Annotated in this window: 56 protein-coding genes (1 of these 56 running past the window's edge); 18 read left to right on the top strand and 38 right to left on the bottom strand. The window is 33.9% G+C overall.

All coding sequences use genetic code 11. The features are described from left to right. The 12 genes from MKD52_RS05140 to MKD52_RS05195 form a co-directional block, all read right to left on the bottom strand. Positions 1-1,656, bottom strand: a 1,656-nt coding sequence (locus tag MKD52_RS05140; RefSeq protein ID WP_242099494.1) for a hypothetical protein, incomplete at its 3' end; no start/stop codon positions are given. A gap of 64 nt (positions 1,657-1,720) precedes the next feature. Further along, positions 1,721-1,990 (bottom strand): hypothetical protein, encoded by a 270-nt coding sequence (locus MKD52_RS05145; RefSeq protein ID WP_242099495.1) that lies wholly within the window; start codon positions 1,988-1,990, stop codon positions 1,721-1,723. Continuing rightward, positions 1,987-2,298, bottom strand: a complete 312-nt coding sequence (locus MKD52_RS05150) for a hypothetical protein (protein ID WP_242099496.1) — start codon at positions 2,296-2,298, stop codon at positions 1,987-1,989. Before MKD52_RS05150 ends, MKD52_RS05145 begins: the two co-directional genes overlap by 4 nt. 20 nt (positions 2,299-2,318) lie before the next feature. After that, positions 2,319-2,735 (bottom strand): hypothetical protein, encoded by a 417-nt coding sequence (locus tag MKD52_RS05155; RefSeq protein ID WP_242099497.1) that lies wholly within the window; start codon positions 2,733-2,735, stop codon positions 2,319-2,321. An 11-nt stretch (positions 2,736-2,746) separates the two neighbouring features. After that, positions 2,747-3,157: a hypothetical protein gene (locus MKD52_RS05160; protein WP_242099498.1), complete on the bottom strand. Its 411-nt coding sequence runs from the start codon at positions 3,155-3,157 to the stop codon at positions 2,747-2,749. Between the two features lie 33 nt (positions 3,158-3,190). Then, the gene (locus MKD52_RS05165) at positions 3,191-3,580 is read right to left on the bottom strand and encodes a D-Ala-D-Ala carboxypeptidase family metallohydrolase (protein ID WP_242099499.1); all 390 of its coding nucleotides are present in this window, start codon (positions 3,578-3,580) and stop codon (positions 3,191-3,193) included. 9 nt (positions 3,581-3,589) lie between these two features. Further along, positions 3,590-4,018, bottom strand: coding sequence for a DUF1353 domain-containing protein (locus MKD52_RS05170; RefSeq protein WP_242099500.1), 429 nt, complete (start codon positions 4,016-4,018; stop codon positions 3,590-3,592). Continuing rightward, entirely contained in the window at positions 4,002-4,232 is a 231-nt protein-coding gene (locus MKD52_RS05175) for a hypothetical protein (protein ID WP_242099501.1), read from the bottom strand. The genes MKD52_RS05170 and MKD52_RS05175 overlap by 17 nt, the downstream gene beginning before the upstream one ends. After that, positions 4,229-4,522 (bottom strand): phage holin family protein, encoded by a 294-nt coding sequence (locus tag MKD52_RS05180; protein ID WP_242099502.1) that lies wholly within the window; start codon positions 4,520-4,522, stop codon positions 4,229-4,231. The genes MKD52_RS05175 and MKD52_RS05180 overlap by 4 nt, the downstream gene beginning before the upstream one ends. A 340-nt stretch (positions 4,523-4,862) precedes the next feature. After that, positions 4,863-5,585 carry a DUF4376 domain-containing protein gene (locus MKD52_RS05185; protein WP_242099503.1) on the bottom strand — a complete coding sequence of 241 codons (723 nt, stop codon included), beginning with the start codon at positions 5,583-5,585 and terminating at the stop codon, positions 4,863-4,865. Between the two features lies 1 nt (position 5,586). Continuing rightward, positions 5,587-7,047 carry a hypothetical protein gene (locus tag MKD52_RS05190; RefSeq protein WP_242099504.1) on the bottom strand — a complete coding sequence of 487 codons (1,461 nt, stop codon included), beginning with the start codon at positions 7,045-7,047 and terminating at the stop codon, positions 5,587-5,589. 55 nt (positions 7,048-7,102) lie between these two features. Next, the gene (locus MKD52_RS05195) at positions 7,103-7,279 is read right to left on the bottom strand and encodes a hypothetical protein (RefSeq protein ID WP_242099505.1); all 177 of its coding nucleotides are present in this window, start codon (positions 7,277-7,279) and stop codon (positions 7,103-7,105) included. A gap of 113 nt (positions 7,280-7,392) precedes the next feature. Between MKD52_RS05195 and typA the strand changes: the two genes are divergently transcribed. The 3 genes from typA to MKD52_RS05210 are packed head-to-tail and all read left to right on the top strand — an operon-like array spanning position 7,393 to position 12,968. After that, the gene (typA, locus tag MKD52_RS05200; RefSeq protein ID WP_112056681.1) at positions 7,393-9,192 is read left to right on the top strand and encodes a translational GTPase TypA; all 1,800 of its coding nucleotides are present in this window, start codon (positions 7,393-7,395) and stop codon (positions 9,190-9,192) included. A gap of 11 nt (positions 9,193-9,203) precedes the next feature. Then, positions 9,204-11,576: a ribonucleoside-diphosphate reductase subunit alpha gene (locus MKD52_RS05205; protein ID WP_242099506.1), complete on the top strand. Its 2,373-nt coding sequence runs from the start codon at positions 9,204-9,206 to the stop codon at positions 11,574-11,576. Continuing rightward, positions 11,577-12,968, top strand: coding sequence for a PhoH family protein (locus MKD52_RS05210; RefSeq protein ID WP_242099507.1), 1,392 nt, complete (start codon positions 11,577-11,579; stop codon positions 12,966-12,968). On the opposite strand, the gene xseA is transcribed toward MKD52_RS05210, so the two are convergent. The 10 genes from xseA to MKD52_RS05260 all read right to left on the bottom strand — a co-directional run bounded on the left by xseA (position 12,961) and on the right by MKD52_RS05260 (position 24,889). After that, positions 12,961-14,211, bottom strand: a complete 1,251-nt coding sequence (gene xseA / locus MKD52_RS05215; RefSeq protein ID WP_242099508.1) for an exodeoxyribonuclease VII large subunit — start codon at positions 14,209-14,211, stop codon at positions 12,961-12,963. The genes MKD52_RS05210 and xseA overlap by 8 nt on opposite strands. Continuing rightward, a complete protein-coding gene (gene oadA, locus MKD52_RS05220; RefSeq protein WP_112056677.1) occupies positions 14,211-16,001 on the bottom strand; it encodes a sodium-extruding oxaloacetate decarboxylase subunit alpha in 1,791 nt (596 codons plus the stop codon). The genes xseA and oadA overlap by 1 nt, the downstream gene beginning before the upstream one ends. 155 nt (positions 16,002-16,156) lie before the next feature. Further along, positions 16,157-16,834, bottom strand: a complete 678-nt coding sequence (locus MKD52_RS05225; RefSeq protein ID WP_242099509.1) for a putative metalloprotease CJM1_0395 family protein — start codon at positions 16,832-16,834, stop codon at positions 16,157-16,159. A gap of 18 nt (positions 16,835-16,852) precedes the next feature. Further along, a complete protein-coding gene (gene alaS, locus MKD52_RS05230; protein WP_242099510.1) occupies positions 16,853-19,414 on the bottom strand; it encodes an alanine--tRNA ligase in 2,562 nt (853 codons plus the stop codon). Positions 19,415-19,636: 222 nt separating this feature from the next. Further along, a complete protein-coding gene (gene dapE / locus MKD52_RS05235; protein WP_242099511.1) occupies positions 19,637-20,755 on the bottom strand; it encodes a succinyl-diaminopimelate desuccinylase in 1,119 nt (372 codons plus the stop codon). A 40-nt stretch (positions 20,756-20,795) separates the two neighbouring features. After that, positions 20,796-21,500 carry a carboxy-S-adenosyl-L-methionine synthase CmoA gene (cmoA, locus tag MKD52_RS05240; protein ID WP_242099512.1) on the bottom strand — a complete coding sequence of 235 codons (705 nt, stop codon included), beginning with the start codon at positions 21,498-21,500 and terminating at the stop codon, positions 20,796-20,798. Then, the gene (locus MKD52_RS05245) at positions 21,501-22,376 is read right to left on the bottom strand and encodes a bifunctional riboflavin kinase/FAD synthetase (protein ID WP_242099513.1); all 876 of its coding nucleotides are present in this window, start codon (positions 22,374-22,376) and stop codon (positions 21,501-21,503) included. It abuts the gene before it with no gap. Beyond that, positions 22,336-23,064 carry a TlyA family RNA methyltransferase gene (locus MKD52_RS05250; protein WP_242099514.1) on the bottom strand — a complete coding sequence of 243 codons (729 nt, stop codon included), beginning with the start codon at positions 23,062-23,064 and terminating at the stop codon, positions 22,336-22,338. The genes MKD52_RS05245 and MKD52_RS05250 overlap by 41 nt, the downstream gene beginning before the upstream one ends. Positions 23,065-23,066: 2 nt before the next feature. Further along, positions 23,067-23,564: a hypothetical protein gene (locus MKD52_RS05255; protein ID WP_112056670.1), complete on the bottom strand. Its 498-nt coding sequence runs from the start codon at positions 23,562-23,564 to the stop codon at positions 23,067-23,069. Then, the gene (locus tag MKD52_RS05260) at positions 23,558-24,889 is read right to left on the bottom strand and encodes a UDP-glucose/GDP-mannose dehydrogenase family protein (protein WP_242099515.1); all 1,332 of its coding nucleotides are present in this window, start codon (positions 24,887-24,889) and stop codon (positions 23,558-23,560) included. The genes MKD52_RS05255 and MKD52_RS05260 overlap by 7 nt, the downstream gene beginning before the upstream one ends. A 152-nt stretch (positions 24,890-25,041) precedes the next feature. On the opposite strand from MKD52_RS05260, the gene MKD52_RS05265 reads away from it, so the two are divergent. The 4 genes from MKD52_RS05265 (at position 25,042) to murI (ending at position 28,867) form a co-directional block, all read left to right on the top strand. After that, on the top strand, positions 25,042-25,953 hold the full coding sequence (locus MKD52_RS05265; RefSeq protein ID WP_242099516.1) for an aspartate carbamoyltransferase catalytic subunit: 912 nt from the start codon (positions 25,042-25,044) through the stop codon (positions 25,951-25,953). 16 nt (positions 25,954-25,969) lie between these two features. Then, positions 25,970-26,572, top strand: coding sequence for a LysE family translocator (locus tag MKD52_RS05270; protein ID WP_242099517.1), 603 nt, complete (start codon positions 25,970-25,972; stop codon positions 26,570-26,572). Positions 26,573-26,768: 196 nt separating this feature from the next. Continuing rightward, a complete protein-coding gene (gene rho, locus MKD52_RS05275; protein WP_112056666.1) occupies positions 26,769-28,085 on the top strand; it encodes a transcription termination factor Rho in 1,317 nt (438 codons plus the stop codon). Positions 28,086-28,087: 2 nt separating this feature from the next. Then, positions 28,088-28,867: a glutamate racemase gene (gene murI / locus MKD52_RS05280; protein WP_242099518.1), complete on the top strand. Its 780-nt coding sequence runs from the start codon at positions 28,088-28,090 to the stop codon at positions 28,865-28,867. Between the two features lie 17 nt (positions 28,868-28,884). Here the strand turns inward: murI and MKD52_RS05285 are convergent, their stop codons facing one another. The 8 genes from MKD52_RS05285 to hemE form a co-directional block, all read right to left on the bottom strand. Then, positions 28,885-29,622 (bottom strand): hypothetical protein, encoded by a 738-nt coding sequence (locus MKD52_RS05285; protein WP_242099519.1) that lies wholly within the window; start codon positions 29,620-29,622, stop codon positions 28,885-28,887. Between the two features lie 26 nt (positions 29,623-29,648). After that, entirely contained in the window at positions 29,649-30,950 is a 1,302-nt protein-coding gene (locus MKD52_RS05290) for a HAMP domain-containing sensor histidine kinase (RefSeq protein WP_112056663.1), read from the bottom strand. Beyond that, positions 30,929-31,600, bottom strand: coding sequence for a homeostatic response regulator transcription factor HsrA (hsrA, locus tag MKD52_RS05295; RefSeq protein WP_112056662.1), 672 nt, complete (start codon positions 31,598-31,600; stop codon positions 30,929-30,931). Before hsrA ends, MKD52_RS05290 begins: the two co-directional genes overlap by 22 nt. Before the next feature lie 233 nt (positions 31,601-31,833). Beyond that, the gene (locus MKD52_RS05300; RefSeq protein WP_242099520.1) at positions 31,834-33,186 is read right to left on the bottom strand and encodes a 3-deoxy-7-phosphoheptulonate synthase class II; all 1,353 of its coding nucleotides are present in this window, start codon (positions 33,184-33,186) and stop codon (positions 31,834-31,836) included. Between the two features lie 81 nt (positions 33,187-33,267). Next, positions 33,268-34,551 (bottom strand): citrate synthase, encoded by a 1,284-nt coding sequence (locus MKD52_RS05305; RefSeq protein ID WP_112056660.1) that lies wholly within the window; start codon positions 34,549-34,551, stop codon positions 33,268-33,270. 130 nt (positions 34,552-34,681) lie between these two features. Continuing rightward, positions 34,682-35,203: a LolA-like outer membrane lipoprotein chaperone gene (gene lolA / locus MKD52_RS05310; protein ID WP_242099521.1), complete on the bottom strand. Its 522-nt coding sequence runs from the start codon at positions 35,201-35,203 to the stop codon at positions 34,682-34,684. Between the two features lies 1 nt (position 35,204). After that, positions 35,205-35,720, bottom strand: coding sequence for a YqhA family protein (locus tag MKD52_RS05315; protein ID WP_242099522.1), 516 nt, complete (start codon positions 35,718-35,720; stop codon positions 35,205-35,207). A gap of 79 nt (positions 35,721-35,799) precedes the next feature. Beyond that, positions 35,800-36,819 carry a uroporphyrinogen decarboxylase gene (gene hemE, locus MKD52_RS05320; protein WP_242099523.1) on the bottom strand — a complete coding sequence of 340 codons (1,020 nt, stop codon included), beginning with the start codon at positions 36,817-36,819 and terminating at the stop codon, positions 35,800-35,802. A gap of 126 nt (positions 36,820-36,945) precedes the next feature. Here hemE and secA point away from each other — a divergent pair, with 126 nt between their 5' ends. The 3 genes from secA (at position 36,946) to MKD52_RS05335 (ending at position 41,590) form a co-directional block, all read left to right on the top strand. Then, complete coding sequence (secA, locus tag MKD52_RS05325) at positions 36,946-39,504, top strand: preprotein translocase subunit SecA (RefSeq protein WP_242099524.1); 2,559 nt, start codon at positions 36,946-36,948, stop codon at positions 39,502-39,504. Then, entirely contained in the window at positions 39,501-40,721 is a 1,221-nt protein-coding gene (locus tag MKD52_RS05330; protein ID WP_242099525.1) for an ABC transporter permease, read from the top strand. The genes secA and MKD52_RS05330 overlap by 4 nt, the downstream gene beginning before the upstream one ends. 89 nt (positions 40,722-40,810) lie before the next feature. Beyond that, positions 40,811-41,590: an SPASM domain-containing protein gene (locus tag MKD52_RS05335; RefSeq protein WP_242099526.1), complete on the top strand. Its 780-nt coding sequence runs from the start codon at positions 40,811-40,813 to the stop codon at positions 41,588-41,590. Here the strand turns inward: MKD52_RS05335 and purH are convergent. The 7 genes from purH to ppsA all read right to left on the bottom strand — a co-directional run bounded on the left by purH (position 41,571) and on the right by ppsA (position 49,650). Further along, positions 41,571-43,103, bottom strand: coding sequence for a bifunctional phosphoribosylaminoimidazolecarboxamide formyltransferase/IMP cyclohydrolase (purH, locus tag MKD52_RS05340; RefSeq protein ID WP_242099527.1), 1,533 nt, complete (start codon positions 43,101-43,103; stop codon positions 41,571-41,573). The genes MKD52_RS05335 and purH overlap by 20 nt on opposite strands. A 16-nt stretch (positions 43,104-43,119) precedes the next feature. Then, positions 43,120-44,187 carry an LptF/LptG family permease gene (locus MKD52_RS05345; protein WP_242099528.1) on the bottom strand — a complete coding sequence of 356 codons (1,068 nt, stop codon included), beginning with the start codon at positions 44,185-44,187 and terminating at the stop codon, positions 43,120-43,122. Continuing rightward, positions 44,188-44,760, bottom strand: a complete 573-nt coding sequence (gene pth / locus MKD52_RS05350) for an aminoacyl-tRNA hydrolase (protein ID WP_112056652.1) — start codon at positions 44,758-44,760, stop codon at positions 44,188-44,190. A 3-nt stretch (positions 44,761-44,763) separates the two neighbouring features. Next, positions 44,764-45,300, bottom strand: a complete 537-nt coding sequence (locus MKD52_RS05355) for a 50S ribosomal protein L25/general stress protein Ctc (RefSeq protein WP_112056651.1) — start codon at positions 45,298-45,300, stop codon at positions 44,764-44,766. A 66-nt stretch (positions 45,301-45,366) separates the two neighbouring features. Beyond that, positions 45,367-46,371 carry a transaldolase gene (locus MKD52_RS05360; protein WP_242099529.1) on the bottom strand — a complete coding sequence of 335 codons (1,005 nt, stop codon included), beginning with the start codon at positions 46,369-46,371 and terminating at the stop codon, positions 45,367-45,369. Between the two features lie 9 nt (positions 46,372-46,380). Then, positions 46,381-47,001 (bottom strand): phosphoserine phosphatase SerB, encoded by a 621-nt coding sequence (gene serB / locus MKD52_RS05365; protein WP_112056649.1) that lies wholly within the window; start codon positions 46,999-47,001, stop codon positions 46,381-46,383. Positions 47,002-47,226: 225 nt separating this feature from the next. Beyond that, positions 47,227-49,650: a pyruvate, water dikinase gene (ppsA, locus tag MKD52_RS05370; RefSeq protein WP_112056648.1), complete on the bottom strand. Its 2,424-nt coding sequence runs from the start codon at positions 49,648-49,650 to the stop codon at positions 47,227-47,229. Positions 49,651-49,830: 180 nt separating this feature from the next. Here ppsA and purL point away from each other — a divergent pair, with 180 nt between their 5' ends. Both purL and MKD52_RS05380 read left to right on the top strand, forming a co-directional pair. Next, complete coding sequence (gene purL, locus MKD52_RS05375; protein ID WP_242099530.1) at positions 49,831-52,041, top strand: phosphoribosylformylglycinamidine synthase subunit PurL; 2,211 nt, start codon at positions 49,831-49,833, stop codon at positions 52,039-52,041. A 13-nt stretch (positions 52,042-52,054) separates the two neighbouring features. Continuing rightward, positions 52,055-52,438 carry a hypothetical protein gene (locus MKD52_RS05380; protein WP_242099531.1) on the top strand — a complete coding sequence of 128 codons (384 nt, stop codon included), beginning with the start codon at positions 52,055-52,057 and terminating at the stop codon, positions 52,436-52,438. Between the two features lie 5 nt (positions 52,439-52,443). Here the strand turns inward: MKD52_RS05380 and MKD52_RS05385 are convergent, their stop codons facing one another. Next, a complete protein-coding gene (locus tag MKD52_RS05385) occupies positions 52,444-53,661 on the bottom strand; it encodes a glycosyltransferase (RefSeq protein WP_242099532.1) in 1,218 nt (405 codons plus the stop codon). 132 nt (positions 53,662-53,793) lie between these two features. Between MKD52_RS05385 and MKD52_RS05390 the strand changes: the two genes are divergently transcribed. The 6 genes in view from MKD52_RS05390 to MKD52_RS05415 are tightly spaced (each overlapping or abutting the next) and all read left to right on the top strand, a layout consistent with a single transcriptional unit that may run on beyond the window. Beyond that, on the top strand, positions 53,794-54,480 hold the full coding sequence (locus MKD52_RS05390; protein ID WP_112056645.1) for an AzlC family ABC transporter permease: 687 nt from the start codon (positions 53,794-53,796) through the stop codon (positions 54,478-54,480). Beyond that, positions 54,470-54,799 carry an AzlD domain-containing protein gene (locus MKD52_RS05395; RefSeq protein WP_112056644.1) on the top strand — a complete coding sequence of 110 codons (330 nt, stop codon included), beginning with the start codon at positions 54,470-54,472 and terminating at the stop codon, positions 54,797-54,799. The genes MKD52_RS05390 and MKD52_RS05395 overlap by 11 nt, the downstream gene beginning before the upstream one ends. Further along, positions 54,799-55,140: a Spx/MgsR family RNA polymerase-binding regulatory protein gene (locus tag MKD52_RS05400; RefSeq protein ID WP_242099533.1), complete on the top strand. Its 342-nt coding sequence runs from the start codon at positions 54,799-54,801 to the stop codon at positions 55,138-55,140. Before MKD52_RS05395 ends, MKD52_RS05400 begins: the two co-directional genes overlap by 1 nt. Next, positions 55,134-56,465, top strand: coding sequence for an SH3 domain-containing C40 family peptidase (locus tag MKD52_RS05405; protein WP_242099534.1), 1,332 nt, complete (start codon positions 55,134-55,136; stop codon positions 56,463-56,465). The genes MKD52_RS05400 and MKD52_RS05405 overlap by 7 nt, the downstream gene beginning before the upstream one ends. Next, positions 56,455-57,207: a metal ABC transporter ATP-binding protein gene (locus MKD52_RS05410; RefSeq protein WP_242099535.1), complete on the top strand. Its 753-nt coding sequence runs from the start codon at positions 56,455-56,457 to the stop codon at positions 57,205-57,207. Before MKD52_RS05405 ends, MKD52_RS05410 begins: the two co-directional genes overlap by 11 nt. After that, positions 57,204-57,671, top strand: partial view of an FAD-dependent oxidoreductase gene (locus MKD52_RS05415; RefSeq protein WP_242099536.1) — the 5' end (the start) only. The gene runs 888 nt beyond the window's last position; only the first 468 of its 1,356 coding nucleotides appear in the window; it begins with the start codon at positions 57,204-57,206; the stop codon falls past the right edge of the window. The genes MKD52_RS05410 and MKD52_RS05415 overlap by 4 nt, the downstream gene beginning before the upstream one ends.

A 57,671-nucleotide genomic window follows, 5' to 3' on the forward strand; every position in this document is an offset into this window, starting at 1 on the left:
GGCATTAAGTATATCTCCAAGTGCTTTAGAGGCTTTAGGAGAGGTGTTTGCCACTTCAATTAAAAAGGCTAAAGAGCTTCCACTCTCATCAGCACGGATTAATTCAATGAGTTCTAACTGCCTTTGTCTAAGTGTGGGCTTGTTGATTGCATTAAGCACTTTTAAAGCACTTGGTTTTAAAGGCAAATTACTCTTTTGCAAAGCATCAATAAGTTTTTGAGTGTTACTATTCTCTCCACTCTTCAGACTTCCTCCAAACTCTTCTCCAAAGGCAAATAAAGCCTCTTTTTCTTCAGGTGTATAAGAGTTATCAAGTATTTTTTGCGCCGCCCTTAAATTTTGAGTGGGTAAATTTCTTACAAAACCCACTGCAATCAAATTATCAGCTGCCTTAGAGATGATCTCTTTAGTCTTTTTTAAAAGAGGCTTTCCTCCTTTTGCTAATCCTAATGCAAGAGCATCTCCTGCTAAACTCAAACTCCCTGCTTCTAGGGCGTGAGCGATGATTTCTTTTGTATTGTTTTCTCTATCTAGCTTGGCATTATTAGATAGCACATCCAAAATCGCACCACCTGCTGCCCCTATTGCTCCTCCTGCTATCGCTCCTGCTACCCCTCCAAGCCTACCAATACTCGCTCCACTCCTAGCTCCTGCCATAGCACCACCTAAGCCTAGTGCCATTTCGCTTTTTATTGAATCAAGTGTGGTGGGGAGATTTTTAAAAAACTCTTCATTGACTTTATAGGCTTCTTCATCTTTGATTAAATACAACTCACCATCTTCTTTGAATTGCGCACTATCAAATCCCACTTTATTTGCGATTGTATTCACATCTTTTAAATATTGTTCTTTTACTTTTGGGTCTTTTCCAAAAAAGGTATTATATACGCTTGTGTTTTGATGATAAGTATTTAGGCGGTTAATGTCATCAATGGCACTTTGATAATCCGCAATAAGATTCTCCGCCCTTTTGGTTTCTTTCCAATTTTCAAACTGCTCAACATCTTCACCAAAAAAATAATCCCAAGCCCTTGCAGGAGCATTTAAATCACCTTTAAAAGCTTGTTTTTCTTGTGGGCTTAGCTCATCAAAATCCTTAGTTAAAGCACTCCGCTTTAGCCTTTCTTCTTCTAAAAGGGCATTTGCTTTTTTTGTGTTATTTAGCCTAAATGTATCAAAATATCCGCCTTTTTCTTCGGCAATTTCATAATTAGTCTTAGGTGAGAGATCTTTAGCATCTATCCCAGTTGCCACTGCGGCTTTGTAGATTTCATTGGTAATTTTTTGATTTTGCGTAGTCGCAGGAGATTGGTAGCTTGGAGTAAGCCCAAAGGTTACATTAGAAACTGCACCGCTTAAGGCTTCTAAACCGCTTTGCCAAAGGCTTGGATTTTGGTATTGCTTCTCTTTTTCTTTGATTAAAGCTAGTGTGTCTTCTTTTTTACTTGGAGCAGAATTAAAGTTGAAATTCCCATTTTGGAGATAATCAAAAACAAAGGCATTTTCATTTAAATTCGCATTATTCTTTTTGGCTTGTGCTTTTAGTTCATCGATTTCTTGCCAATTAATATCACTTTTTGCCTCTTTTCGCAAAAAATCTACAATCTCGCCTTTTTCAAAACCACTTTTTAGCGCACCTTCAAAATCAAAAATCACTTTTTTACTCCCTTTTTTTTCTTGCTATTTTTTCAAAAATAGACTTTGAAATAAAGGGTTAAAGTTACTCCCCAATACAAGCTTTAAGCCTACTTTCCACTTCCAAAAAATAAATACCCAAAGCCTTGTGGCTTTCAAAGCTTCCGTTTTCTTTTGGTTTTTTTGGCATTTGTAAATTGCATTTTACAGGGATAAAAACTTCTTTTGTTTGCACTTGCACACTTGAAGCACAGGCACTAAAAATCAAACTTAAGGTAAGGAGTGAAATAAAGTGAGCTTTTTGCAGAATCTTTTTTAAGAGGTTTTTACTCCACATCACAAATCCATTTTTCATTTTCCAAGCTCCCTAAAAAGCCTCTTATATCCCTCTAACATCGATTGGCAACTCTCATCTTTTAGCTCAATTTCTTTGATGATTTCAATCTCTTTTGGCGGTTTGTTTGCTTTGATTTCTAGGGCTTTGATAGCTTGGTTTTGTTTTTCAACTGCTTCTTTTAGATTTTCCACATTTGACCTACTTAATTGCAAATCTTTTTTTAACTCTGCAATTTCCTCTTTTGCTCCCACATAAAGCCAAAAGATAAATCCCAAAGAAACAACCAAAACCAAACACACTCCACCCAAAATGCTTTTAATATCCATTGTTTGCCCCTTATCCAAATTTACCAAAAAATTTCCACACTAGCACTAAAGGTTTTTCTCCCTTTATTCCACCCGTGTGTTGTTGTTCCAGCAGATTGTGTTTTGTATAAAGCATAATAAAGCTCTTTATTATTCACAATCGCAAAAAAGCTTTTTTCTCTAATATCTCCCTTATTAAATACTTTTGATAATCCAAATAATGCAGTTTCTGTAATAGCTCCCTTTAAATAGTCGCTTTCTTGACTTGTTACATTATTTAAAGAAGTATTTGCTATAGAATTTGTTTTAAAAAAGCAATTCCTCCCCACCAATTCATCAGGCAACATATAAGGAGTATCTGAGTAACCAGCAAATTGAATTATTAATTTGTTAGCATATTCTCTAATGCCCCCCCCCCCTACATCTACGATATATCCATTACCACATAACATAAACATCTTTTACCTCCTTAAACAATTCTATAAATATCTGCCTCCACATACCAACCACCTGTTTTCCTATCAACACCATAAAGACTATTTGCAGTTATGCTTATATCGCTACCTAAAGTATCTATAAAAAACTTCTCGTGTTCTGTCCCAGTTGGACTCCAATACCCATATTTATTAATAGGATAAAATCCTTTCTCGCCTATGGTTAATCCAGCCCTTGCTATTCCTCCATCAGTAACCCAATTCCATTTAAAAGTGCTTTTAACCCTAAGTAACACTTTAGCATTCTTATAACTATCAGGCAATTTTGAAGTATAATCTGTAACTCTTTTAGGCAATTTAAAAACCTCTAAAGCTTCCAAATATTCTCCATTGTTTAAATCAGGTGGTATTTTTACAGGTATTGTTTGATTCCCAAGCATTAGCATTTCACACTCCTAGTTTTATAAATATTTATCATTTCATTTATACTCCCACCTTGCTTTTTTACCCCTTGTGTCCAAATGCACAAATCCTGCATACTCATTATTAGGATTGTTTTTAATCGCTATTCCTAAAGGCAAATCGCCATATTTCTTTAATATATGATGATAGACTACTTTTGTAGGGACTTTATCGACTACAAAATCAGCAGCACTCCCTATTGTGTGTTGTGATCTTAAAGAACCGCCCACTTTAGCATTGTGCTCTTTGCAACGATAACCGCTATTAATGTGAATAGGATTACCAAAAAATTCTCTAATCTCACAAAGCAAATCTACTAACTCATCACTAGGAACGCCTTTTGGTAATTTGCATTTACCACATTTGCATTTAAATTCATCTTCTTTGAAATATTTGTTAGGCTTCATTTTTACTCCTTATTTTTTAATCCACTCTTTTAAAATGCTATAAGCTCTCACGCACAAATACATAAAATTCCTCCTTAGTATTCCTACACCCTCATTCTTCAAAGCCACCTTAAATGCTTTATCACAAATTACCCTCTTGCTAATTTCTCCCACCTCATAGCAATATAGCAGATAATCGTGTAAAACATAGGCTTGTGTCGGACCTCCAATAGGACTTATCAAACTTTGAAAAACTTGTGGTATGCTTCCAAAGTCTGTGTAAAATCCACTTGGTATCGACACATAATGCCCCTCTTTACAATCTTTCACGATCCCATTTGCAATAAGTTCCTTTGGAATCTCTTGCTCGTTTTTAAAAAGATAATTAAAAGTCGCGATGAGCAAAAAATTCTTCCTGCTTACAAATCGCACATTTAAAGTGTTATTTACCAAACCCATTTTTTAGCTCCTTTTCAATGGTATTATTGATATAACGCTCAATTGTCTCGCTTTTAACCAGTTCTTTGAAACCATCTTGTTTGTTGATACATCTAGCTAAAAGAGTATTGCTTTCTTTGAGCTTTTTAGCAAGGGATATATTGTGCGCCAAGCTTAGCACCAAAACAAATATAATCCCCACAATTTGAAAGTGCATAAATTTCTTAAAATTCATTTATCACCTCGCTTAAAACTCAAAATCTCTTTTGCATAAGCAATTGCCCTCTCTATCCCTAAAAATCCAATACAGGCACTAATGCCTACTCTTGCCAAATAGGGCAAATCAGTAGCACTCAAAATTGAATAAGCCACCACACATAAAAAACTAGAGAGAATTATTCTTTTAATGGCAATTTTAAAGCACTTTTTAATATCCTCACTATTATCTAATGCACTCATAAAACCAGCTAATAACCCAACTAACATAATAGGCAATAAATCTAAATATTGATTAAGAGATTCCAAATAACACCTCAATAAAACTAGCAGAGGTTAGCGCAACACTTAAAATTATAAAAAACCACAAAGTTTTATGGATGCTCCAATAATAAGGCTTTAAGTGTTTTGGCACATTGCAGTGATACTTGCCAATCAAAAACCACTTAAAAAGAAAAAAATAATATCGCAACTTCGCCTTTAACATCTCCACCCTCCTAACATTAATAAATATTGCATTACTCTCTCCTTTTTAAGATTCTCCACCTACTGCAATAGGTGTGGTTTCTTGTGTTTCTTGTGTTTCTTGTGTTTCTTGTGTTTCTTGTGTTTCTTGTGTTTCTTGTGTTTCTTGTGTTTCTTGTGTTTCTTATGTTTCTTGTGTTTCTTGTGTTTCTTGTGTTTCTTGTGTTTCTTGTGTTTCTTGTGTTTCTTGTGTTTCTTGTGTTTCTTGTGTTGTTTCTTCCCACACCACTGCTTCCACTTCTTCTTTATTTTGTGCCATTGAAATCTTATCTTTAAGTGTTCTAGCTCTAAAGGTGGTTTGCTCGATAAATCCTGCTAATGCCGTGGCAAAAGCAATAAAATCTTGAGCGCTAAAAGTCGTGATTGTATTGTCTTTAGCAATCCAATTAATGTTCTCATTTGGTTTTAAAGTTGCCTGTGTTACTTTCCCTAAAATCAAAGTTTGATCATAAGTCTGACATTGATAAACCTTATCTTGATAGCTAAAACCCTGTGCAATAATCTCTTGCTTTTTCTCATCAATTTCTACTCGTTTAGCCTCTTTAATGCTTTTTAGCGGTTTCTCTACAATCTTATAGCTTATTTTATAGATATTTTCAGCCTCTTTGTATTCTCTTACTTCCATAGCTTCTTGCATAAAAGAGATTCCATTAGGCATTTGCATTCTCTCTACTTTAGCAATTCCAAGTTCTTTTAACTCTTCATTGCTTAACCTCTCCAAAAATAGAGTGTCCTCACCCTCGAATTCCACCATCTCACCTTTTTCATTAGGTGCTGTGAAAGTTGTTTCTTTTTTTAAAATATTGTCATAAAAAATTTCATTCTTTGCAATATTATAAAACTCCATTTTAACTCCTAACAATTCTAATCAAATTACTTGCATAACAAAAATAACTAAACACTTCTGTCCCACTGAAACCGCTTTGTGCAATTCTAAAATTAAATGGGGCTTTAAAACCTGTTATCCTGTTTGCATTCAATATGGTGATAGTCCCACTTTTCCCAGCTACACCTCCCCAATTTGATACGCTAATTTGGGCATTAGCCGACAAATTAACCATAAAATGATTTCCATTTCTAAAATCAATAGCAGCTCCAGAACTAACCACTCCACCTAGATTATCCACATACCCTTTGTTTGCTAATTGATTAACATTAGTTGGTTTTATGCTACACACAGGTAAAAGACTAAAGGTTTTCACTCCTCCTATGGTTTGATTCTTCTTATTATCTATATAATTTTGTTCCAAATAATGCTTAGTGATTAAATCACTAGGGTTTCTTGGAGGATTTGCTTCTAACTCTTCCTTTTCTTTTTCTAATGCTTCCTCTTGTTTTTGAGTTATTTCCTCTTGTTTTTCAGTTATTTCTTGCTCTTTTTGTGTGAGTTCTTGCTCTTTTTGAGAGATGAGTGTTTCTTTTTGATTGATTTGCTCTCTCAAACTCTCTATTTCTGATTGAAGTTGAGCTTTTTGAGCTTCTAGCTCTTGTGTTGGCAGTCCGCTTTGATCTGCTTGAGCTATAATCTCTTCTAATTCTGCTAAAGTAGATTCTTTTTGTGTTAGTTGTGTTTTCAAATCTTGTAAAAGGGTTTTTTCTTGTTGTATTTCTGCTTTTATCGTTGTTGTAGAATCTCGCAAGTCTTCTATCTCTTTTTCTAAAACCCCAATGCTATCTTTGATGCCCTCTGCCTCCCCTTTAGAGTTAGGGATTTTTTCTTTCAACTCTTCAAACTCATCGCGACTTATAAAATTCTCCACTTGCAATTCTTTTTTGGCTTCTTCTTTGCTTTGTAAAATCTCATTAATCGCTTCTTGTTTTAATTGTGGAATTTGAGAAGAAAGCTCTCTAATCATCTCAATAGTCTGTTCATAAGCTCCAAGTTGCACTAAAAGATAGCTAATCTCATTTTTAAATGCCAAAACTTTATTGGCTGCTTCTTGGATTTGACTATTAAGCTCCGTGTTGGTTTCTGTTAAATTTTGTAGTTCTAAAAGCCGCTTTTCTACTTCTGTTTCAACACTCTCTAGCAGAGTTTGACTCTCTCTTAAGGCTTCTTGCATTTGTTCTTTTTCCCTAGAAAACTCCGCAAACAATGCCTTAGACTCTTCTAAATTTGCTTTTGAAGATTCTAGCGTGGTTTGCGTTTCTTCTATGGCTACTTCATATTTTCCCAAAAGTAGTTTAAATCCATTATAGATTTCTTGCGTGATAAGCAAAGTCTGTGCAACTTGTGCGATAAAATGATCATTTTCTTTCAAAAAATCCAATATTTCTTCACTTGTATCAATTCTTAAAGGATTTTCCATTCTCTCCCCTTATTTTTGCCATAATTTTAAGCTTTTAAAAAAAGACAAAAAAGGGTTAAAAATAAAGCTCTGCGGAAGTGAATTCAAAATGACTTGGTTGTGTTGTAACCCAATTTGTTTTTAAAGCCAACAATTTAAGACTGCTTCCACTTAAGTATCCCTGCCAATCAAAAACTTGCCCTACACTCCCACTATTAGAAGCCCAAATGGTTGAAAAATGTTTGTTATCCACAAAAATACCAGCTCCTTGTGTTGCTCCTGCGTAATTAAAATTTAATATTTTTTATTAAGAATTTTTAAATTAGAATTCCAAAACTTTTTAGAATCAATTGTTTAAGGAAATGTATGCAGGAAATAAGAAATATCGCAGTTATCGCGCATGTTGATCACGGAAAGACCACTTTAGTTGATGGATTGCTTAGACAATCAGGGACTTTTGCGAGTCACGAACAAATCGATGAGCGCGTAATGGATAGCAATGATATAGAAAAAGAAAGAGGAATCACCATTCTCTCTAAAAATACCGCTATTAGATATAAAGATACCAAGATTAATATTATAGACACTCCCGGACACGCCGATTTTGGGGGAGAGGTTGAGCGTGTTTTAAAAATGGTTGATGGTGTTTTGTTGCTAGTAGATGCGCAAGAAGGGGTAATGCCACAAACTAAGTTTGTTGTCAAAAAAGCACTTGCATTAGGAATTTGCCCTATTGTAGTTGTAAATAAAATTGACAAACCAGCAGCGCAACCAGATAGAGTGATTGATGAAGTTTTTGACTTATTTGCCGCTATGGGAGCTAATGAAAAGCAGCTAGATTTTCCGGTAGTTTATGCTGCTGCAAGAGATGGTTATGCAATCAAAAACTTAGAAGATGAAAAAAAAGACTTAGGACCACTTTTTGATGCAATTTTAGAGCATGTGCCACTTCCTAGTGGAAACAAAGAAAATCCTTTGCAAATTCAAATTTTTACTTTAGATTATGATAATTATGTAGGTAAGATTGGGATTGCTAGAATCTTTAATGGTAAAGTTAAAAAAGGCGAAAATGTAATGCTTGCAAAAAGCAATGGAGAGAAAATCACTGGAAAAATTACCAAACTTATTGGTTTTTATGGTTTAGCAAGAACCGAAATTGATGAAGCGCAAGCAGGTGATATTGTGGCTTTAGCAGGTTTTCATTCTATTAATGTGGGTGATTCTATTGTTGATCCTAATAACCCTATTCCACTTGATCCTATGCATTTAGAAGAACCAACAATGAGTGTTAATTTTGCGGTTAATGATTCGCCTTTTGCAGGATTAGAGGGTAAGCATGTTACAGCTAATAAACTCAAAGAGCGGCTAGAAAAAGAAATGCAAACAAATATCGCTATGAAAGTTGAAGAGCTTGGTGAAGGGAAGTTTAAGGTAAGCGGTAGAGGTGAGCTACAAATCACAATTCTAGCAGAGAATCTAAGACGCGAGGATTATGAGTTTAGTATTTCACGCCCTGAAGTTATTGTTAAAGAAATTGATGGACAAAAATGTGAGCCTTTTGAATCTTTAGTGATTGATACACCTCAAGATTATTCTGGAAGTGTGATTGAAAAATTAGGGCGCAGAAAAGCCGAGCTTAAAGCAATGAATCCAATGGGGGAAGGCTATACAAGGTTAGAATTTGAAATTCCTGCAAGAGGATTAATAGGTTATAGAAGTGAGTTTTTAACAGACACGAAAGGGGAAGGCGTGATGAATAATAGTTTCTTAGAATTCCGCCCATTTAGTGGCAATGTTGAAACGCGCAATAATGGTGCTTTAATCTCTATGGAAAATGGAGAAGCCACTCCATTTTCTCTAGGAAATATTCAAGAGAGAGGAATCTTATTCATACCACCACAAACTAAAGTATATGTGGGAATGATTATTGGAGAGCATTCAAGGGAAAATGATTTAGATGTTAATCCTGTTAAAGCTAAGCATTTAACTAATATGCGTGCGAGCGGAAGTGATGATGCTATTAAGCTTACTCCACCAAGGGATTTGAATTTAGAGAGAGCTTTGGAATGGATTGAAGAAGATGAGATTTTGGAAGTTACTCCTAAAAACATCCGAATCCGAAAAAAAGTGCTTGATCCAACACAAAGAAAAAGAAAAAATAAATAGGGGAAGGAGGTATGCTAACAGTTATTAAAAGAGATGGGAGAATCGAACCACTAGATGTCACCAAAATCCAAAAATATACGCGCGATTCTGTGGTGGGATTAGAGGGGGTTTCTCAAAGTGAATTGGAAGTTGATGCTAAATTACATTTTCGCGATAGAATCACCACAGAAGAGATTCAACAAACGCTTATTAAGACAGCCGTAGATAAAATTGATATTGATTGTCCTAATTGGACTTTTGTTGCGGCTAGATTGTTTTTATACGATCTTTATCATAGAGTAAATGGATTTAATGGTTATAAAAGCCTTAAAGAATATCTAGAGATTGGTGAAAAAGAAAATCGAATCATCAAGGGAATGAAAGAAAAATTTAATCTTGAGAAGCTTGATTTAAAAATTGATCCTCAAAGAGATTTGCAATTTACCTATCTTGGCATCAAAACACTTTATGATAGATATTTGCTCAAAGATAAAAAAGGACAGCCTATTGAATTGCCACAACATATGTTTATGGCAATTGCAATGTTTCTAGCACAAAACGAAAAAGATCCAACTTATTGGGCAGAGCAATTTTATGACTTACTTTCAAAATTTGAAGTGATGGCAGCCACCCCTACCCTATCTAATGCACGAACACCGCGCCACCAATTAAGCTCTTGCTATATTGGAAGCACGCCTGATAATATCGAGGGAATTTTTGATTCTTATAAAGAAATGGCGCTTTTAAGTAAATATGGCGGTGGAATTGGTTGGGATTTCTCTAAGATTCGTGGTTTGGGAAGCTTTATTGATGGACACAAAAACGCCGCAGGTGGTGTTATACCTTTTTTGAAAATCACTAATGATATTGCTATTGCAGTGGATCAGCTAGGCACTAGAAAAGGTGCTATTGCAGTCTATTTAGAGCCTTGGCATAGTGATATTTTTGATTTTGTAGATATTAAGAAAAATAGCGGAGAAGAGCGGCGCAGAACTCACGATTTATTCCCTGCTTTATGGATTCCAGATTTGTTTATGAAGCGTGTTGCAGAAGATGGTTTGTGGAATCTTTTTGATGCTTTGACTTGTGCGGATTTAACCAATCTTTATGGTGAAGCATTTGAAAAGCGCTATATAGAATATGAAAATAATCCGAATATTCCCAAAGAAACTATCAAAGCAAAAGATTTGTGGAAAAGAATCTTAACTAATTATTTTGAAGTGGGATCTCCGTTTTTGTGTTTTAAAGACAATGCTAATAGGGCAAACCCTAACTCGCACACTGGAATTATTAGAAGCTCTAACCTTTGCACAGAGATTTTTCAAAATACTGAACCTAATAAATGTTTTATTCGTGTTGAATTTGAAGATGGCACGATTGAAGATTATGAAGAGAATCAAGAAGTTAGAACAGATTGTGGTATTGTTAAGCTATCTAATAAAATCACTTCTACAGATAGCATCAATGGCAAAAAGGTATTCATCGCACAAAGAGAATCTGTAGATGGCAAAACTGCTGTATGTAACCTTGCTTCTATTAATCTTTCTAAAATCAATACTAAAGAAGATATTGAACGCATTGTCCCTGTGGCTATTAGAATGCTTGATAATGTAATTGACTTAAATTTCTATCCTAATCGCAAGGTTAAAGTAACTAACCTTGATACTCGCGCCATTGGACTTGGAGTAATGGGTGAAGCGCAAATGCTTGCTGAAAGTAAAATCCAATGGGGTAGTCAAAAGCACCTAGAAAAAATTGATGAGATTATGGAGATGATTAGCTATAATGCAATTAATGCAAGTTGCAAACTTGCACAAGAAAAAGGTGTTTATAATGATTTTGCAAATTCTTCATGGTCAAAAGGAATTTTCCCTATTGATAAAGCTAATTCTGAAGCAAAAGCACTGGTAGATAGAGGCGGTCTTTTTGGCTTTGTTTATGATTGGGATCACTTAAGAGAGGAAGTTAAAACTAAAGGAATTCGTAATGGCTATCTTATGGCAATCGCACCTACAAGCTCTATTTCTATTTTAGTTGGAACAACTCAAACTATTGAACCTATTTACAAGCGCAAATGGTTTGAAGAAAATTTAAGTGGATTAATTCCTGTGGTGGCACCAAATCTTAGTTTGGAAAATTGGAATTATTATACTTCTGCTTATGAAGTTGATCAAACCCTTATTGTTAAGGCTGCAGCAATTCGTCAAAAATGGATTGATCAGGGGCAAAGTATGAATATCTTTATTTCTTTAGATAAAGCAAGTGGTCGCTATCTTAATGAAATTTATAGCTTAGCTTGGAGATTGGGACTAAAATCAACTTATTATCTAAGATCCCAAAGCGTTGAGGCAGAAACTAGCACTGGAGCAATTGATAGAAGCATTGAATGTGAGGGTTGTCAATAAGTGAATAAAACTTACCTTATTGATACTTCTATCATTTTAGATGATATAGAAAATCTCTATTTTCTCTATCAAAATGGCGAGAATCATATCGCTATTTGCGATGTTACCCTAAGTGAATTAGACAAAAAGAAAGATTTAAATAATCAAAGTGGTTTTTTTGCAAGAGAGTTTTTTAGGAATGTTTTAAGTGATGAATCAAAAGATTCTGAACTTTTAGCTACTAATCAAGACAAGATTCATTGCATTTCTTTCTTATCTAACAATATTAAAATTCCCCTACATATCATTCATCGTCCAAAATACAAAACTTACGCCCTAGATTATGGACTTAATGATGCTAGGATTCTAGAAATCGCTAAAGATTATAATTTAATTTTATTGACTAATGACATTTCCCTTAAAGTTTATGCAATTTCCAATAATCTTATTTCTCAATCTCTTATGCGCGATAGAATCGACAATCCACAAGATATTAACTTTCTATATTCCTTTAAAGCACACAAAAATTCCATTAAAGATTCTTTGGAGAGAGATTCTAAATTTTTAATGCTTAAAAATTGGAGTTTATTTGAAATCACTGAAGAAGATAATACCGATAACTCTCTTTATGAAACTGGCAAGAGACACTATGGAGTGAAGCTAAATAATGAATTTGTGGAATTAAATTTTGATAAAATTCTAGAAGATAAGCTTTATATTAATCCCATCAATTTAGAGCAAAAATTTCTCTATTCTCTTTTAACTCACCCTAAAAACAAAGTAACTATTTGCAGTGGTGCTACAGGGAGCGGGAAAACACTCATTGCACTTCAAGCAGGATTGCATTTGCTAAAAAAGGGGGAAATTAATGGGATTGTTTATATGCGAAATACTATTACTGCTAATGACAAAGAAGCGGAACTTGGATTTCGCAAAGGCGATGAAGGACAAAAATTAAATTATTTTATGTATCCTCTCTTTAGCGCTATTAATTTTATGATTACCAAAATGCAAAAAGAATCTTTGGCTAAAAGAATTGAATACAAAGGTAACGCCAATAGCATATTAAACAAGGAAGCAACAGAATATTTTATTCAAAAACATAATATTGAAGTTATGGATATTGCGCATTTGCGTGGAACAAGTATTGCTAAAAAATTTGTAATTTTTGATGAAACACAAAACGCTTCTAATGCAACTATTAAGCTTGTTGGGACAAGAATGGGAGAAGATTCTAGAATTGTTTTTTTAGGTGATCCTGCACAAATTGATCACCCCTATTTAAGCAAATATCGTAATGGTTTGGTAACTTTGCTAAATAAGGCTAAAAATTCTGATTTTCTAGCTGGAATCACGCTTAAGCAAACTATACGAAGTGAAATTGCTGCTTGGTTTGAAGATAATTTTAAGTAATAAGCTTTTTATTTAAAACTTGAACTTCCACACTTGCACTCAAATCTTCTAGGGTTAATAGACAATTTGGCTTGATTTTGCTAAGTTTCAAAATAGGTTTGCCCTGAAAACTCGCATAAACATATCCCTTTTTTTGATTATTTTGTGGATTTTTAGATTCTAGTTTTGTTTTTAAAAGTGTAATTTGATTAATCTTATTTGTTAGAATTTTGGTTATTTTTTGATCCAAAATTAAAGGGGTTGATTCTAGAGCATAGCGATGCGGAATTATTTTTGATTCAATGGCTTGTGTAAGAAATTTTTGCAAAGTTAAAAGTTGCTGTTTGTGATTTTTAATTTTTTCAAAAAAAGAGTTTTTTTGCAATAAAACTCTCAAATACTCTAGTTTTTTATTTTTTTTCTCCAAAAAACCTTTAATTTTATCTTCCATAATTTTTTGCATAGAATCAAGCCGCATAAGCCATTCTATTTTATCGGGCAATAATATTTCCATAGCAGCACTAGGCGTTGGTGCGCGCAAATCAGCAACAAAATCACTCAAAACTACATCTGGCTCATGCCCAATGGCAGAGATAATAGGGGTTTTTGCTAAAAAAATCGCTTCATTCACCAAAGGCTCATTAAAAGCCCATAAATCCTCCAAACTCCCACCACCCCTAGCTAAGATAAGGCAATCAAGATTTAAAGAATCGGCTATTTGAATATTTTTGACAATATTTTCTTTAGCACCCTCCCCTTGCACCAAAGTATCAAATAAAATAAACTCCACTAGATTCCATCGCTTGTTTGCAACCCTTAGCATATCGTGCAAAACCGCACCACTTTTAGAAGTGATTAGCCCTACTTTTTTGGGGAATTTTGGAAGAGGTTTTTTGTTTAAAAAATAACCTTTTTTCTCATATTCTTTTTTGAGTTGTTCATAAGCTAGTGTAAGCTCGCCTACTCCGCTTGGAGTTGCGCTAAAACAATTGAGCTGATATTCTCCACGCGGAATAAAAAGAGTAATACCCCCATTTAAAGTCAAATCCATACCATCTTCAATTTTGAATTTTAAATAACGCGCATTTCCCCTAAACATCACACATTTGAGTATGGAATCTTTGTCTTTAATTGAAAAATAAATGTGTCCGCTAGAATGATAAGTGCAATTACTCACTTCTCCACACACGCTCACTTGCAAAAAGGTCGCTTCTAGCAAACCTTTAATCTGTGAGTTTAATTCACTAACACTTAGCGTTTGCATTATTCCACAAGCATAATGGCTAAATTGGCATCGATTTGTTGCCCTTCTTTAGCATAGATTTCTTTGATTTCCCCACCTTTTGTGGCAAGAACTTGATTTTCCATTTTCATTGCTTCTACAATGGCTACCACATCACCCTCTTTAATAATATCCCCCACTTTTACCCTTAATTTTGTGAGATTCCCAGGCATTGGAGAGATGATATGTCCAGGCAAACTTGCTTGTGGCAAAGAATCGCCATTTTTATTAATTCTTTTTTCTGTACTAATTTCATTAGAAGTTATAAATACCTCTCGTAAATCCCCATTAACGCGAACAAAGAAAGGTCTCACTTCTTCATCTTTAGAACCACTTCCTTCAACTTTTATATGATAACTCTCTCCATGCAAGTTAATCATAAAGTCTTTTGGCATAGGATTATTCTCATCTTCAAAAGTGCTTAAGGCTTCTGGTAATAAACTTCCTTGGTTTCTTTCTTCTAAAAAGGTTTTTGCAATTCCTCCAAAAATCGCATAAGAAATAATATCAGTTGGACTTTTTGCAAATCCTTTGGATTCTTCTATGGCTTTTGGCATTTCTGGGAGTAGCTTATCTGCTGGGCGTTGCGTAATAATCTCTCCACCTTCGGCTTTAATTTTTTGAATTAATTCTTGAGAAATTGGTGCAGGAGTTTTACCATAATAGCCTTTGATGATATTTTTTGATTCTGTGGTAAGCGTCTTGTAGCGCGTTTGAGTAAGGACATTTAAGACAGCTTGAGTTCCTACAATTTGACTTGATGGTGTAACAAGTGGTGGATAACCAAAATCTTTTCTCACATTTGGAATCTCTAATAAAACTTCATCCATTTTATCCAAAGCATTTTGCTCTTTTAATTGATTGGCCATATTAGAAATCATACCACCAGGGATTTGATTAACAAGCACACGCGTATCAATCTGATTATAAGGTGATTCAAATTTTTTGTATTTTTTGCGGTTTTTCTTTAGGATTTCAGCTGCCTTTTCCATTAAAGACAAATCTAATTTGCTATCCCATTGAGTGTCTTTGAGTGTGGCAACCATTGATTGTGTGCAAGGATGGCTTGTGCCCTCAGCAAGTGCTGAATTGGACAAATCTACAATATCAATTCCTGCTTCTATTGCTTTAAGATGAGATCCAAATGCAAAACCAGCTGTAGAATGAGTGTGAAGCGCTAAAGGCAATCCCACTTCTTCTTTTAAGGATTTGGTAAGCTCATAAGCCATATTTGGAGTAAGCAATCCTGCCATATCTTTAATAGCTAAAGAATCGCATCCCATTTTTGCAAGTTCTTTGCCAAATTCTACAAAATTTGGAATGGTATGCACAGGAGAAGTAGTATAGCAAATTGCACCTTGTGCGTGTTTGCCTTGCTTTTTAACTTCTTCTATGGAAGTTTTAAGATTCCTTATATCATTAAGTGCATCAAAGATTCTAAAAATATCTACTCCATTTTGCGCACTAAGCCTAATAAACTCACAAACAACATCATCAGCATAATGGCGATAACCAATAAGATTCTGCCCCCTTAAAAGCATTTGAATGGGAGTGGTTTTGAAAATTTCTTTAAAAGTAGCAAGTCTCTCAAAAGGATCTTCTTTAAGGTAGCGCAAACAAGTATCATAAGTCGCACCTCCCCATACTTCTACGCTATAAAAACCTATTTGCTCAAAAATCTTAGCAGCTTCTATCATATCTTCTGTTCGCATTCTTGTTGCAAGCAAAGATTGGTGCCCATCTCTTAGACTATTTTCGGTAATTTTTATCATCTCACTATCCCCAAAATTTAAAATTTCCTAGATTATATATATTCTTTCTTTGTATTTAGCTTAGCGCAAAATATACTTAAAAAACACTTCAAAAAAAAGGCTAAAATGTAACTTTTATTAAAACAATGGATTAAAAGCTAAAAAGTATATTATATTTATCCTGCAATTTCAACTCTAGGTTGATAGGCGCTTTGGTTTTGTGTGTAAATCTGCAGAGCGTATTCTCTTTTTTTATCATTAAAAAATGTTTTTTTATCCTCTTGCTGTTTTTGTTCTTCTTGTTTTTTAAGAAGCTCCTCATTTTCTTTTGCTCGTTCTTGAGCTTGTTCTGTTCGAGCTTGGCTTTCCATCTGCATAGCACTAGCTGCGACTTTATAGTCTTGCGGACTTGGATCGGCAGGTGCCATAGCGGCTGCTACAATCTGTCTTGCATTTTGAATAGTTTCCTCAGGAGTGCTACCCTTTTTTATTGAGATAGGCACCTCTCCAGAAGTAGCATACATTTTGCCATCAGGTCCTCTTGTGTATCCATAGCTTGCTCCACCACTAACTACACCTGCTCCTGCTGCAATATGCGCTGCTTCATGGGCTTTAACATTTCTATCAATACTTTCTAGTTCGCGCACATACTGCACTTCATCAGCTTCAAGCTCTTTGCCATTGATATTTTGCGTATTTTTATTTTTATTTTTTTCTTTGTCTTCATTTGTATTTTGAATACTAGAATCTTTATTAAATTTTGAACTAGTTTCTAAATTTTGAGAAATATTTGTTTTTTCTTTCCAAACATCAAGATTGTTTTGTGAATAAAATCCAAAATTCCCTATTTGCATTTTTTTCCTTAGAAAACTTTATGATAGGTATTGTAGCACAAATTCTTTTGCTTTTTTTAGTGCTTCTTCTATCTTATCTAGCGCCTTACCACCGGCTGTGGCAAAATCATCTCTACCGCCACCATTACCATCCATTACCTTAGCGACTTCTTTAACCCAATTTCCTGCTTTAATAGGAGCATTTTTAACCCCAGCAGCGATTTTACCAGCATCATCAATAAGCAAAATAATCACTTTTTCATATTTATTTTTAATTTCATCAATGATTTCCTTAATATTACCACCACTAAAGCTTTGAATCACCATAGAAATTCCATTAATCTCTTGGATTTTTAGATTATTAATTTCACTTTTGGCATTACTGCCTTGAGATTTTAAGTGTTTAATTTGTTCTTTTTGCTTTTTGATACCCTCTAACAAATTTTGCGTCTTTAGTGCCTCTTTTGCGGCGGCTATTTCACTCAAAGCTTCTTTTCCATAGTAGTATGCTGCTTTACCACACACCGCTTCGATTCTTCTAACTCCACTACTTACACCACTTTCTTTGATAATATAAAAACTTCCAATATTAGCCGTATTTTCCACATGGATACCGCCGCATAACTCAATTGAATCACCAAAACTAATAACCCTTACATTTTCTCCATATTTTTCTCCAAAAAGTGCCATAGCCCCCTTGGATTTGGCAGCTTCAATACCCATAACTTCGCAAATTTGTGGATTAGCTTCAAGGATTTTTTCATTTACTAATGATTCAATTTTATTTAACTCTTCAAAACTTAGTGCTTTGGGGTGAGAAAAATCAAAGCGCAAACGATTAGATTCAACCAAACTTCCTGCTTGTGTGATATGTTCTCCCAAGACTTCCCTTAAGGCTTTGTGTAATAAATGAGTTGCACTATGGTGTTTGGCAATCTCTAATCTGTCTTTGCTTACTTCTATCCAAACTTCTTGCCCTACTTCTAGAGGCTTTAGAGTTTCTAGCATAGAAATATTTAATCCAAAGTATTTTTTGGTATCTGTAATGGTTGCTACAATTTCATTTTGCTGTAAGATTCTTCCTTTATCACCAATAGGACCTCCAGATTGCGGATATAGCGGTGTTTTATCAAACATCACATAGCCCTTACCTTGCAAGGTTCTAACTTCCTTAAAACTCTCATCAAGCAAAGCTAAAATTTTGGATTTAGATTCTGCACATTCATAACCAATAAAAACATTTTCTCCAAGTTTTGAAAGCAATGCTTTAAAATCACCCTCTTGAATACTATCTCCACTTCCTTTCCAATTTGCTTTGGCTTGTTCTTTTTGCTTTTGCATACACACTTCAAAGCTATCAATATCCACACCAAAGCCATTTTCTCTTAGCATATCTTGTGTTAAGTCAAGCGGAAAACCATAAGTATCATAGAGTTTAAAGGCAATTTCTCCACTAAAGAGAGCCTTTGATTTTTCTTTTTTGAGCGCTTCAAGCTCTTTGCCAAAAAGATTCATACCATTTTCCAAAGTCTCAAAGAACCGCTCTTCTTCAGCTTTACATTGTGTTTTTATGATTTCTTTTTTTTCTTTTAAATAGTGATAGTGACTACCCATATTCTCGCACACGCTTTCTAAAACTTCATAGACAAATGGTTTTCTCATTCCCAATAAATACCCATGTCTAACAGCACGACGCAAGATTCTTCTTAGCACATAGCCCCTGCCCTCTTTATCAAAATTTACACCTTGTGCAAGTAAAAATGCAACCGCTCTAGCGTGATCGGCTATAACGCGAAAACTCGCGCCACTTTCATAAAAATACTTTTGTCCAACAATTTCTTCAACTCTCGCAATCAAAGGCATAAAAATAGAAGAATCAAAATTGCTACTCTTGCCCTCTAATAATGCCATAACGCGCTCTAATCCCATTCCTGTGTCAATACTTGGCTTTGGAAGAGGCTTTAAATTCCCTTCAACATCTCTTTCATATTGCATAAAAACAAGATTCCAAATCTCCAAAAATCGATCACCATCACCCCCAAAATAATCTTCTGGACCATTGAATTTTTCTGCACCTTGATCTACAAAAATTTCACTACAAGGACCACAAGGTCCTGTATCACCCATTTGCCAAAAATTATCTTTATCGCCCATTCTTTTAATGCGACTAGAATCAATATGTTCTTTCCATAATTCAAACGCTTCATCATCGCTTTCATGAATCGTAACATAAAGCACTTCTTTGCTAAAACCTAAAACTTCCGTTACAAATTCCCACGCATACGCAATAGCTTCTTTTTTAAAATAAGCACCAAAACTAAAATTTCCTAGCATTTCAAAGAGCGTGTGATGCCTTGAAGTGTAGCCGACATTTTCTAAATCATTATGTTTTCCACCCGCACGAATACAAAGCTGAGCACTTGTAGCAATATTTGGGATTGGAGTAGGCACTTTTCCGGTAAAAACATCTTTAAATTGCACCATTCCTGCATTGGTAAAAAGCAAAGTGGGATCATCAGGCACCAAAGGCATTGATTCATAAACCTTATGCCCTTTGCTTTGAAAGAACTCCAAGAATAAAGCACGAACATCTTTTTTCATAAGAAACCTTTAACAAATATATAAAGAAATATTTTCACAATTCTACTTTTTTTGTATTAAAATCTTTCTTTAATTTTTTAGTTTTTTACTTCCTTAACACAAGAATCAAGTAAGTAAATAATGTGTTGTTAAATCCTTTTTGCATCAACAATTAAACCAATAGCGAAATAAAATATTTTATTTCCCTTTGCAACTTCTAAAGATACTTTAAAATTGTTCATTTTATTCCCCATTAAACCTTTGTAGCAATTCAACAAAAACCGATTTTAGCTCCTCTACTTCGCTTATTTTAACTCTTTCATTAACCGAATGAATCGTATCATTACAAACTCCACATTCCACGACTTTTACACCATATTCTGCAAAATATCTTGCATCACTTGTTCCCCCACTTGTGCTTAGAGTGGGTGTTATTTTTAATGTATTTTGCAGCGATTCTAAAAGTTTTTTTACAATAAAGTTACTTGAATTTGTTAAAAAAGGCTTTGAACTTTGTTTTAATTCTAAATGATGCGGTATGTCTCCTAAAATATTCTTTAGATAAGTTTCTACATCTTGTAAGTTTGTTTGGGGAGAATTTCTAATATTAAACATTATTTTTAAATCATTGGGAGTTACATTAACCACTTCCATTCCCCCTCGTATATCAGTAATAACTATTTTACTTGGCTCAAATTCCTCACTCCCACTATCCATATTAAAACCTGCTATTTTAGATAAGATAGGCGCAATAAGCTCCACTGGATTAATGCATTTGCTAGGATAAGCTACATGACCTTGTTTTCCATAAATCGTGAGTTTTCCATTAATGGATCCACGCCGACCAATTTTAATCATATCCCCAAATCTATTAACACTAGTTGGTTCTGCAACAACTGCATATTTAGGAAGTAAATCAAGTTTTTGTAATTCTTCTAAAACATATTTTGTTCCAAAAATCGCATCCCCCTCTTCATCGCTTGTTAGCAAGACAGATAAAATTCCATTAAAGTAGCCTTTTTTATCTACAAATTCCCTTATTGCACACAAAAAAGCAGCCACCCCACCTTTCATATCTTGCACTCCACGACCAAAAAGATACTCACCCTTTTGCATAGGAATAAATGGATCACTCTCCCAACCCTCTCCTGCTGGGACCACATCAATATGCCCCCCAAAACACAAATGTGTTTTGCATTCTCCAAATTCCTTGTATAAAAATAAACTTTTTACCCCCTCCTTTTCAAATTCCAAAACCTTAAAATCAGAGAGAAAATCTTTAATGTATTTATAAATTCCACATTCCTTTGGAGTAATAGTAGGATAACTCACAAGCTTTTTTAACATTTCAATACTCTGCATTTAAAATCCTTTAAAATTTAGATTATAGCTTATTTAATTTTTATTTCATTGCAATTAAACTTGCAAAATTCACCCATTTAAAAAAGGTTTCAACATATTTAAAACCACAATTTTGCAACATTTTTTTATTTTCATTTTCACTATAAGGAATCAATACATTCTCCAAAGCCTCTCGCTTTTTTGCGATTTCAAACTCACTATAACCTTGCTTTTTTTTAGCCTTAAGATAATAATCAATCATCTCATAATCAAGCCGCTTATTCTCACAAATCACTTTTTCAGACAAAATAAAAACACCCTCATCATTAAGCGAATCAAAGATTTTTTGGACTAATTTTTCTCGTTGCAATGGACGAATAAATTGCAAAGTGTAATTAGCAATAATACAATCGCATTTAGGAAAAGTTTCCTCTAAAATATCACCACAAATAAGCTCTGCTTGCATTCCATAAGCTTCTAATTTATTTCTAGCGTGTTTTAACATAAAGCTAGAATTATCAATCCCAAAAAGATTGACTTTAAAATCCGCCTTGGAGGCAATTTCTATTAGCATCGCACCTGTGGAAGTCCCTAAGTCTAAAAGGTTTGAATCTTCTTTAACAAACTTTAAAGCAAAATCCGCACTTAGAGATAAAACTTCCTTATAATGCGGGATAGAGCGACTTAGCATATCATCAAAAACTCCTGCAACTTTCTCATCAAATTCAAATTGTTTTTGTGGTGATTCTGTAAAAATCTTATCCATTTAAATTTCCTTTGGCTTGATTTTTAAGAGCTTATAGGCTTGGCTAATGTCCTGTTTGATTTGTTCTTTTAATGCTTCCAAAGTATCAAAATATTCATTTTCTCGAATCTTTCTATAAAAATAAAAACCGGCTTCTGCTTCTTGGACTTCTAATTCAATGCCTAGCAAATGCCCTTCAATTGCAAAGCTCTTATCAGTGCTAATACGATTTCCAACAAAAATAACTGCAGGATACTTAGGAGCTATATGACTTTGTTTGCCTAGCTGAATAAACCCTGCATATACACCTTCTTGAGGAAGCAAAAAACTATCATTTTCTAAATTAATCGTGGCATAAAGCTGCTTTTTTCCTATGCCCTGTCCGCTGATAATCTTTCCTCTTATTTCAAATTCACGCCCCAAAAGCTTATTGGCTAATTTTAAATTACCATTAATCAATAATTCTTTAATTAATCCACTATGCACAGAGAGTTTTTTATAAAACACTTCACCAATTACAATCACTTCACCTTTAAAATGTTTTTTTAAATCAAAAGTATAATAATTTCTATTTTTCCCAAAACGAAAATCATATCCCACCACTATTTGTTTGAGATTAGGCAGAATCTCCATAAGAAACTCCACAAACTCAACATCATTTTTTTCTTTGACAATATCCAAAGCAAGGTGGTAAATAGGAAAATGTGTATAAAAATCCCTATAAGGCTTAGGAAGCAATTCACCCCTATTTGATTCAATACACAAAATCATTCCTTGATAATCTAAAGCCTTAAAGATTACTTGATGAGCGATGTGCATACCATCAAACTTCCCTAAAGCAACGCTTGTGAAATGCTTAGCTTTTTCTTTTTCTTTGACAAGTGATAAAAAATTCAATATTTCCTTCTTTTCCCCTAACTGAAGATTCTTCATATTTAATAACCTTTAATTCCTGTTTTTCCAAAAAAATAATAGTTTGCCAAAGGGCTTCTTGTATCTTTTTTTCATCAAGCACCACTCCTTTTTTGTTGCGCCTAGCTTCTTTTCCCACTTCAAATTGTGGCTTAAAAAGCAAAATTAGCCAATTTCCAATCAAATCTTTAAGAGAGTGAAAGATTTTTTGAATGGGAATAAAAGAGACATCGCACACAATAATATCAAAAATCTTGTTCTTTTCTTTAGGGGTGAATTTTCTAATATCCGTTTCTTCAAAAAGATAAATCCTAGAATCCCCTCTTAAGTCTTTATGAAGTTGATTCTTGCCAACATCAACACAATAAACTTCCTTTGCACCTTTTTGCAACATTACTTGCGTAAATCCACCCGTGCTAGAACCAATATCTAGCACAATACTATTTGCAATTTCTATGGGATTATTTTCTAAAAAATTCCAAAGCTTTTCACCTGCCCTGCTAACAAAGTATTTTTCTTGTTTCAACTCAACTTTGGTATTTTCCAAAACTTCAAAAGAACTTTTTAGAACTGCACGATTATCAACCCAAATAGCACCTTTTTGAATCGCTTCTTGCGCTTTATTTCTAGAGTAAAACCAACCCTGTTGAACACAAAATAAGTCTAAACGCATGTTTAAGGTCTTGTGATTTTTTTAAAACCAAATCTTAATGTATTTTCTCCAAAATCTTTGTGAGATAAGATAAGCATTAATCTATCTTGTGTGCGTTTATCTTGCTTTGGAAACTCTATACGATAATATTCCCCCCATTGCGTTGCATTTTGCAATATTAATCCCTCTAAGTCCTTTTTTTTTAATTGAATAATTTTTGTAGGTTTCACGCCATTATTTAATGTTAATTCATAACCATTTTTTAAAATATTTCTTTTACCATTGGCTTCATAAATATCCAAAAAGAAAACTTCTCCCTCATCTCTTGAATATTTTTGAGAATCATATTCATTTAAATGTGTTGCGATAACCACCACTTGAGTGTTTCCCTTGGCGATTAACTCTGTTTTTCTTGTGGCTTGTATATAAGATTCTTCTAATTTTTCGGGTATCAAACCGCTCTTTTTGGCTTCACACCCAAAAAATAACAAAACCACAAAAAACAGCATTCCCTTTAACATTGTTTCACTCCAATCTCATAATAAATAAATCCCAACTCTTTAAGCCTTTTAGCATTATATTGATTTCTGCCATCAAAGATAATTGCTTCTTTTAATCGCTGCTTAATTTCCAGAAAATCAGGACTTCTAAATTCTTTCCACTCTGTAACTAACACCAAAGCATCACAAGAGTCTAAAGCATCGTATTTGTTTTTAGCATATAAAAGATTAGGTGTATCTTTGAAATAAAAATTCTTTGCTTCTTCCATTGCTTTTGGATCATATACTTTAACAATCGCTCCACGCGCAATTAACTCATTAATCAATACAAGCGAAGTAGCTTCTCTCATATCGTCAGTTTCAGGCTTAAAGCTAAGCCCCCAGATTCCAAAACTTTTATCACTTAAATCCTCGCCAAAATGCTTAATAATTTTATCACCCAATATCTTTTTTTGCTTTAAATTAACCTGCTCTACTGCATTGATAATTCTAGGATTTATTCCTGCATCATAAGCAATCTTGCTTAAAGCTTTTACATCTTTAGGAAAACAACTTCCGCCATAACCACAACCAGGGTAAATAAAGCTATATCCAATGCGCTTGTCACTGCCAATCCCCACTCGCACTTCATTGACATTAGCACCCACTGCTTCGCAAATATTAGCAATTTCATTCATAAAGCTAATTTTAGTAGCTAACATTGCATTAGCAGCGTATTTTGTCATTTCAGCACTCCTAATATCCATAATAATCAATCGATCATGATTTCTACTAAAAGGTGCATAAAGCTCTTTTAATATCTCTTTACTCCAAGAATCTTCTACTCCAATAATCACTCTATCAGGCTTTAAAAAATCATTAATAGCATCACCTTCTTTAAGAAATTCAGGATTGCTTGCCACGCTGAAGTTTATTTCCAAATTTCGCTCTTGGAGTGCTTCTGTAATAATACTTTTAATTTTTTGTGCCGTTCCTACAGGTGCAGTTGATTTATTAACCACAATCAATGGCTTTTGCATAGTTTGCCCAATTTGTTTTGCCACTTCCATTACAAAGTGTAAATCCGCGCTACCATCTTCACCCATAGGTGTCCCAACAGCAATAAAGACAATTTCAGCACTTTTTAGAGCTTCACACACAGAAGTGGTAAAATGCAAATTTTCACTTTGATAATTTTTTATCACAAGTTCTTCTAATCCAGGTTCATAAATGGGAATCTTGCCTTGTTTCAAGCCTTTAATTTTTGATTCTATAGCATCAACACAATACACTTTATTTCCCATTTCAGCAAAACAAGTCCCACTTACAAGCCCAACATAACCTGTCCCAATTACTGCAATATTCATACAAATAAACCCTAAAGTCAAATATTTTGAGCGGATTCTATCATAAAACAGCCCACAAAACAAAGGAAGTTTAAAGGAAATTAAAGTTAAAATCTAGCCTATATTTTTAAGTTTAAAAGCTACAATCCAATTCTTTTTTCAAGGATGTAAGAATGCCACGACATTTGATTGAAACTACTGATTTTAGCAAACAAGAAATACAAAAAATTTTGGATTTAGCCGAACAATTTTTAGATGGTAAAATAAGAAATACTCTAAAAGATCATATTATTATCACAATTTTTTTTGAAAACTCCACCCGCACACTTTCTAGCTTTGAAGTTGCTACCAAAAGACTTGGTGGTAGCGTTGTTAGACTTGATGTCTCAAGAAGCTCCACTTCAAAGGGCGAGACACTTTTTGATACCGCTGCCAATCTTAATGCAATGAGTCCTAGTGCTATTGTTGTGCGACATAAAAGCTCAGGAGTTCCAAATATTCTTTCACGCTATGTTTCTTGCAGTATTGTTAATGGAGGTGATGGCGCACACGCTCATCCCACTCAAGCTCTTTTGGATCTATTAACACTCAAAAAACATTTGGGCAATTTAGAGGGAAAAAAAATCGCGATTGTAGGAGACATTAAAAGTTCGCGCGTTGCTAATAGCAACATCGAGCTTTTAAGTCGTTTTGGCATGGAAGTAATTCTAATAGGACCACCCCATTTTATCCCTAAAAATCAGTTAAGGCACCATCTTTATTTAAAAGAGGTTATTGATGAGGTTGATGCGGTTATGAGCCTAAGGACACAAACAGAACGACACAATCTGCCCGTTTATTCTAGTTTAAAAGACTACGCTAATGATTATTGTATCACCAGAGAAATGTTAGGTGAGCGAGATATTATTTTGCTTCATCCAGGACCAGTTCATCGTAATATTGATATTAGTGATGAAATGCTAAAAGATCCGCGTTGCAAAGTCTTAGAACAAGTTACTCATGGAGTGGCAATAAGAATGGCTGTCTTAGAAACACTTATCACTCAAAGCAACACACCAAAAGTCCAAAATTTTCCCTATTTTTAAAATATTTGAAGATTTTATGGAATTAGCTCTGCTTTTTGTCCTTGGTTTTACAGCTGCATTAATCCCAGGACCCGACATTTTATATGTTTTACGAAACACCCTTGCCTTGGGTTTTAAGCAAGGAGTGATTAGTTTATTAGGAATCTTTAGCGGTTGGTTGATTTTTTTAGGTTTAATTTATTTGGGATTTACAAGCTATTTTAATAGCCCATTTATTCAAGTTACACTCAGCAGTATTGGCGGAATCTATCTCATCTATCTTGCTTATCTTTTATTTAAAAAGGGCAAAAATCACATTAATTTTTCCCAAAGCCAACAAAAAAGTTTTTCACTTTATTTAAAGGGCTTATTGATTAATCTTTCTAACCCTAAAGCCATTTTATTTTTTGCCACTATCATCTCACCCTTTATTCAAAATAATTTAGAGGTTAGCTTTATTGTTCTTTTATCTGCACTTTCCTTGACTTTTTTTAGCGTGATTCTTGTGGGGACATTTTTTAGGCGCTTTATTACCAATACCCTTTTTGATAAAATTGATAAAATTTGTAGTATTATTTTTCTATGCTTTGGAATTTGGTTGCTTTATTCTAGCTTTCAAACCATATTGCCACTTTTATAAATCAAATCTAGCATTAAAAGATAAGATTCTATCTTGACAACTCTTAGCTTTTAGAATAAAATTCCCTATCTAAATTTCATTTCTGCAAAACTTTGAAAACTACATTTTAAGGGAAACCCAAGAATTACTTTAATCCCCACTTTATCTTTAAAATTGCTGAAATTTGCAAAGTTTTTGCGTTTAATAAAGGTTTTAAATGTCTCAAAACAAAAAAGATCAAAAAATGAGAACTCACACTCCCGTTGAAGGCTATACCATTGAAGATTTAAGGGCTAAGCCTATCAATAAACTCGCAGAAATTGCAAAATCACTTGGAATTGAAAATCCCCAAGAATTTTTGCGACAGGACTTAATTTTTGAGATTCTAAAAACCCAAGTTAGTCAAGGTGGTTTTATTCTCTTTACTGGGATTTTAGAGATCACAGGCGAAGGTTATGGATTTTTACGCGCCATTGATGAAAACTTCTCAGGATCTCAAAATGATGCTTATGTGAGTAGCACGCAGATTCGGCGCTTTGCACTAAGAAATGGAGATATTGTAACAGGGCAAGTGCGCTCCCCAAAAGATCAAGAAAGGTATTATGCGCTTTTAAAAGTAGAAGCCATTAATTATCAATCTCCTGAAGAGATGAAGAATCGTCCTTTGTTCGACAATCTCACCCCACTTTTCCCTACAGAACAAATCAGACTTGAATACAATAGCTTTAAAATCACAGGAAGAATGCTGGATCTCTTTGCACCTATTGGAAAAGGGCAACGCGCTTTGATTGTTGCACCTCCAAGAACTGGTAAAACAGAGCTAATGAAAGAACTCGCTTATGGAATTACAAAAAATCATCCCGAAATAGAACTCATTGTCTTGCTTGTTGATGAAAGACCTGAAGAGGTTACTGATATGGAAAGAAGTGTAAAGGGTGAAGTGTATAGCTCTACTTTTGATATGCCTGCTAACAATCACACTCGCGTGGCTGAACTAGTCGTCGAAAAAGCCAAGAGAATGGTAGAAATGGGCAAAGATGTCGTGATTTTACTTGATTCAATTACGCGCCTTGCAAGAGCTTATAATACTGCAACTCCAAGTAGCGGAAAGGTGCTAAGTGGTGGAGTAGATGCCAACGCATTACACAAACCAAAGCGCTTCTTTGGTGCTGCAAGAAATATCGAACAAGGTGGATCTCTTACTATTATTGCAACTGCATTGATTGAGACAGGTTCAAGAATGGATGAAGTAATTTTTGAGGAATTTAAGGGAACAGGCAATAGTGAGATTGTTCTTGCTAGACATATTGCAGAGCGCAGAATCTATCCAGCTATGGATATTTTAAAAAGCGGAACAAGAAAAGAGGAATTGTTATTAGGACACGACAAACTTCAAAAAGTATGGGTTTTGCGCAATGCCATTCATCAAATGAATAATGAAATTGATGCCTTAACTTTCCTTTACTCACAAATGCAAAAGTCCAAAGATAATGAAGAATTTTTAAATATGATGAATGATAGCGCTAAGGATTAAAAATGATTCCAAAGAGAATTGGAGTTTTTGATAGCGGAGTGGGTGGCATTAGCGTTCTTGGAAATCTCATTGATTCCAAAGCTTTTGATGAAATTATCTACTATGGCGACACTGCTAGAGTGCCTTATGGGACAAGAAGTAAAGAAACTATCATACAATACTCCCTAGAAGCTCTAGATTTTTTCAAACAATTTAAATTGGATTTGCTTGTTGTAGCTTGTAATACCATTAGCGCTCATGGTTTAGGGGCGATGCAAAAAGCCACAGATTATCCAATTATTGGTGTTATTGAACCGGGAGTTTTAGCATTAACTAATAATCTACAAAATAAAAATGCCAAGATTCTTGTGCTTGGCACAAAAGCCACAATTCAAAGCCAACTTTATCAAACACTACTCAAAGATCAAGGTTATTCTTGTATAAATGAACTTGCAACAAGTCTTTTTGTTCCACTTGTAGAAGAAGGGATTTTTGATGGGAAAATTTTAGAATCAGTTATGGAGTATTATTTTAAAGACTACATAGAAAAGCCCGATGCAATCATTCTTGGTTGCACACATTTTCCATTAATTTCTAAAGCAATTGCCAATTATTTTCAAAATCAATTCCCCAAGCTTGAAAAATCAATTTTAATTCATTCAGGGATTGCGATTATGGAATATCTTAAAACAAAATACACGCTACAAACTTCTAAAACCCATTCAAAAGTTACATTTTATGCGAGCGATAATTTAGAAAAGCTCAAGAAAACAGCAGACTTATGGCTTCAGACAATCAAATAAATATAACCGACATATTCTTAATAGCTCTCCATTAACTCAAAATCTTGAATAATAGTTTTTTTCTGCTTTAGAGGACTTGCAAATTCATTGTCTCTTTGATAAATGGGTAAAAGCATAAAATCACTTTCTTTTGAGGCATTGGCATAATATTCACCTATTTTTTCACTTTTACTAGGGCGTTCTAAATTACTTTTTTGAGTAGTGACAGCCTCATAGACAAAATCAAAATGAAAATATTTTTGGAGTTGTTTTACTTTAGCTGTAATATTTTGATAATATTTTTCTGCTTGGAAATTAGCGTGTTGATTTTTTTGCCAGCTATAGCCTTTATTATAAGATTTAATAATGTTACGCCAATTTCCTTTGTGTTGTTTCTCCCAGAATTTTAATTCTGAAATGGCAATTTGCGTGGCAAATTCATCATCTTCAACCAACATTGCACCAACCATATTTTGCGTGAAACCATTTTGTTTTAATTTAGGATAGCGATTAATAACACCAGGAATATAGGCATGAAATATCCCTGCGCTTGGATCTTGAAAATTCATTTTATATTCTCCAGCACAAGATTCTTGCCACGCAATTGCTGCAAGCGTATAGCCAAACCCATCATTTTTACCCGCCAAATAAGCGCGGAATAATATTTCTTTTTGAGCATTGGAAAATTGAGAGAGAGGGACACAAGAATTTTTAAATTCAACCTTTGGTGCCCCAAAAGCTAAGGTAATAAAAAAACATAAAATAATCCATCGCATAAACACTCCTTGTTTTCACAAGATATTTAGCAATTTCTGTTCCAAGATTTACTTATTCTTAATTCAAAAGTGGCAATACTACCCTGTCTATCTAAACGATTCTGTAACGAAATACTTCCACCTAGCGTATTGGCTGCATTTTTAGCCAAAAACAATCCAAGTCCAGCACCACTTTTATTACCCGCTCTCCTAAATGGTGCATAAATATCATCTAATTCTGAATCAATCCCACAACCCTCATCAATCACAATAATTTTTAAAACTTCATTATCAAAACTACTTTTTAACAACACACTTTTGCCTTGGGGCGTGAATTTAAAAGCATTTTGCAAAAAATTCTGCACAATTTGTGTTAAAAGCGTTGGTTTTAAAGTAATCATTATTTCTTCTTGTGGAATCTCCACCAAAAATTTTTTACCCTCTTTTTTGCTTAAAATTTGAAAATTATTGGCAATATTTTTTAGTATTTTATTGACATCTACTAGGCTTGATTTTTCAAACTGGGCACTCTCTTGTCTTCCTAAATCCAAAAGCGTTTTAATAATTGCATTGGCTTCATTAATACTATGAATATTCTCTTTTAAAGCTTCAATATAGGCGCTTTTTTCTCTTTCTTTAATCAAAGTAACTTCGCATTTAGTTTTCATAACCGCTAATGGAGTTTTTAACTCATGAGCAATACCGATAAAAAGCTGTTTTTGGCTGCCGAGGTAATTTTTGATTCGCTCCAAAAGATTATTCACAGAGAGAACTAAAGGATGAAATTCTAAAGGAAGCTCTTTGCTATCAAGCAATTCAAGGTCATTTTCTTTAATTCTTTGCAAGGTAAATGAAAGCTTTTGAATAGGCTTATAAAGGATACTAGAAAACGCTAAAGCAAAAAGCAAAATCAAGATTAAAGCAAAAAAACTCAAAAGAACTATCGCATTAAATAAATAATCTAGGAAATTCTTTTCTTTAGTGATATTTTTTGTGATTTTAATGGCTTTATTATTTTTGTAAGGACTTAAAATAGAATAATAGACTTGCTTTGATTCTTCTTCTTCTATATACTGCATATTAGTGATTTTCTGTGGAATAATTGATAATTGTAGCGTAGAAGATTCTAAAATATTTGTGCTTTGAATGTAAAAAGTTTGTTTTGTTGAATAATTAATATTATTTGCTAAAATATGTTGCACTTTAGCTTGTAATTCATTTTTAATGTTATCATAAACCTTAAAGTAGAGATAATTATAAAGCGCAGATGAAAAGGCAATTAAAAGTACGACAAAGGAAATAGTAATTTGTCGCGTATAATCACCTCTTACGCTCCTTTGGGATAGCAAAATCTATAACCTCTTCGTCTAACCGTTTCAATTGTAGCAATATCTAGAGGCTTATCCATTTTTTGTCGAATCTGATTAATTGCTACTTCAATGACATTTGGCGTAACTAATTCTGGCTCTTCCCAAATTGCATCTAACAACTGCTCTTTAGAGACAATTTGATCTCTATGCCTTGCAAGGTGCGTTAAAACTTCAAATGGCTTCCCTTTTAGTTCAATTTCTTGCCCTTTGTAAGTAATTTTTTCTTCATCAGGATTGATAATCAAATCTTCAATTTCAATTAAGTTTGTGCCACCAAATCTCAATCTAGCTTCAATTCTAGCTACTAAAACATTAAAATCAAAAGGTTTTGCCAAAAAGTCATCAGCACCTGCTCTTAACGCTTCAACTTCACTTTCAGCATCATCTCTAGCAGAAATAATCACAACAGCAGTGCGTGGAGACTTACTTTTGACTTGATTGATAATTTCTAAACCACTACCATCAGGTAGCATCCAATCTGCCAAAACCAAATCATAATTTCTAATGCTAATGAAGTATTCTCCATCCTTTAGATTCTCTGCCACATCTGTTTGGTAATTAAACTCATTTAATCCCTCTGTCATCGTTTTATTAAGACTGATTTCATCCTCAATAATCAAGATTCGCATTTAATATCCTTATCTCTCAATAGATTTTTAAAATTTGCCAAAATTATAACATAATATTTAGCTATTTTTAAAAAAACTTTTATAAAAATTTAATAAAAATATTTTACCAAATCTTATTTTCCCAAGATAACAAACCAATATGGCAAAAACTTTTACTAACTCACACAAATCCAAGTGCTTTTGCCAATCAACAAAATTTCCAATCTACTCATTTTATTGATTAGCATCGCTTCTTAAATTTTGCGATTCTTTAAAACATCGGCAATCAAAAATGACAATTCTATAGCTTGACTAGCATTTAGACGCGGATCGCATTGTGTGTTATAATTACATCCTAAATTTTCTTCAGTAATAGCTTGCATACCACCTATACATTCTGTAACATCTTCACCTGTCATCTCTAAATGCACTCCACCTGCATAAGTTCCCATACTTTTATGAATCTCAAAAAAGCTTTTAACTTCTTCTAAAATGCTATCAAAAGTGCGCGTTTTATAACCACTGCTAGCCTTGATTGTATTTCCATGCATCGGATCAATGCTCCATACAATCTCCCTACCCTCGCCCTTAATAGATTGAAGTAGTTTTGGAAGTTTATCTTTGATGGTATTAGCTCCCATTCTGATGATAAAATTCAATCTTCCGGCTTCATTTTTTGGGTTTAAAATCTCACAGATTCCTAAAATGTCCTCTTTTGTAGCATTAGGTCCAATTTTTACTCCAACAGGATTTTCTACACCTTTTAAGAATTCCAAATGTGCACCATCTAGATTGCGTGTTCTCTCTCCAATCCAAAGCATATGTGCCGAACAATCATACCATTTACCACTTAAATGATCTCTACGCGTCAAAGCTTCTTCATAATTTAACAACAATGCCTCGTGAGAAGTAAAAAATTCAGTTTCATGAAGAATTGGGGTATTACTTGAATTAAGTCCACACGCTTCCATAAAAGCTAATGCTTGAGTGATTTTATCTGCCATTTCCTTATAGCGCTCACTTGAAGCTCCACGAACAAAATCCAAATTCCATTTTTGCACTTGGTTTAAATCTGCCAATCCGCCTTGTGCGAAAGCACGAATGAGATTTAAAGTTGCAGCAGATTGATTGTAAGCCTGCAAGATTCGGATTGGATCAGCTTCCCTTGCTTCTTTTGTAAATCGAATATCATTAATAATATCACCACGATAGCTTGGCAAAGTGATTCCATTAATTGTTTCTGTATCACTTGATCTTGGTTTGGCAAATTGTCCCGCTAAACGCCCCACCTTAACAATGGGGCAAGCCCCTGCATAAGTCAAAACTACTGCCATTTGCAGAATCACTTTAAACAAATCTCTGATTCTTATAGCGTTAAAGTCAGCAAAGCTTTCTGCGCAATCCCCTCCTTGTAGCAAAAAAGACTCGCCTCTTGAAACCTTAGCTAGATGACTTTTTAAGCGTTGTGCTTCCCCAGCAAAAACTAATGGAGGATATTTGCTTAATTGCTCTTCAACGCTTTTTAAAAATTCTAAATCATTGTAAATGGGCTGTTGGAGCGCTATCTTTTGTCTCCAACTTTGTGGGTTCCACTCTTTATTAGACATTGATATTCCCTAGTTTTAAAATATTTTCGTATCTTAGCAAACCCAAAATAAAATTGCCCTTACCCTAAGGGTATTTTTAAATTATTTTCCCAAATAAACCTGTCTTGGTCGTGTGATTCTTGCGTGTGGATTTTTAATGTGTTCCATTACTTGTGCGCACCAACCTGGCATTCTTCCTATAACAAAAATTGGCGTAAATAATGCAACTGGAATCTTAAGTGCTGTTAAAATAATTCCACTATAAAAATCTACATTCGGATATAAATTTCTTTCTTTGAAATAATCATCATTCAAAGCCACTTCTTCTAGTTTTTCAGCAATCTCACTCAATCTTGCGTCCATTTTAATACCCTTTTGATTAAGCTCATCTTTGAGTGCTTTGATTGCTTTTGCGCGTGGATCATAGCTTTTATAAACACGATGTCCAAAGCCCATTAACCTAAATGGATCACTTTTGTCTTTAACGCGTGCGATAAACTTATCTACATTTTTTACATCTCCGATTTCTTCAAGTTGCACCAAAACCTTTTCATTTGCACCACCATGAGCAGGTCCCCAAAGTGCATTAATTCCAGCAGAAATCGCTGCATAAGGATGCACACCCGTAGAGGCAACATTACGAACGGTTGTTGTTGAAGCGTTTTGACCATGATCAGCATGAAGTATAAAGATTTTATCAAGCGCTTCAACTTCTAGATCAGAAATCTCTTCACTACCATTTAAGGTATGTTTGAGCTTTCCACCTGGATAAGCGCGTAACATATATAAGAAATTCTCCACATAACCCCGCTCAATATCTGGATAAATCAAAGGTGCTCCGATAGAATTACGATAAGAAAAGGCTACTAAAGTAGTAATTTTTGCAATGATTCTGCGCGCCATTGTTTGATAGTCTCCCTCATCATCCATATCCCTATGATCAAAATGAAAAGTAGATAATGCTGCCACTGCAGAGCTTAAATTTGCCATTGGATGAGCATTATCAGGAAAGGCACTAAAAATATTAATCAACCCTTCGTGCAAAAACGATCGGTGTCGCAATTCCAAATCAAATTCTTTCGATTCCTTTTCATCTTTAGGGGCTTCGCCTGTAATAAGTAGCTTTGCAACATCAGTAAATTTATATTTTTTTACAATATCTTCAATAGGTATGCCCTTATAAAGCAATTTACCATTTTTGCCATCAACATAGCTAATAGTTGATTCACAACCTGCGGTAGAACCATATCCTGGATCATAAGAAAAAATATTAGTTCTTTCAAATAATTTACTAAAATCAACCGCTTTGGGTCCTCTTGTGCATTCTATTAAATCAAAATCAAATTTTTCACCAGTTTCGTTATTGATTAGCGTTATTGTTGCCATATTCACTCCTTAAATTATTTTCTTGATCACTAAGTATTGTAATGCACTTTTTGATAAAAGTCAAAAAAAAATTAATTTTTGGGAGAAAAAAAAGGCTATTGCTATTTTTTTACACATTTCTACTAAAAAGTTAATTATAAAGAATATCAAGATTGCTTGTTGGCTTGAATTTAAAAATTTCTGGATTAATTGAATGATTAGTTTGTATATTTTCAAAAAGAATCTCAACAGAATTCCCCACTGCATCCACAAAAGAAATTTGCTTTAAAATGCCTTCCTCAAAGAATAAATAATATTTTTGTCCCAAAAGTTCTGCTATGTAGTGATTTTCTTTAATAAATTTAGCTTTTTTAATCAGGGTTAAAATATCCAGATTCTCTTTTAAGGTGCTATAAATAGCTTGTTCTAGCTTTGGCTCATAGATAATCATTGAATCTTTATTAATATAAATCTCTTTGGGGATGGGGCTTTTATATTTCCAAAGCACAAAATGTGGCGCAAGAGCAAAGAACTCTCCTTTATAAAGAAGGGTGTTGTCTTGAGTGATAAGCCTTTGAGTAAAATAGGCTTGCATAGATTGTAATGCCTTAATTTCTTGTGCATTTAGAGAGCTTAAGTAAAGAAAAAATATCAATAAAAATCTTAACAACATTTTAATGCTTTGAATCTTTATGCAAAAAATACAAACCAATTGATAAAGCTAAAATAGAGATAGCAAAATATAACATATCTTGTGTATTTTTCATTCCCATATTAAGAACTTTAGAGAAAAAGGCTACAATTAGTGCCATTACAATCACTTTAGCTAATTTATCTTTGAGTTGATCAAGCGTATGAATCTCTAAGACCTTAGAGCTACTTTCATCTTTGATTTGAATTTTACAAATAAAAAGCTCATATAATCCAAAGGCAAAAATTAACAATACTACTGCAATTAAATACAAATCAATTGCCATAATAATGGTATTGAGCAAAATAGTATGAATATCTGATCCTGCAGGCAAAAGATGCATATAATACAAAAAAGTATTTTTAGCTGCTTTGATAATATCCACACTTGCCACAACAAAAAGTAAAATAGCTCCAATTAAAGATAGAACGACAGCAAAGATAATAAATAAACGGGCATTCCACATTAACTTTTCAAAAATGATACGCAATGCTTCCAAAATACTATTCCTTTACAAATTAAAATTATTTTATTATAGCGACAATCCACTTAAAGAAGCCTCTACAATTGGATTGTTTTTATTTAAAATGATATTGATGAATAAAATCGACTAATTTAATGGCATTTTCTCGTGGTAAATCTGGCAGCATTCCATGCCCCAAATTAAAAATATGCCTTTTGCCTTGCATTAAATTTAAGATTTCCTTAGCGCCCTCAAGCATTGATTTTTCATCATATATTCTACAAGGCTCTAAATTACCCTGCAAAACATATTTATCTCCCAATTTCTCTTTAGCAATCCTTAGTGGAGTGCTCCAATCCACGCCAAAAACATCAAATTCTCCATCAATTTTATCTAAATAGCCCGAAATTCCTTTAGGAAATAAAATAACTGGTATTTCTGGGTATTTTTGCTTGATAAAAGAAGCAATTTTTTTACAATATTCAAATCCAAACTCCAAATACATTGTTTCCTCTAAAGCCGCTGCCCAAGAATCAAAAATCATTACCGCATTCACTCCTGCTTTAATCTGCGATTCAAGATAATTTTTGAGATTGTGTGTAATTAACTCTAGTAAATTATGCAAAAATTGCGGATTAGAATAAAGTAATTTTTTGGTTTCATTATAAGTCTTGCTTCCCTGCCCTTCTATCATATAAGTTGCCAAAGTCCAAGGTGCTCCACAAAATCCAATTAATGCTTTGTCTTTAGCAAGTTTTTGACGCGTCATTGAAATCGTGTCATAGACATAATTTAGCGATAAATGCGAATCTTGACTAAGCCCTTTTAAATCTTTATCGCTTTGAATAGTTTGTGCAAACTTCGGACCTTCTCCAGCAAAAAATCCAAGCTCCATTCCCATTTCCATTGGCACCACTAAAATATCACTAAAAAGAATTGCCGCATCAACTCCTAAAATCTCTATGGGTTGTAAAGTAACTTCTGAAGCTAGTTTAGGATTCTTGCAAAGGGATAAAAAATCGCCCGCTTGCTTTCTTGTTTCTCTATACTCACTTAAATATCTCCCTGCTTGTCGCATAAACCAAACAGGTGTGTAAGGGGTTTCTCTACCAAAACACGCATCAATAAAAATCATTTTTTTCCTTTACCTAAAATATTTTTCGCATTTTATCTAAGTAAAATTCCATTTATGCTAAAATTTTTGAAATTATTTTTTATTTTATAAAGCTTTAAACAAAAATTGAAGCTAAGGTTGGAGTAAATGTTTTCACTAATTAAAAAGATTCTAAATAGTAAAAATGACCGGTTAGTTGGGCATTATAAAAGACAAATTAAAAAAATCAATGAGCTTGAATCAAAATATGCTGCTTTAAGTGATGAAGAGCTTAAAAATTCATTTCAAGAGCTCAAAAATCAAGTCCAAGCTTCCAAGAATCCACAAGAAGAGTTGAACAAAATTCTTTATCAGTCCTTTGCAATCACGCGTGAGGTTAGCAAAAGGGTTTTAAATATGCGACATTTTGATGTTCAGCTTATTGGTGGAATGGTTTTACACGAAGGTAAGATTGCAGAAATGAAAACAGGGGAAGGAAAAACATTAGTTGCTACTTTGCCTGTTTGCCTTAATGCGATGCTAGGAAAGGGTGTGCATATCATAACAGTAAATGATTATCTTGCGCAACGAGATGCAGAAACAATGCGACCACTTTATGAATTTTTAGGATATAGTGTGGGAGTAATTGTAAGTGGAATTTATGATGATTCGCACCGCTTGGCTCAATATTCTTGTGATATTACTTATGGAACAAATAATGAATTTGGTTTTGATTATTTGCGCGACAATATGAAATACGACTTTAATCAAAAAGTGCAAAAAGAGCATTATTTTGCTATCGTTGATGAAGTAGATTCAATTCTTATTGATGAAGCAAGGACACCTCTTATCATCTCTGGACCAGCAAACCGCGTCTTAAAAAACTATGAAATTGCTAATAATGTTGCCTTAAAACTCAAAGAAAATGAAGATTATACTATTGATGAAAAAAACAAAGTGATTCTACTCACAGAAAGTGGAATCAACCACGCAGAAAAACTTTTTGAAATTGATAATCTTTATAGTGTTGATAATGCGATTCTTGCTCATCACCTAGATCAAGCCCTTAAAGCTAATAAACTTTTCAAAAAAGACAAAGATTATGTCTTGCGCGATGGAGAAGTTGTTATAGTAGATGAATTTACAGGGAGGCTTAGTGAAGGGAGACGCTTTAGCGAAGGATTACATCAAGCCCTAGAAGCCAAAGAAGGTGTCAAAATCAAAGAAGAATCCCAAACACTTGCAGATATTACCTATCAAAACTATTTTAGGCTTTATCAAAAACTTGCTGGTATGACAGGAACTGCACAAACTGAAGCGAGTGAGTTTTTACAAATTTACAATCTTGAAGTTGTCTCAATTCCTACAAACCTTCCTATTAAAAGAAAGGATTTGAATGATTTAATCTACAAAACCGAAAGGGAGAAATTTAACGCGCTTGTAGAAAAAATTATTGAATTAAACAAAAAGGGGCAGCCAATTTTAGTTGGAACAGCTTCCATTGAAAAAAGCGAAAAGATTCACGATTTGCTTAAATCCAAAAGAATTCCACATTCTGTGTTAAATGCTAAAAATCACGCTCAAGAAGCCGAAATTATCAAAGATGCTGGGAACAAGGGAGCTGTAACGATTGCCACAAATATGGCAGGGCGCGGCGTAGATATAAAAATCAATGATGAAGTAAGGGAGCTTGGCGGACTTTATATTATAGGGACAGAGAGACACGAATCACGCAGAATTGACAATCAATTGCGCGGTAGAAGCGGAAGACAAGGTGATCCTGGGACTAGTCAATTTTATTTGAGTTTAGAAGATCCTTTGTTGCGTATTTTTGGTAGTGACAAGATTAAAAACATTATGGATAAATTAGGGCTTGATGATGGAGAGCATATTGAATCAAAGCTTGTAACGCGATCTGTAGAAAATGCCCAAAAGAAAGTTGAAAGTATGCATTTTGAAGCTAGAAAACATTTGTTGGAATACGATGATGTCGCAAATGAACAAAGAAAAGCTATTTATCGCTTAAGAAATGAATTGCTAAACCCAACACAAGATGTCTCACATAAAATCATTGAAAATCGCCATGATGCTATTACAATGCTTTTAGAAAAAGCTGAAGTGTTTAATGATTCTGATAATTTAGAATCGCTTTGCGCTATGGCTTTGGAAGACTTTAATGTAACACTTGACATCCAAGAATTAAAAGATTCCTATCAAAAAAACAATAACTTTGAAACCTTAATTGATGAAAAAATGAAGCAAATTTATGATAAGAAAATGTCAATTTTAGATAGTCAAACTCGAATCGAAATTGAAAAGCTTGTTTATTTGCAAACTTTAGATAATTTATGGCGAGATCACTTATATGTGATGGACACACTCAAAACTGGCATAGGATTGCGTGGATATAACCAAAAAGATCCTTTAGTAGAATACAAAAAAGAAAGCTACAATCTCTTTTTGGAATTAGTAGGTCAAATCAAATACACTACTATTAAAATGCTCTATAAAGTGCAGCTTAAAACAAATCAAGAGAGTGAAGAGGAAGCCAAAAACGCTCTACAAAAGCTTAACAATAGCAATCAAAACTTGAAAACTAATCACGAAAATCCCCCAATTTTTAAAAAAAAGCCCATTAGAAATGAGCCTTGCCCTTGTGGCAGTGGTAAAAAATATAAAAATTGTTGCGGAATGAGTGGTCCTAAAAAAGGAGTTTTTGCCAAATGACACAAAAAGGAATCATTTCTTTTTTGTTATTCCGTTATTTACGATTTAATAAACACCAGCCATTCATCTCTATTGCCGCTATTTTAGCATTTTTAGGGGTTTGTATTGGAGTTATGGTTTTAATTGTTGCAATGGCACTTATGAATGGATTTGACAAAGAATTTGAGCGCAAACTCTTTATTATGAATTATCCACTCACTATGATTCAAGGTAGTCCAGAAAAAATCACCAAAAAAACTTTAGAAGATTTGCAAAACAATTTTCCGCAACTACAATTTAGCCCCTTTATCCAAACTCAAGCGATTTCAAAAATAGGGAATCGTATGGAAGGTGCTATGGTTTTTGGAGTGGATTTTAATCTTGAAAGCAAAATTAATCCCATTTTTAAAGAAGCCTATCTCCAATCCCAACAGTACCAAAATCAATCCAAAGAAATCTTTAGTGTGATTATTGGCAAAAGCCTTAAAGATTCTTATGGGCTTGATTATCAATCAAATTTACTTTTGATTTTTACTGATTTTATTCCCAATGCAATCCAACTAAGCCCCACTATGAAGCGCTTTGTGGTAGATGGCTTCTTTCAATCAGGATTGATTGCTTATGATAAGGGCTATATTTATACCAGCCTTGAAGCAATGCAAATTATCAAAAATCTCCCTCAAAATACTTATGATGGCATTCACATTCACTCCAACAATCCACAAAAAGATATTATTTCTCTCCAAGAATCATATCCACAAATGCAAATCGTTGGCTGGTGGGAACAAAATGGAAACTTTTTTGCAGCCTTAGCACTAGAAAAACGCGCACTATTTATTGTTTTAATGCTAATTATTCTAGTGGCTTCTCTTAATATCATCAGCTCTCTTTTGATGACTGTTATGAATAGAAGGCGAGAAATTGCCCTATTGCTCACTATGGGAGCAAGCTCTAAAGAAATCCAAAAAACTTTTCTTTATTTGGGAAATTTCATAGGTGTTAGTGGCATTATCTGTGGTAGTATTTTGGCTTTTATCATTCTTTACTTGCTTTCAAGCTTCCCTATTATTTCACTACCTGCAGATGTTTATGGGAGTTCAAAACTACCCTTAGAACTTTCCTTACTTGATTTATTTTCAATTTTGTGTGGCTCTTTTGCGATTGTTTTCTTTTCTTCTTATTATCCAGCCAAAAAAGCTACTCAAATTAATCCTTTGGAAGTTTTGCGTAACGAATAGTGAAGCCCTTTCAAAAAATTTTTATTGAAATCACAAATTTTTGTGGGCTTTCTTGCTCCTTTTGCACACCTAACAAAGCCAAAGATTCTATGGATTTAAAAAAATTTGAAAAAATATGCAGTGAAATTGCTCCTTTTACACATTTGTGCGCTTTGCATATTTTGGGAGATCCACTAACACTTGATAATCTTGAATCATATCTTAAAATCGCAACAACCTATCAACTTAAAATTGACATTACAACTAGCGGTTTTTACCTAAATAACAAAAAAATCAATCTTCTTTTGCAAAACTCTTGCGTTCATCAAATTAACATTTCACTCACAAGCTCTCTTTATCAAAAAAAACAAATTAATCTTAAATCCTATCTTAGTTCTATCTTAGTTCTGCTCTTCAAGCACCAAGCAATAAAAAGTGAAAAATTTATTAATTTAAGGCTTTGGAATCTCAAAAAAGATTTTACTCCACCGCTTAAAAATTCCCCTATCTATCAAGTTTTGTATAATTTTTTTCAAACTCCCATTACAACACCAAAAACGCGCTTAGCTTACAAAATCCATCTACTTGAGCAACCTTTTTTTGAATGGGTTAGCTTAGAATCTCAAACAATCTCACAAAATGGGTTTTGCTATGGTGGCAGTAAGCAACTTGGTATTTTGTGCAATGGTGATGTAGTGCCTTGTTGTTTTGATACTAAAGGAGTGATTAATTTTGGCAATCTCTTTCAAGATTCAATGCTAAAGATTCTAGAAAATCCACGCCTAAAAAAGCTAGTTGAAGGTTTTAAAAATGGAATGAGAATCGAGGAGCTTTGTCAGCACTGCAACTACCCCGATTATCTTGCTAATCTTAATGTAAAAAATGTCTAAATCCACTAAAATAAAGTGCCATACCTTTTTGATTTGCACATTCAATTACCTCTTCATCGCGAATACTTCCTCCTGGCTCAATCACAGCACTCACACCAACTTTATAAGCTTCCTCTATGCTATCTTTAAAAGGAAAAAACGCTTCACTTGCTAACACACAACCCCTTAAATCAATTCCCATTTCTTCTGCTTTTCTAATGGCAGCCTTTGCAGCATCAACGCGACTTGTCATTCCCATTCCAACAGCTACCATAGCAGAATCTTTAACATATACCACGCAATTTGATTTTACTAAGCTTGCTACCTTATAGGCGATTTCCAAATCTTTCATTTGCTCTTTAGTAGCTTGTTTTTGACTAACGCATTTTGCATTTTCTACTTCATTAGCCGCTACGCTATCTGCTTCTTGTAAAACAAATCCCCCTTCAATATGTTTAAAATCTTGCCCATCTTTTGGAAAACAAAGTTTCTCTCCGCCACAAACAAAGATTTTAATCTTTTTTTTATTTTCAAAAATACTCAAAGCCTCCTCTGTGATACTTGGCGCCACCAATACTTCAATAAAAATCTTATTAATTTCATTAGCCAAATCCACATCCACTTCGCCATTAACTGCAACAACACCGCCATAAGCAGAAATATTATCACACCTCAAAGCTGCAACATATGATTCTAAAACATTTTCTTTCATTGCAAAACCACAAGGATTCCCGTGTTTGACAATACATACACAAGGCTTATCTTCAAAGCTTGAAGCAATTTTAACTGCGCTATTAATGTCTGTTAGATTATTAAAACTAATCTCACCTTTAAGTGCCCTAAAGTGCTTAGAGTAGAAATCGCCAAATTCATAATATGCCCCTTTTTGATGAGGATTCTCTCCATATCTTGTAGGACTTACAAGTCTCCCAGCAATAAAATGATTCTTGCCAAAGCCATGATTAAAACGTTTATTCATGTAATTTGCAATCATACAATCATAAGCTGCTGTGTGCTCAAAGGCTTTAATCATTAATTCTTGACGAAACTCCAAAGTATTTTGCTTGTCTTTAAGCTTTTCAAGCACCCTTTCATAATCATTGCAATCCGTTACAATCAATACCGATTCAAAATTCTTGGCTGCTGCCCTAACCATTGATGGACCACCAATATCAATATTTTCTATAATTTCCCCAAAATCCTCTGTTTTTTCAATCGTTTCTTTAAAAGGATAAAGATTCACACACACCAAACTAATGTCTTTTATCCCAAATTCAAAAGCCTTTTGTTTATCATCTTGATTATTGCGCCTATGCAATATTCCACCATGAATCTTGGGATGCAATGTCTTAACGCGCCCATCAAACATTTCTGGGCTTTGTGTGTATTCACTCACTTCTAGTGCTTCAATCGCATTTTCTCTTAAGATTTTTAAAGTTCCACCTGTAGATAAAATCTCATAACCCAAGCTCACAAGCCCTTTTGCAAACTCAACAATACCTTTTTTATCACTTACACTTAATAATGCCGTCATATTTTCTCCTTTTTAATTATTCTTTAAATAACCTTAAAAATAGCCATAAGCTCACTAAACCCAAAATTCCAATAGGCAAAATAATGCTAACTTCTGGCAATAAAAAACCACTCATAGAGAGCCTAGAAAAACTAAAAAATACACCCCATACAATCAAAACTCCAAGAATCATTCCCAAAGTAATACCGCTCATATTTGTATAACGATTAGAGTTTGGAGTAAATCTAGCCAAACACACCATCACCAAGGGAGCAAAAAATGGAAAAAATATTAGACTATAAAGAGAACTACGAAGTTTTTGAGTATTAACCCCCTGCTCTTTTAAAAGCCAAATTGCTTCTAATGCATCAACAATAGAAATACTGCCTTGCTTTTCATAGATATTATCTAAAATCTTAGGTTTAAAGCCTTGTAGTGTTTCATAAGTCTTTTGCTCTTCAATTTTAAGAGGATTCTTGCCTATTTCAAGATTAGAATCAAGAGTGGTAATTTTAGCATTCTCCAATCTCCATTTATCTTGAATAAAAACAGCTCTAGGTGCTTCAATAATTTTAATAACTTGCTTATTAAAGACTTCATAAACCTTAACATTTTCTGCAGTCTTTAAAAGAGGAAAAACTTTTTCAAAATAAATATAATTATCATTGTATTTGATAAATAAATCATTTTTGTAACTTCCCAAATATCCACGCTCAATAATCAAATCCACCCTTTCTTTAGCATAAGCAAAAGGAGTTGCATTTAGTAAGACAAATAATAAAGTAATCAAAAATGACACCATAAAAACAGGTAAAAAGATTCTAAGCTTTGAATATCCAAGTGCTAAAAATGCTGTAAATTGCGAATTTCTTAACATAGAAATCACTAAGACAATCTGAGCCAACACCAAAGAAAGAGGCAAAATATAATTGCTTGCATAGACAAAATCATAAAAAATGAGCAAAACTATTAAATTTGCAGATTGTGGCAATTCATCAAGGTATTTCACCAAATCAATTAAAACAAAAAAACATTCTAGCGATACAAAAAGAATAAAAAAATACTTTAAATATAAAGTAATAATATAACGCGAAAATAAATTCATTTATTTATCTTTTGGATTTAAAGTATAAAGACTAGAAATTTTGTTTGCCAATTCACTTGGATTCTCTAATTTTGCTATTTCCAATGCTGGTTTAATGCAATGTTTAATTATTTCTTCATTTTTTATTGATTCTTCTTTGCTAAAATCCCCTAAAACCCAATCAATCACTTGATTTTTCAAAAGGGGTTTTCCAATCCCATAACGCAAACGATAATACTCTTTACCACACAATTCATCAATGGATTTTAAGCCATTATGTCCGCCACTGCCTCCGCCAAATTTAAATCGCACTGCCCCAAAAGGCAAATCAAGATCATCATGAATCACAAGCATTTTGTCTATTTTATAAAAATTTTTAACACTTAAAACTGATTTTCCAGAAAGATTCATAAAAGTTGAGGGCTTTAAAAGAAGGATTTGGGAAGCCTTATAAAGCTCCCCAAAGAAATCTTTACTAGATTGCTTAGTAGCATTTAAAGAAGCAATCAAAGAATCAACAACGCAAAAGCCGATATTATGGCGATTATTTTTATATTTCTCGCCAATATTACCTAAGCCTACAATTAAAAACATTTCTTAGCGAGATTTAATCACACCAACAATTGCAACATCATCTCTTTCTACGATTTTAACACCATTGTTTTGCGGTAAATCACGCACCAATACAACATCACCCACATCCAAGTTTGTTACATTGATTTCATAATCTTTAGGTAGATTTTCAGGAGTAGCCTTAACCTTAATGCGTTTTTTGGAAATCATCAAAACACCTTTGTTTTTAAGTCCTTTTGCGACACCTTCGATTCTCACCTTAACAGAATATTTTGCTTCTACACCTTTTTGTGCAAGCATCAAATCCACATGGATAATTTCGCTAGTAATTGGATCTTTTTGATACTCTTGGATAACAACTGGATATTTTTGTGTGCCAACTTCTACTTCAAAAATCAAATCAGTTTTGTTTTTAACTTCTCGGATAAAATCATTGCGTTTAAACGCACAATGAATATTCTCTTTACCCTTACCATAGATATTGGCAATTAGATAACCATTTTTTCTTAAAGCCTTTGTATCTGCTTTTGAAATACTCTCTCTAATTATTCCACTTAACATTTAAAAATCCTTAAAAATAAAATAGAACCTGCAATTATAGCTAAAATTCTTGAAACTTCTTTTAAATTAAGACAAACTCTCTAAAATTTTTGCAAAAGCATTTTTAAAGTCTTCTAATCCCTGCTCTAATAACTCACTAGAAACTTTTTGCAAATCTACACCAGCATCTGCCACCACCTTAAAATATTCTTCTAATTCTTCATAGCTTGGTAAATAAGCTTCTTCCAAGGCTTCAACTTTCATAAAAGCTTCAATGGTTGCTAATGGTGCAGTATTAATAGCATATTGATGATAAAGCTCTCTAATATAATAAACAGACTCTAAACTATCATCTTTTACACCTGTGCTTGCAAAAAGCGCTCTCACGCAAGGCAAAGAATAATCATTAACAACACGATACAAATATTGCGCATTTTTAATGCCCAAAGTCGCCACAGGAATACCATTATCTTTTAAAATAGAATCGCATTTTCTATCAAATCTTGATACAAAAATACTCACCACCGCTCTTGGGAAATCCTTAGATTCTTTTTTTGTTATTTTTTTGAAATTCTCATACCCCCTTTTAAAAGCCTCCATACATCCAATGGTTTGTTCTTTTGTAAAAACCAAAGTCGCATTAACCGAAATCCCTTGGGAGATTAATTCCTCCATTGCAACAAATCCTGCTTTAGTAGCTGGAATCTTAATCATTACATTGGGATAGCCAATCTCTTTAAACAACCTAACACCCTCTTCAATAGTTCCCTTAGAATCTTGACACAAATTAGGATCTACTTCAATACTCACATAGCCGTCATTTGTATTATTAGTATAAATTGGCATAAGAAGTTCTGCAGCCCTTTGAATATCACTCTTTGCTAAAGCCTCATAAATCTCTTTTGGATTTTTGCCCTTTAAGGATTCTTTTTGTTCTCTGTAACTTGCTTCTAAAAAAGATTTTTGAAAAATAGCAGGATTGCTTGTCGCCCCTTCAATAATTCCACCCTCAATCATTTTGATAAAATCATTTTCCAAAAAATCTCTTTCAATAAAATCACACCACAAAGAAAAAAAAATATTATTTTGCATTGCTGTTCCTTATAGATAATTTTTTATTAATGACAAATCTTTTGTATCAATTATGATATTTGCAGCCTCTCTCAAAACTTCTTTGGCGCAAAATGCCACTTTTTTTTGCGCATATTGAAACATTGAAAGATCATTAGCCCCATCTCCAACCACAAGAGTATTAGATGAATCCACACCTAGCAAAACTTGAATCTTCTCAAGCATTCTCCCTTTAGAGTAAGAAAACATCATCTCTCCACCAACTTTTCCTGTTAAAAGTCCATCTTTGTGATGCAAAGTGTTACTAAAATGAATATCATAGCCAAGTGCTTTTTGCCCTGCACTCACCCCTTCATCAAACCCCCCACTAAACACCACCACCTTATAACCATTTTCCTTTAAAAAACTAATAATTTCCTTAGCACCAGGATTATAAGTAAGATTTTCACAAACTTCACAAACCTGCTTTAGTGGCATTCCCTCCAAAGTCTTTACGCGTTTTCTTAAACTATGGTAAAAATCCAATTTTCCTGCCATAGCTTCTTTAGTAATCTCGCTTACTTGTTGCTCACTTCCATAGGCTTTTGCTAGTAAATTTATAGTTTCTCCATCCATTAGTGTAGAATCAAAATCAAAAACTGCCAGTTTCAAAAACATCCTTTAGCACAAATTTCAAAACCAAACATTATACATTTTTATTATAAAAGCAATCTAAGATAAAAAAATAACTTATTAATAATATTTTTTCTTAAGTTTTCCCCACAAAAAAACCACTAGAATTATTTTTTAACATATTGCTTTAAATTTTACTTAGCACAAGAAGCAAAAGATAGAATTTTTATAAAACGCACAAAATGTGCATTTTATAAAGGTATATTAAGAGATTCCAAGTTTCTTTTCAAGTTTTACAATTCGATCCCAAGTTTCAATCACAGAATCGGGATTTAATGAAATAGAAGTGATTCCATTTTCCACTAAAAACTCTGCAATTTCTGGATAATCACTAGGTGCTTGCCCACAGATTCCGCAATATTTATTATGTTTTTTACAAGCATCAATTGCCATTTTAAACATTTTAAGAAGCGCAGGATTTCTTTCATCAAAAACATGGCTAACAAGCTCTCCATCCCTATCAACACCCAAAGTCAATTGCGTAAGGTCATTTGATCCAATTGAATAACCATCAAAAAGCTGTAAAAATTCATCTGCCATAATTACATTCACTGGCAATTCACACATAACATAAATTTCCAATCCATTTTCGCCTTGCACCAATCCATTTTTACGCATAATCTCTAAAACTCTTCTACCCTCTTCTGGAGTTCTAAGGAATGGAATCATAATTTTCATATTAGAAAATCCCATTTCATTACGCGCCATTGCTAAAGCTTGACATTCCCACTCAAAAGCTTGTCTGTATTGTTCAGAATAATACCGACTAGCGCCACGATAACCAAGCATAGGATTCTCTTCGTGTGGCTCATAGTCTTTCCCCCCTACCATACGACAATACTCATTAGATTTAAAATCGCTTGTCCTAACAATAACAGGCTTAGGGTAAAATGCCGCTGCAATCATTCCCACACCCTCAGCAATTTTCTTTACAAAGAAATCCTTAGGATTAGCATAACCAGACATAATCTCTTTTACGCCCTCAACACCATCAAATTCTTTATTTCCATTATGCAAATCCATTAGCGCAAGTGGATGAGCTTTAATATAGTTATTAATAATAAATTCCATTCTTGCAAGCCCAACACCATTATTTGGAATCATAGAAAAAGTAAAGGCTTTTTCAGGATTCCCAATATTCATATAGATTTTTGTCTTAGGTTGCTCTAATGAGCTTAAATCAACTTTTTCAACCTCATATTCATAGATTCCATTATAAACAAATCCATCTTCCCCTTCAGCACACGAAACCGTTACTTCCATACCAGTTTCTAGTTTTTCTGTTGCTCCAACTGCGCCAACAATCGCAGGCACTCCAATTTCTCTTGCCACAATAGCTGCATGACAAGTTCTACCCCCACGATTTGTAATCACAGCTGCTGCTTTTTTCATAGCAGGCTCCCAATCTGGATCAGTATTATCTGTTACAAGAATTTCACCTCTTTTTAACTCGCCCATATTAGCAATATTATCAATAACACGAATTTTTCCTGTTCCAATTTTTCCACCCACGGCTTTTCCACTTAGTAAAATCTCTTTTTCACTTTTATCTTTAAAGAAGTATTTTTCTAAAGTATTATTTTGTTTCTTCATTTTTTGGCTTTGCACCGTTTCGGGTCGCGCTTGGACAATAAAGATTTCACCGCTATTACCATCTTTTGCCCATTCCATATCCATAGGGCGGTATTCTCCTGCCTCTTTTGTATAATGTTTTTCAATCAAAACCGCATAACGCGCTAGAGTTAAAACCTCTTCATCACTCAAAGAAAAACTTTTAAGTTCTTCTTCTGTAGTTTCAATATTTTTAGTAGGATGTTTAGCGCCAGGTGCAGCATAGACCATTTTAATGTTTTTATACCCTAGTTGTCTTTTTAGAATCGGTCGTTTGCCTAACTCCAGAGCTGGTTTAAAAACATAAAATTCATCAGGATTCACAGTTCCACCTACAACATTCTCCCCAAGACCCCAAGCTGAAGTAATAAAAACTGCATCTCTAAAGCCAGTTTCTGTATCAATACTAAACATTACCCCAGAACTTCCCTTATCTGATCGCACCATTTTTTGCACCCCAACAGAAAGAGCGACTTTAAAATGATCAAATCCCCTAGAAGCACGATAGCTTACCGCTCTATCGGTAAAAAGTGATGCCATACAAGATTTAATATAATGAATAAGTTCAGTTTGTCCTTGAACGCTCAAATAAGTGTCTTGCTGTCCTGCAAAAGAAGCATCAGGTAAATCCTCTGCTGTAGCCGAACTTCTTACTGCCACATCGGCTTCTTCCATATTATATTCTTGACTTAAAATCTTGTAAGCCTCCAAAATTTCTTCCCTTAAGTCCGCAGGTAATGGAGTGCCAAAAATCATATCGCGTATCTTTTTAGAACGCACATTTAAAACATCAATCTCTGTTACATCAATTCCCTCAAGTAATTCTTTGATTTTTTCTCGGATTCCACCACTATCTAATAAATACCAATACGCCTCACTTGTAATTGCAAAACCATTAGGTACTTTAATCCCCATAGGCACAAGCTCTTGAAACATTTCTCCGATACTTGCATTCTTACCGCCCACCACAGGCACATCTCTATTATTTAATTCCTTGAAAAACTTGATGTATTTCATTTTGTCTTTTCTCCTTAATTCCTTTTAGACCATTTTTTTAAAAAATACTCACTATTCTACTAAAAATAACTTTATCTCAATCTTAGTTTATCCATACTTTAAAGGACAATTTGATAAACTTCCATTTATAAAAGTTTTTTTTGTAAAAAATACTCACTTTAAAACAACTAAGGAAAAGGCATGGAAAATTTAGAAAAGATTCTAAGGCAACATAAACTTACCCAAGAGGACTATCAAAATATTCTCAATATCCTAAAAAGAGAGCCTAATTTGGTAGAAATTGGGATTTTTTCTGCTATGTGGAGCGAACATTGCAGCTATAAATCTAGCAAAATTTATCTCAATGGATTCCCCACACGCGCACCTTGGGTTATCCAAGGTCCAGGAGAAAATGCAGGAATTATTGATATTGGTGGGGGTTATGGGGCGGTTTTTAAAATGGAATCCCATAATCACCCTAGCTTTATTGAGCCTTATGCGGGCGCTGCCACGGGAGTTGGCGGAATCATGCGCGATATTTTTACTATGGGCGCTAGACCTGTTGCAAGTCTTAACTCTATTCGCTTTGGCAATATCGCCAAAAAAGATTCCACAGGGGCAAAACACCGCTATTTATTACGCGGAGTTGTCGCAGGAATTGGAGGTTATGGAAATTGTATGGGGGTGCCAACTATTGGTGGTGAAATGAGCTTTGAAGATTGCTATGAGGGCAATATTTTGGTTAATGCTTTCACTTTAGGAATTGTTAAAAACGATGAAATTTTCTATGGCAAGGCTGAAGGAATTGGGAATCCTGTTATTTATGTAGGTTCTAAAACTGGACGCGATGGTTTGGGTGGTGCGGTAATGAGCTCTGATAGCTTTAATGAAGATTCTAAATCTTTGCGTCCTACCGTGCAAGTGGGTGATCCATTTACTGAAAAACTACTTTTAGAAGCGTGTTTGGAATTATTCAAAAAAGATTTAATTGTTGGGATTCAAGATATGGGTGCAGCAGGACTTACAAGTTCTAGCTTTGAAATGGCAGGACGCAGTGGAAGTGGTATGGTCATGCATCTTGATAAAGTCCCTACCCGCGAAGCCAATATGACACCTTATGAATTAATGCTAAGCGAATCGCAAGAGAGAATGTTGATTTGTGCTAAAAAAGGTTGCGAAAAAGAAATTTTAGAGATTTTTACAAAATGGGAATTAGACTGCGCTATTGTAGGTGAAGTTACTAATAGTGGAAAAATGGAACTATATTGGCATAATGAAAAATGCGCTGAAATCCCAATTGCTCCTTTGAGCGAAAAATCACCGATTCTTAAAAGACCTGTGAGTGAGAATCCAACTTATCTTGACAAAATAGAATCGCTTAATCAAGAAGCACTCCAAAAATTAGATTCTAATGAAATTTTTAAAACCCTCCTTCAAAGTCCTGATGTCAGCGATAAAGCTTGGGTTTATGAGCAATATGATAGCACAGTTCAAACTAATACTCTAACAAAAATTGGAAGTGGTGGCGCAAGTGCAATTAGGGTTAAAGAAAATGGCAAAGGAATAGCAATGAGCGTGGCTTGTCCTATCCGATTATGCTATCTTAACCCCAAAGAAGGTGCCAGACAAGCCGTTGCAAAAGTCGGTCGAGATATTGCTCTAAGAGGTGGAAGGGCTCTAGCTATTACAGATTGTCTAAACTTTGGAAATCCAGAAAATCCTGAAGTAATGTGGCAATTCAAGGAAGCTTGTGAGGGCATTAAAGAAGCTTGCAAAACTCTTAATACTCCTGTAGTTAGCGGAAATGTAAGCCTTTATAATCAAACTAATAATAGCGATATTTACCCCACTCCAAGTATTGCAGGAGTTGGAGTTATTGATGATATTTATCATCTCTTAGGCAGTGAGTTTAATCAAGAAGACACCGAAGTTTATTTGCTCAAATCTAAAAATACTACTCCACAATTTGGCGCTAGTCTTTTTGCAAAATACTTTGCCAATAGCATTAAAGGTGAAATTCCATCTATCAATCTTAACGATGAATTGTTTTTATGGAGTGTATTAGCTAGTGCAAAAGAGCGCGGAATCTTAAAAGTAGCTGTTGATATTTATCAAGGTGGATTAGCCATTGCTCTAGCTAAAGCTTGCATCAAGGGCAATATTGGTTGTAAAAGTGTTAAAGCCTTTGATAATCAAGCACTCTTTGGCGAATCCCCAACGCAAGTCTTAATTGCTCTAGATTCCAAAAATGTTTCAACTTTGCAAAATTTACTTGAAAACTCTAATTTGCATTTAGAAAAAATTGCGACATTAGGGGGTGAAAAGATTGAAATTGGCAATATTTCAATCACACTTAGTGAAGCCAAAAGAATCTATTTTGAAAGCTTTGATGCTATCCTTCAAACCCTTTAGGAAAATTGCTCTTTTGGGGGCAATTTTATCTTATCCTGCTTTTTGTTTGGATTTAGCTAATTTTTATCAACAAGTCCATACACAAAGCCTACAAAAAAACTATGTGAAATTTCGCGGAAGAAACCTTTTAAGCATTGATTCTTATCATCTTTTAAATCAAAAAGAAAAAATGGCAGTGCAATATTCTTTGGTTTTAATTCATGAAAAAATTGCATCTTTTATTTATTTTAATGAATTAAGTGGCATTGGAATCTCCACGCAAAGAAATTCTCATCTTCAATTTGATATTAAATATTATGAAACACTCAAAGATATTGGCATTGGAGGAGAATTTTATGCAATGTGTGTTTTACCCTTTTTTGACAAATGTATTTTATTAGGATATGAATCCTTTTAAAAAAGCTAGGATTTTTTTGCAGCCTGTTTTTTAATAAGATAAATCTTACGATACAACTTTATAATATTACATTTCCACCATTCCTTACAAAACTCCAAAACAGCTTCACCTAGCTTGTAAGGAATGCTTTGTTTTTCTTTTAAAGCGTTTTGGTAATCTTCATATTGACAAAACATAGGTAATCTTAAATGGGGAGATATTTTACAGATTCTACGATATTCTCTTAGTTTTCTTTTATGCTTTAAAATCACTTGTGCTATTTTAAGGGGTAATTTTAGATATTTTATTTTGCTTGTTTGATAATAGCATTCCACAATCGCATAACCCACTTTATAAGCTAAGGAAAATCGCACTCTCTCATATCCATAAGTTGTCTTAGCAACAAACCCCTTTAAATAAGGCAAACCGCCTTGATTAAGCCAAACCTCATAATACTCACCCCATTCTCTCCATATTTGATGACAAAGCTGATTATTCCAAAATCGATTTTCTCTCCCATAAGAATGAATAAAATATGAATCATCATTAGCTATCCACAATACACTCCCTACATAATCTTTCCCCAAGTCCTTTGCCTTAATACTTTTTTCAAATATTAACAAAGACAAAACCCCCTGATCATTAAGTCCCACTTCAATACTCTTTTGATAAACAAAAGCATAACATTCCGCAGAATTAATCAAAGAATCATTTACAAAGATAATCGGTGAGCGGTAGATTCTAAAATCCCTAAACTCTCCATTATAATTAGGATACACTTCTTTAAGCTGCTTTTTGCCTCTTTCTGCTGCTATTGTAATTCCTGATTCTTTAAGCTTAAGTAAATGCTCTAATCCCTTTAAAAGCAAAATATCAAAATCCAAATATAAAATATTTTCACATTCTTCTAAATATCTAAAAATTTCAAAACACGCATACACCATATGCGTCCAACGCCCCAAAAAACCCCTAGAGTAAGAAAAATCAATTTTTAAATTATTCTGATTGAATTTTTTAAAATTATCTAAAAAAGTTTGTTGTGTGAATTCACAAAAAACCACCTTGCTATCTTGAGCCAATCTTTCCATTGCCTCTTTATCTTTTGGGCTAAATCCATCATGAACAATATAAAAAACATCAACAAAACTACCCATTTTATCCTTAATGTTGGCAATCATAACGCCTAAGGTAAAGCTTGAATCTTTTGTTGCTGCTAATAAAATCCCAAACTTGTGCTTTTTCATTCCTTCTCCAAAAGATTGATTTTACTATATTTTTAAACATTTTTCAATTTTAAAGATTCCGTAAATGGAATATTTTTTAGAGCATAAATTCTGCTATAATTGCGCTCCTTTATAAATTCTTGAGGTTTTTAGGTGTTTTATCGAAGTTTTATTCAATCATTGCCTGTTTTAATGGGGTATTTACCCCTTGGAATTGCCTTTGGTATTTTATTTTCCAAAGAATTATCGCTTGATTGGTATTATGGTGTTTTAATTGCTATTTTGGTTTTTACAGGTGCTGGGCAATTTTTACTTGTTTCTCTTATTGCTTCTTATGCCGGATTCCTAGAAATAGCCATTGCTTCTTTTTTATTAAATATTCGCCATCTCTTTTATTCCCTTGCTATTACCAATGAAATCAAAAACTTTGGAATCACCAAATATTATATTCTCTTTGGCTTAACTGATGAGACTTTTGCAGTCTTAAAAGCCAATAAAGCTGCCTTTAATCTCTCTTTAAAAGAGCTAGAACAAAGTTATTTTTACATTACTTTTTTTGATCATTGCTACTGGGTTTTGGGGTGTGGAATCGGGATTTTTCTAGGAAATACTTTAGGATTTAAGCCAGATGGTGTAGAATTTGCACTAACAGCTCTTTTTAGCGTTTTAACTCTTTCGCTTCTACAAAATTCTCCTAATAAAAAACCTTTTTATATAGGCTTATCATTAGGCATCATAGGACTTATCATTTTCCCTAGTCAATATTTTTTGCTCCTTAGCATTTTTTGTGGAATCTTTATTTTGCTCTTTGGCAGAAAATGGATAGAAAATGCAAGATAATTTTGATACATTTTATCTCATCGGCGCTATTTTAGCAGCTACCATTGGGACAGCCCTTACAAGATTATTGCCTTTTTTTATTTTCAAAAATGCAACAAATAATAAGCTTTTAAAATACCTGCAAGATACAATGCCACTTTTTATTATGACACTCCTTATTTTTTTTAGTTTGCTTAACACTCCTTGGAGTGAAACCTATGGACTTTATGAACTTGGTGGAATTTTTTCTGCAATTTTATGTTTTTTATGGTTTAAAAATTCAGTTTTTAGTATATTTACAGGAATTATTTTTTATATTTTTCTTACAAGGATTTTTTAATGGTTAAGGTTTATGGAATCAAAAATTGTGGTAGCGTTAAAAAAGCTTTAAATTTCTTAGAGCAAAAAAAGATTCCCTATGAATTTATTGACTTTAAAAAAACTCCGCCTAATAAAGAAACGCTTGAAAAATGGCTCCAAAGTGTCCCACTTAAAATACTTTTCAACACTAAAGGCACCACTTACAAAAAACTTTCCCTAAAAGATAAGAATCTTAGCGAAGAAGAGATTAAAGAATATCTAATCAAAGAGCCCAATTTAATCAAACGCCCAGTTGTTGAAGCTAATCATCAAGTTATTGTGGGCTTTAAAGAAGAAGAATATGAGGAATTTAAATGGTGAAATTTCTCACTTTTATCTTTTTTCTAGCTCTGCTTTATGGCTGTGCTTCAAAACCACCCAAGCTTGAATTACCCAAGCAAGATTTGCAGTCATATATTTCTAATGAATCATTTGAATCGCTCAAGCCTCCCTCCACAAAAAATCTTAAAAATAAATATTTACAGCAGTTTTTCTCCCCTTTTAGCAAAATTCCAAAAAATGATTCTATTCAAGCTCAATGGGGATTGCAACAAGCCTTAACAAATTTAGGTTATGGAGAGAATCTACTACCCTATTCTTTAGCAGAAATCGAGGAATTAGCCAAAGAAGCAAACTTTGAAAACTTTCCTAGCTTAAAACAACCTGCCATTATAACTAAATCTAGCAACCTTAGGGTTTTGCCCACTAATAAACCAAGATTCTTTAACCCCAAAACAGCAGGAGAAGGCTTTCCTTTTGATTATTGGCAAAATTCTTATATTTACTTAGGGACGCCCATTCTCATCACTCATTATTCTAAGTCCAAAAAATGGGCTTTTGTTGAGAGTGGCTTTGTTAGCGGATGGATAGAAGTGCTTAATATTGCAATTTTAAATCAAAAGCAAACTCAAGAACTTAGGCAAACTCAAGAATTTTTAGTAGCTAAAAAAGATAATATTCCTATTTATAACACCCACCAAGAATTTTTAGAAACAGCTCGTATTGGCATGTTACTTCCTTTGCTTGGAAGCACAAAAAAAGCTTATGAGAGTTTCATTTTTACACGCACACAAAGGGGTTATGCCAAAAAAATAAAAATTCATCTCCACAGCCAGGATTTTACTAGATTTCCCATGCCTTTTTCCTCAAAAAATTACGCTTCCCTTGCTCAAAATCTTATGGGTGAGAAATATGGTTGGGGTGGAATGTTTGGGAATCGCGATTGTTCAATGTTTCTAAGGGATACTCTTGGTAATTTTGGATTCTATCTCCAAAGAAACTCACAAGCTCAGATTCTCCCAAATAATTTAAATAAATCTCTTTATTTTGATTTAAGCCAAATGAATCCTAATCAAAAAAAGCTTTTTATCCAAAACAACGCCATTCCTTTTGCTACTTTGCTTGGAATGAAAGGGCATATTATGCTTTATGTGGGAAGTTTTGGTGGAGAGATTTTTGTATTGCATGATATTTGGGGCTTAAAAACACTTCAAAATGGAGAAGAAGGCAGGAGTATTATTGGTAAAATTGCCCTTACTCCACTAAACATTGGCGAAAATACCAAGGGAATCAATCAAAATACATTATTAATTAAACGCATTTATGGAATGAGAAATCTATTTGACAAGGCTAATTATGCAAAATAGTAACTCTCACAAAATAATTGAGTATAAAAATGTTAATTTTTCTTTCACCAAAGAACGAATCTTGTATAATGTGGATTGGACAATTTATGAAGGTGATTTTTGGGCTATTATTGGACCAAATGGTGGTGGAAAAAGCACACTAGCGCGCCTTTTAATAGGGTTATTAAAGCCAACAGAAGGCAAGATTATTAAAAGCCCTACATTACGCGTTGGCTATGTCCCACAAAACACTTTTTTAAATCGTCATTTTCCCATATCAACTCTAGAAGTTGTTATGATGGGATTTTTAAAACCAGGATTTTTGGGAGGATTCTTACCCAAAAACGCAAGAAAGCTTGCTTTAGAACTTTTAGAGCAGTTCCATTTGGAAGCTTATGCTCATAAAAAAATCGGAGAACTCTCCGGCGGACAAAGACAAAGGGTTTTAATTGCAAGAGCATTGTGTGGAAATCCAAATTTTTTGGTCTTAGATGAGCCAACAGCCAGTGTAGATCAAAAAAATCAAAGAGAAATTTATGATTTATTGCAAAAAATCAATAAAGAAAAGACTATAATTATAATTAGTCATGATATTTCAATTTTATTAGGCTATGCCAAAAAGGTTTTATATGTTAATCGCGAGGTTACAGAGCACGAACTTCCAAAAATAAGCGATCAAAGTATCCAAGAGCATTTTTGTGAAGTGGAAATGTTATTGCAATCTCAATATTCCCAAAATCTAAATTTAGGAGGTCGTTTATGAAACAAACTTATGATGTCGCCATTATTGGGGCTGGTATTTCAGGTAGTGCGCTTTTTTATGCACTCACACATTATACGAATTTAAAAAAGGTCGTTTTGCTAGAGAAATATTCTCAACCAGCAACATTAAGCTCAAGTGGAAATAATAACTCACAAACTATTCATGCAGGAGATATTGAAACCAACTACACTTTTGAAAAAGCAAAAAAAGTCTCTAGGGGTGCAAAGCTACTTGTCTCTTACGCTTTTCATCATCAATTGCAAAACAAAAGTATTTTTGAATACCAAAAAATGGCTATTGGTGTGGGCGAAAAAGAAGTTGAGTTTATGACAAAACGACACGAAGAGTTTAAAGAAATCTATCCTGAATTGGAATTTTTTAACAAAGAAACACTTAAACAAATCGAGCCAAATGTAATCAAAATGCTTGATGGTAGCGATAGACCTGAACCTGTTGTTGGATCT

Origin of the sequence: Helicobacter sp. CaF467b (assembly GCF_022664765.1) — a bacterium.
Lineage (GTDB): Bacteria > Campylobacterota > Campylobacteria > Campylobacterales > Helicobacteraceae > Helicobacter_D > Helicobacter_D colisuis.

What these genes read in the sequence shown, in the direction of transcription:
- MKD52_RS05285 (WP_242099519.1), bottom strand. Translation starts at nt 29,622, where the DNA reads ATGCGATGGATTATTTTATGTTTTTTTATTACCTTAGCTTTTGGGGCA.
- MKD52_RS05300 (WP_242099520.1), bottom strand. Translation starts at nt 33,186, where the DNA reads ATGTCTAATAAAGAGTGGAACCCACAAAGTTGGAGACAAAAGATAGCG.
- purL (WP_242099530.1), top strand. Translation starts at nt 49,831, where the DNA reads ATGGAAAATTTAGAAAAGATTCTAAGGCAACATAAACTTACCCAAGAG.
- lolA (WP_242099521.1), bottom strand. Translation starts at nt 35,203, where the DNA reads ATGTTGTTAAGATTTTTATTGATATTTTTTCTTTACTTAAGCTCTCTA.
- murI (WP_242099518.1), top strand. Translation starts at nt 28,088, where the DNA reads ATGATTCCAAAGAGAATTGGAGTTTTTGATAGCGGAGTGGGTGGCATT.
- dapE (WP_242099511.1), bottom strand. Translation starts at nt 20,755, where the DNA reads ATGCAGAGTATTGAAATGTTAAAAAAGCTTGTGAGTTATCCTACTATT.
- ppsA (WP_112056648.1), bottom strand. Translation starts at nt 49,650, where the DNA reads ATGAAATACATCAAGTTTTTCAAGGAATTAAATAATAGAGATGTGCCT.
- MKD52_RS05155 (WP_242099497.1), bottom strand. Translation starts at nt 2,735, where the DNA reads ATGTTTATGTTATGTGGTAATGGATATATCGTAGATGTAGGGGGGGGG.
- MKD52_RS05395 (WP_112056644.1), top strand. Translation starts at nt 54,470, where the DNA reads ATGCAAGATAATTTTGATACATTTTATCTCATCGGCGCTATTTTAGCA.
- MKD52_RS05355 (WP_112056651.1), bottom strand. Translation starts at nt 45,300, where the DNA reads ATGTTAAGTGGAATAATTAGAGAGAGTATTTCAAAAGCAGATACAAAG.
- hsrA (WP_112056662.1), bottom strand. Translation starts at nt 31,600, where the DNA reads ATGCGAATCTTGATTATTGAGGATGAAATCAGTCTTAATAAAACGATG.
- MKD52_RS05305 (WP_112056660.1), bottom strand. Translation starts at nt 34,551, where the DNA reads ATGGCAACAATAACGCTAATCAATAACGAAACTGGTGAAAAATTTGAT.
- MKD52_RS05345 (WP_242099528.1), bottom strand. Translation starts at nt 44,187, where the DNA reads ATGAATTTATTTTCGCGTTATATTATTACTTTATATTTAAAGTATTTT.
- MKD52_RS05190 (WP_242099504.1), bottom strand. Translation starts at nt 7,047, where the DNA reads ATGGAAAATCCTTTAAGAATTGATACAAGTGAAGAAATATTGGATTTT.
- rho (WP_112056666.1), top strand. Translation starts at nt 26,769, where the DNA reads ATGTCTCAAAACAAAAAAGATCAAAAAATGAGAACTCACACTCCCGTT.
- MKD52_RS05225 (WP_242099509.1), bottom strand. Translation starts at nt 16,834, where the DNA reads ATGCAAATAGGGAATTTTGGATTTTATTCACAAAACAATCTTGATGTT.
- pth (WP_112056652.1), bottom strand. Translation starts at nt 44,760, where the DNA reads ATGTTTTTAATTGTAGGCTTAGGTAATATTGGCGAGAAATATAAAAAT.
- MKD52_RS05255 (WP_112056670.1), bottom strand. Translation starts at nt 23,564, where the DNA reads ATGTTAAAGGGAATGCTGTTTTTTGTGGTTTTGTTATTTTTTGGGTGT.
- xseA (WP_242099508.1), bottom strand. Translation starts at nt 14,211, where the DNA reads ATGCAAACGCTAAGTGTTAGTGAATTAAACTCACAGATTAAAGGTTTG.
- MKD52_RS05250 (WP_242099514.1), bottom strand. Translation starts at nt 23,064, where the DNA reads ATGCGTTTAGACTTATTTTGTGTTCAACAGGGTTGGTTTTACTCTAGA.
- MKD52_RS05335 (WP_242099526.1), top strand. Translation starts at nt 40,811, where the DNA reads ATGGATTTAAAAAAATTTGAAAAAATATGCAGTGAAATTGCTCCTTTT.
- MKD52_RS05150 (WP_242099496.1), bottom strand. Translation starts at nt 2,298, where the DNA reads ATGGATATTAAAAGCATTTTGGGTGGAGTGTGTTTGGTTTTGGTTGTT.
- MKD52_RS05160 (WP_242099498.1), bottom strand. Translation starts at nt 3,157, where the DNA reads ATGCTAATGCTTGGGAATCAAACAATACCTGTAAAAATACCACCTGAT.
- MKD52_RS05175 (WP_242099501.1), bottom strand. Translation starts at nt 4,232, where the DNA reads ATGAATTTTAAGAAATTTATGCACTTTCAAATTGTGGGGATTATATTT.
- MKD52_RS05165 (WP_242099499.1), bottom strand. Translation starts at nt 3,580, where the DNA reads ATGAAGCCTAACAAATATTTCAAAGAAGATGAATTTAAATGCAAATGT.
- MKD52_RS05400 (WP_242099533.1), top strand. Translation starts at nt 54,799, where the DNA reads ATGGTTAAGGTTTATGGAATCAAAAATTGTGGTAGCGTTAAAAAAGCT.
- MKD52_RS05185 (WP_242099503.1), bottom strand. Translation starts at nt 5,585, where the DNA reads ATGGAGTTTTATAATATTGCAAAGAATGAAATTTTTTATGACAATATT.
- MKD52_RS05360 (WP_242099529.1), bottom strand. Translation starts at nt 46,371, where the DNA reads ATGCAAAATAATATTTTTTTTTCTTTGTGGTGTGATTTTATTGAAAGA.
- oadA (WP_112056677.1), bottom strand. Translation starts at nt 16,001, where the DNA reads ATGATAAAAATTACCGAAAATAGTCTAAGAGATGGGCACCAATCTTTG.
- alaS (WP_242099510.1), bottom strand. Translation starts at nt 19,414, where the DNA reads ATGAAAAAAGATGTTCGTGCTTTATTCTTGGAGTTCTTTCAAAGCAAA.
- MKD52_RS05265 (WP_242099516.1), top strand. Translation starts at nt 25,042, where the DNA reads ATGCCACGACATTTGATTGAAACTACTGATTTTAGCAAACAAGAAATA.
- typA (WP_112056681.1), top strand. Translation starts at nt 7,393, where the DNA reads ATGCAGGAAATAAGAAATATCGCAGTTATCGCGCATGTTGATCACGGA.
- MKD52_RS05145 (WP_242099495.1), bottom strand. Translation starts at nt 1,990, where the DNA reads ATGAAAAATGGATTTGTGATGTGGAGTAAAAACCTCTTAAAAAAGATT.
- purH (WP_242099527.1), bottom strand. Translation starts at nt 43,103, where the DNA reads ATGACGGCATTATTAAGTGTAAGTGATAAAAAAGGTATTGTTGAGTTT.
- MKD52_RS05410 (WP_242099535.1), top strand. Translation starts at nt 56,455, where the DNA reads ATGCAAAATAGTAACTCTCACAAAATAATTGAGTATAAAAATGTTAAT.
- MKD52_RS05330 (WP_242099525.1), top strand. Translation starts at nt 39,501, where the DNA reads ATGACACAAAAAGGAATCATTTCTTTTTTGTTATTCCGTTATTTACGA.
- hemE (WP_242099523.1), bottom strand. Translation starts at nt 36,819, where the DNA reads ATGATTTTTATTGATGCGTGTTTTGGTAGAGAAACCCCTTACACACCT.
- MKD52_RS05405 (WP_242099534.1), top strand. Translation starts at nt 55,134, where the DNA reads ATGGTGAAATTTCTCACTTTTATCTTTTTTCTAGCTCTGCTTTATGGC.
- secA (WP_242099524.1), top strand. Translation starts at nt 36,946, where the DNA reads ATGTTTTCACTAATTAAAAAGATTCTAAATAGTAAAAATGACCGGTTA.
- MKD52_RS05260 (WP_242099515.1), bottom strand. Translation starts at nt 24,889, where the DNA reads ATGAATATTGCAGTAATTGGGACAGGTTATGTTGGGCTTGTAAGTGGG.
- MKD52_RS05205 (WP_242099506.1), top strand. Translation starts at nt 9,204, where the DNA reads ATGCTAACAGTTATTAAAAGAGATGGGAGAATCGAACCACTAGATGTC.
- MKD52_RS05270 (WP_242099517.1), top strand. Translation starts at nt 25,970, where the DNA reads ATGGAATTAGCTCTGCTTTTTGTCCTTGGTTTTACAGCTGCATTAATC.
- MKD52_RS05170 (WP_242099500.1), bottom strand. Translation starts at nt 4,018, where the DNA reads ATGGGTTTGGTAAATAACACTTTAAATGTGCGATTTGTAAGCAGGAAG.
- MKD52_RS05385 (WP_242099532.1), bottom strand. Translation starts at nt 53,661, where the DNA reads ATGAAAAAGCACAAGTTTGGGATTTTATTAGCAGCAACAAAAGATTCA.
- cmoA (WP_242099512.1), bottom strand. Translation starts at nt 21,500, where the DNA reads ATGGATAAGATTTTTACAGAATCACCACAAAAACAATTTGAATTTGAT.